Below are 56622 nucleotides of genomic sequence, written 5' to 3' on the forward strand. Positions count from 1 at the left end.
CCTCTACACCCTCTACACGCACCAGCCGGACCACCGGCACACCCGCGACCTGGTCGCGGGGCGCCCCGGCAATGTGCACGCCTTCGTGCACACGCTGCACCTGGGTGAGCAGTGGGCGTTCTGCGTCGACCTGCCCGCGCCCTTCGGCGAGGGCCCGGGGGCGGGGCACGCGCTGGCGATCGCCCCGGAGGGCGGCGAGTTCTACGTCGCGGACGTGACCAGCGGGAGGTTCGCGGTGGTCGGGACGGAGCAGCTCGACATCCGCGAGATCGTCGACGGCCCGAAGGGCGCGGGCGTCGCGTTCGCCGCGGCGACGTTCCGGCAGATGCTGGTGGCGGTCGGCAGCACCGTGCACGTGCTGCCGCGCGACGCCGCGCCGGTGTGGCGCAGCTGGGACGCCGGGGGAGTGGTGCGGGGCCTGGGCGTCAGCGCCGACGGCAAGCGCGTGTACGCGGGCCTGCCCGACGCCGTGGCCTGGTTCGACGCCGAGACCGGACAGCGCCTGGGCACGGTGGCCGTCCCGGGCCTCAGCGCCCTGAACCGGGTCCTGTGACCGGAGGCGCGTCGGCAGGGGACGCGGCGTCCTGCACCGGGTCCGGCCGTGAGTCGGCGGGGGACGCGGCGTCCCGCACCCGGTCCGGCGGTGCGTCGGCGGGACGGGATGCCGGGCCCTGACGCGCCCGCCGGGCCCGGCCGAACGGGGGGATCCGGGCCGCGACCAGGGCCAGCAGCCAGGCCGGGGCGAGCAGTGCGGTCAGTGCGGCGTACCAGGGCAGGCGCCAGGTCCACGACGGGCCGGTGGCGGCGGTGACGTCGCCGCCGGTCCACGGACGTGCGGCCAGTGACCAGGCCAGGAAGGCGTCGCCGACGGGCAGCGTGCCGCCCAGGTAGCGGCGTGTGCCGTCCCACTGCACGGCCAGCCCGGCGGCCTCGGCCAGGCCGGCGAGCGCCGCGGCCGCCTCGGCGTCGCCGTAGACGACGGCGTCGCCGAGGGCGACCGCGCTCGCCGACGTGCTCAGCCCCCACAGCAGCGGCCCGGAGTCGACGTCGCCCGCCAGGTCCACGCCGCGCGGGTGCTCGCGGATGCCGGGTGCGCCGGGCACGGTCGAGGCGAACTGCTCGCGGAACGCCGCCCAGTCGCGCGCGCCCGCCGCCGGGTCCACCTCGCGCAGGAAGCGCAGCACCATCACCTGCGAGGTGGCGCGCGCGCCGCTGGTCGGCTGCCCGGTGGCCGGGTCGACGGTGTGCGGCAGCAGCCCGGTCGCGGGGTCGCGGCGGGTGTCTGCGGCAGCCAGCCAGTCGCGGACCAGGCCCGCGCGGTCGACGCCGGTCAGGGTGCCGGCCAGCCGCACCGCGGCGATGCCGACGGCGCTGTCACAGGGCCAGGCCTGCCCCGGGTATGCGGTCAGGAACGGCGACCCGGTCGCGTCGAGCTGTCGCCGGAACGCGGCGGCCAGCGCGTCGGCGTCGGCGGTCAGCCGGGCCCGCTCCGGCGCGCCCGGCCCGTCGAGCGCGACCACGCCGCCCCGCAGCCAGGTGGCCCAGCCCTGGTAGAACACGCCGTACGGCGGGTCGAGCGAGGCGTCGAAGACCGCGCTGCCCGCTGCGGAGTCCACGTGCGACAGTGCCCAGCGTGCCTCGGCCAGCGCCCGTTCCTTGAGCTGCGTGCTGCGCGTGCCCACGTCGAGCCAGGTCAGGCCGTAGAGCGTGTAGCTGAAGAACCAGCCCTCGGGGAACAGCTGCTGCATCCGTGCGGCGCTGCCGCCGTCGAGCGCCTCGCGCTGGAAGGCCAGGCGCGGCAGCGCGTCCGCGACGATCTCCGCGTCGGTGCGCGCCAGCGGGCTCGTCGTGTGCAGCCGCGACACCTCGATCACCGCGAGCCCGGTCAGCAGCAGGACGAGAAACACCGTGAACGACCGCACCAGCCTGCGCATCCGGTGATCGTAGACGGGCGTGCATGCGTAGCGTCGTCCCGCGGGCCTACTATCAGTCGGTGACCCAGGGTGTGGAACCAGTGGACCTGTTGCGGCTCATCGGATCCGCGGCGCACGACTACGACAGCATGGACGAGCTGGAGCAGGTGCTGCTGCCCGCAGACGGCCTGCATCCGCTGGCCGCGCAGCTGGTCGCGCCGATCCTGGCGTTCGCCGCGGACCCCAAGACGCGCCTGCCCGACCAGCTGCTGATGCTGGTCCGCGAGCTGGCCGCCCATCCCGGCGGCGAGCCGGTACGCGTGCAGTTGCGCGCCTTCACCGTCACGCTGCGTAGTCTGTCCGATCTCGACGACCACAGCGTCGTCGAGGAGTCCACCGCCCTGCTCGGCTGGTGCGGGCCCGACCCGCAGCTGTCGGCGGTGCTGCTGGCCCGCGCCCGGGACTATGCCGACGACTACCGCCGGGTCACCCCGCTGGTGACCGCGGCGCAGCTCGACCCGGCCGCCGCCGCGGGCTGGCTGCCGGAGTTCCTCGACCCGTCGCGCTCGTCCGCGGTCCGGGTCGCGGCGGTGCTCGCGATGCGCGAGGCCGGGCTGGCGCCCACCGCGCAGGCGGCCGCGGCGCTGGCCGCGGGCTGGTCCGCCGACCCGGACGCGCTGCGCTGGACGACCCGCCGGGGCAGACTGGCCGACCTGGTCGAGTACGCCGCCGGCGGCGACGCGCGGCGTGACGCCGACCTGCTCACCACGATCGCACGCGACGGGCAGGCGCAGGCGCGCCGCGACGTCGCGCAGACCCTCGCCGACCGTGCCGCCGAGCAGCGCCTGCCGGTGGAGCTGCAGGCCCTGCTCTGCTCGTTCCTGGACGACCCGGAGGAGCGGGTGCGCCGCGGCGCGTACCGAGCCGTGGTCGCCGACGACGCGCTGACCCGCCGCCAGGCCGACTGGCTGGCCGACGCGGTGGCGCGCGGGGCCCGCATGCGCCGTTCGGCGCTCGATGCGCTGATCCGCGTCGGCGACCCGCGCTGGCGTCAGCACGCCGAGGCCGCGCTGCGCGAAGGGTGGACCCCGCCCCGGCTGCCCGGCGCCCTGGCCGAGCTCCCGACCCTGTCCGAATCCCTGCGCGAGGCGGTGCTCGACCGGGTGGTGGCGCTGGCCACCACGATCGACGTCAACCGCTCGCCCAAGGCCACCGCCAAGGAGCAGCGCGAACTGGTGGGGCTGCTACGGGTGCTCGGTGCCGCCGCCGATCCGGCGGTGGTCGGCACGCTGGCCCGGCACCTGGCCCAGATGACCTGGCCGGCCCGGCTGTGGGTGGCCGAGTTCCTGGCCGAGGCGGGCCGCGGCAACCCCGAGGTGCTCGCCGCGATCGGCGCGATGGCCAATGGCGAGGTCATCTACCTGCGCCTGCTGTGGCTGGCCGGCGGCGACGACGCGCCGCTGCGGGCCGCCATCGCGGTGGCTCCGCGCCGGGACGTGCTGGCCGCGGTCGCCGCGGCCGAGGTGTTCGGCGACGCCGATCCCGATGTGGCGGCCCGGCTGCGCGAGATCCGGGACAGCGACGCCGATGTGAAGGACCGGTTCGCGGCCGCGGGTGCCCTGTGGGAGCTGACCGGCGACCCGGCGGAGGCGGCGGCGACGGTCCGGGAGGCGCTGACCGCGCCGTGGCTGCGCACCCGGCAGCGCGCCGGTGAACTGGCCGACCAGCTCGGACTTGAGCGCGGCTGACCGGGAAAGCGCTCCATAGCACAGTTCCGACCGCGTGGCGTCCACTGAGGAGCCAGATGCATCTCGATTGTTGACGAATGGTTGCGATCTCGTAACCAGCGCTATGGTGCCGGTTCGGATGCGCGCCATGCCAACGTCGCCAGGATGCGCCAGTGATCGGTCGAGCCACAGGAGTGTCCGTCATGGACCTGCGCGACCAGGAAAACTACGCGGCCCAGGCGCTCGCCGTCTTCGACGGATACGGCACGGCCGAGGCGATCGTGCACGGGGCCCGCCGGCTCACGTACGCCGACCTGGCCACCGGGATCCGGGACATGGCCGCGACGCTGTACGAGCACGGCGTGCGCTCCTCCTCGGCGGTCGGCATCCTCGCCGGCAACCCGCCGGAGTCGATCCAGGCCCAGTTCGCCCTGCACCTGCTGGGCAGCCGATCGGTGTGGCTGGCCCCGAACGCGCCGCCGCAGCTGTGCGCCGACTACCTGGCCCTGGCCGACGTCGACGCGTTCGCGTACGACGCACGCACCCACGCCGCGCTGGGCGAGCAGCTCGCGTCGGGGGCGGGCGACCTGTCGGTGTTCTGCTTCGGCGCGGGCGCGGGGATCGATCTGGCCGCGCCGCGGCGGCCCGGCGCGCCGCAGCTCGGGCTGCCGCCGTCGGTGCGCGAACCGCAGTCGCTGTTCCAGACCGGCGGGACCACCGGGCGGCCGAAGCTGGTGCACCACCGGCACACCTTCTTCAAGGCGGTGCAGGCGGTCGCGGCCAGCTACCAGGTCACCGACGGCCGCCCGCTGCGGCACCTGGCCGTGGGCGGGTTCTGGCACTCCAGCCAGCAGGTCGCCGCGATGATCACGCTGTTCACCGGTGGGGTGCTGGTGCTGCACGACCGCTTCGTCGCCGAGGACTTCCTGGCCACCCTGGAGCAGGAGCGCATCACCAGCGCGATCCTGCCGCCGCCGATGCTCTACCAGGTGCTCGACCATCCGCGGCTGGCCAAGACCGACACCGGCAGCCTGCTCACGCTGTCCTGCGCGGGCAGCGCCGCCGCGCCGTCGCGCCTGGCGGAGGCCGTCGAACGCTTCGGGCCGGTGCTGCGCCCGGTGTACGGCATGAGCGAGGCGACCTTCATCGCCGCGTACCCGAACCTGACCCACGACCCGGCGCACCCGGAGCGGCTCGGCTCGTGCGGGCGGCCCTACCCGGGGGTGCGGGTCGAGATCCGGGACGGCCACGGCGCGGTCGTCCCGACCGGGGAGATCGGCGAGGTGTGGGTGTCCGCGGCGCTGATGACCGCCGGCTACTGGGGCCAGGCCGAGCTGACCAGCCGCACCATCGTGGACGGCTGGCTGCGTACCGGCGACCTGGGCCGGGTCGACGCCGACGGCTACCTGTTCCTGGTCGACCGGCTCAAGGACATGATCGTCACCGGCACGACCTCGACCAACGTGTACTCGCGTACCGTCGAGGACACGCTGCTGAGCCACCCGCAGGTGCGGGCCGCGGCGGTGATCGGGGTGCCGCACCAGAGCATGGGCGAGGCGGTGTACGCCTTCGTGGTCCCCGCCCCCGACGCCGTGATCACCGCCTCCCAGCTGCGCGAATGGGCGGTCGGCGAACTCAACGAACTCTGGGCCCCCTACGCCGTCGAGTTCATCCGAGAACTCCCCCTCACCGAAGTCGGCAAGGTCGACAAGAAGGCCCTCCGCGCCCGCCGCGTAGCCGGCGCCACCGGCTGACGAAAGGAAGGGCACCTTCACATCGCTATGCGTAGAGGAAGGTGCCCTTGTTAACACTCCCTTACCGTTGCTGCAGGTCAGGGGAGGGCGGCTTCGATGACGTCGGCGGCCTCGGGCGTACCGCCGCAGGTGCGGATCTCGGCGTGCAGGCGCGTCAGCGCTTCGCGTACCCCCTGGTCGGTGACAAGTTCTTCGACGGCGGCGCGCAGCGCGCCCGCGGTCGGCTCGGCCGTGTCCAGCGGCCGCCCCGCGCCCAGCTCGGCCACCCGCAACGCGTTGACCTCCTGTTCGGGGGTCTGCGGCACGGTCAGCATCGGCACCCCGGCCTGGATCGCCTCCAGGATGCCGCCCATGCCGGCGTGCGTGACGAAGGCGGCCGCGTGCGCCAGCACGTCCAGTTGCGGCACGGTCGCCGCCACGGTTACGTTGCCGGGCACGGGACCCAGCTCGGCGGGGTCGGTGCGCTCGCCCACGGCCAGTACGGCCTGCCAGCGCGTGCCCGCGAACGCCTCGACACAGGTGCGGTAGAAGCCGGGCAGGTGGTTGTAGACGGTGCCGAGCGAGACCAGCACGACCGGCCGGTCCGGGTCGGGCGGCGTCCAGCGTGGCTGGAACGGCCGCGGCCCGGTGCACGGCCCGACGAAGTGGCACCGCTCGCCGAACGTCTCCGCGCGGAACTGCATGAAGCGGGGATAGAGCAGGAGCTGGGCCGACGGCGCAAAGGCGCGGACCGCGTCAGGGTCGACGCCCTGGGCTGCCACGAAGTCGTCGAGCTGCACCTGGTGGTCGGGCAGACCCGGGCGGGGGGTGACGGTCAGGCCCAGATGCCGGGCGATGGACCAGTGCTCGTTGGCGGCCTGGAAGCTCTGGAACTGCACGGCGGGCAGGCCGTCGCGGATCGCGATGAGCCGCCCGGCGAGGCTCTGCATGCCGAACACGATGAGGGCGGGGCGATCGTCGCGCAGGTATGGCGCGAGCTGCGGCAGGGTGGCGCGGGCCTCGCCGAGGAAACCCTCCCGCACGGCGGTGATGTAGTCGGCGCGCTCGGGCCGCCGCAGCCCGCGGTCGCTCTCGCCGGGCAGGCTGGAGGTGTACGGCACCACCAGCGCCCCCGTGGCCGCCACCGCCTCGGCACGCGCCGCCACGGTGGCGTAACCGACCCGGTGGCCGCGCCGGACCAGCTCCGCCACGATCGGCAGGGTCGGATAGACCTCGCCGACCGTGGGCGCGTTGACGAAAGCGATGTGTCGACCCATCCGCACAGCGTCGGGGCGGCGGCAGGCCCGCTCAAGCCACCATCGGACCGTCTACTGTGGCGTAACGGTCGATGGACGTCGATCAGACCTTGAGGCCGAGGTAGGTCAGCGGCCCCGAGTCGGGCACGTCGATCACATGCATGCCGAGCCGGTCGTAGAAGGCGCGCGCCGCGGTGTTCTCGCTGACCATGCCCAGGTGCACCGCGGGCACGCCGGCCTCCTGCAGCGCCAGCACGAGCCGGCCCATCAGCGCCCGGCCGTGGCCCTGCCGCTGGTGCTCGGGCAGCAGATCGATGTGCAGGTGCGCCGGGTACGCCGCGAGCGCGGGCACGACCATGCGCTCCGGTCGGTGCAGTAGATGCCGCATGACCTCGTCGCCGTCGCGGGGCTCCGCGTCGTCCAGCGGCGGGTAGCGGTCGGCGACCAGCGGCAGCCATTCGTGCCGGAAGCGCTCCACGAACGACCCGGTGTCGCCGGTGGCCAGTACGTATCCGACGGCGCGGTCGTCGGCGTCGGCCAGCACGAAGGCGAACTGGGGCTCCAGGTGGGCGTAGGGGAGGGCGAAGATCTCCGGGAGGATGCCCGGGTCGCGGTAGTGCGGCCGGGCGTCGCCGCCGTGGTGGGCGGTGCGGATGCAGATGTCGTACACCGCGTCGTGGTCGCTCGGCCGGTACGGACGGATGATCGTCATGCGTGGGAGAGTACCTTGGAAGCGCTCCCAGATGCGCGCCTGTCGATCGCGTTCCCGCAGCGGAGGTCCGATGTAGCAGAGTGCAGGTATGACCGCACGACCCGAGGACTACGCGCCCGCGCTGGATCACGCCGTCGCCCACACCCTCGCCTGGCTGGCCTCGCTGCCCGACCGCCCGGTGCGGCCCCGCGCCGACGCCGACGAGCTGGCGGCCGCGTTCGGCGGCCCGCTGCCGGACGGTCCCACCGACGCCGCCGAGGTCGTCGACCAGCTCGCCCGCCGGGCCGAACCCGGCCTGATGGCGATGCCGTCGGGACGCTTCTTCGGCTGGGTCATCGGCGGCACGCTGCCCGCCGCGCTCGCCGCGGACTGGCTGGTCAGCGCCTGGGACCAGAACGCCACGCTGCGCTACGCCACGCCCGCCGTCGCCGCGATCGAGGAGGCCGCCGCGGCCTGGGTGCTCGACCTGCTGGGCCTGCCCGGCCACGCCGACGTCGGGTTCGTCACCGGCGCGACCATGGCCAACTTCACCGGCCTGGCCGCCGGCCGCCAGCACGTGCTGGCCGAGGCCGGCTGGGACCTCGACACGCTCGGCCTGGCCGGCGCGCCCCGGGTGCGCGTCCTCGCGGGCGCGGAACGCCACGCCACCGTCGACCAGGCGCTTCGCTATCTCGGGCTGGGCGCGCCGACCCCGGTCCCCGCCGACGGCCAGGGCCGCATCCGCCTCGACGCGCTCGCCGAGGAACTGGCCCGCGGCACCGGGCCGACGATCGTGTGCCTGCAGGCAGGCAACATCCACTCCGGGGCGTACGACGACGTCGGCGCGGCCTGCGCGCTCGCCCGGCAGCACGGCGCATGGGTGCACGTGGACGGCGCGTTCGGGCTCTGGGCGGCCGCCTCCCCGGCCACCAGGCACCTGCTCACCGGGCACGAACTCGCCGACTCCTGGGCCACCGACGCGCACAAGACCCTCAACGTGCCCTACGACTGCGGCATCGTCGTGGTCGCGCACCCCGCCGCGCTGCGGGCCGCGATGGGCACACAGGCCAGCTATCTGGTACGCGCCGAAGCCGGCCCCGCCGACCCGCAGGACAAGGTCCCCGAGCTGTCCCGCCGCGCCCGCAGCGTGCCGGTGTGGGCGGCGCTGCGCTCGCTCGGCCGCACCGGCGTCGCCGACCTGGTCGAGCGGCTCACCCGGCACGCCCGCGCGCTCGCGGAGGGCATCGGCGCGATCGACGGCGCGACGATCCGCAACGACGTGGTGTTCACCCAGGTCTGTGCCACGTTCGGCGACGACGCCCAGACCCGCGAGGTCACCGCCCGGCTGCTCGCCGACGGCACCGCCTGGATGTCCGGCTCCCGCTGGCAGGACCGCGACGTGCTGCGGGTGTCGGTCAGCAACTGGTCCACCGACGACGACGACGTGGCCGCCTCGGTCACCGCGGTACGCCGCGCCGCCGCCCGATGACCGCCCACACCGTGCCACCCGCGCACGAGGCCGACAGCCGCGGAGGCCCGCTGACCGCACCCGCCTGGACGCCCGAACACGAGGTCGACGCCGAGCAGGCGGCCGTGCTGATCGCCGAGCAGTTCCCGGCGCTGCGCGCGGCTCCCGTGACGCTGCTCGCCACCGGCTGGGACAACACCGTGCACCTGGTCGGCGGCGAGTGGGTGTTCCGGTTCCCGCGCCGCGCCATCGCCCTGCGGCTGCTTGCCCACGAGACCGCGGTGCTGCCCCGGCTCGCCGGGAGGCTGCCGCTGCCGATCCCGTTCCCCGAGCTGATCGGCGTGCCGTCGGCTCACTTCCCGTGGCCGTTCTGGGGCGCCAGACTGGTGCCGGGGGTGGAACTGGCCGATACCGGCCTGCCCGACGACCAGCGCTCCCGCGCCGCCGCCGACCTGGGCGGTTTCCTGCGCGCGCTGCATGAACCGGCCCTGGCCGAGCTGGCCGTGGCCGGTTCCGCACCGCCGAGTACGCCGCCGATCGGAGCTGCGCCGTCAGAAGGGCTCGCCGCGGCGGGTGCGTCGAGGCCGCCCGCCGCGCCGCCGCCGGGCAGCTCGGCGAGCTCGGCCGCCGAGGCGACGGCGGCGGTGTTGCCGCACGATCCGATGCGGCGCGGGGACCCCGGCGTGCGGGGGCCGCAGGCGCGGGAGCGGCTGGCCCAGCTCGCCGCGTCGGGTCTGTGGCTGCCCGACCCGGCCGTGTTCCGGCTGCTCGACGAGGCGGAGCCGCTCGGCCCGGCGGACGGCCCGCCGGTGCTGGTCCACGGCGACCTGCACCAGCGGCACCTGCTGCTCGGCGACGACGGGCGGGCGACGGGCGTCATCGACTGGGGTGACGTCTGCCTGGCCGACCCGGCTGTGGACCTCTCCCTGGCATACAGCGGCTTCGCCGGTCCGGCCCGGGCCGCCCTGCTCGACGCCTACGGCCCCGTCGCGGCCGAGCGTGCGGCGCGGGCGCGGGTGCTGGCCGTGAACATCAGCGCGGTGCTGGCCGAGTACGCCCACGCCGAGGGCCGTGCCGCCCTGCTCCGAGAGGCGCTGGCGGGAGTCTCCCGCGCGGCCCGCTGACCTGGGCACGCCGTTTTCTGCGGAGCGCTGGTCGCTTGTGGGACGTGGACGCGGGGGTGTGCGGCCTAGACTGGGTCAATGGCGATTCTGGGCATCGACATCGGCGGCTCCGGCATCAAAGGAGCCCCGGTGGACGTCAGCACCGGCACCCTGGTCGAGGAGCGGTTCCGGGTGGAGACGCCGCAACCGTCCGACGTGACCAGTGTGGTGGCCGCGGTCGCCGAGGTGGCCGCCCACTTCGACGCGACCGAGCGGATCGGGGTCACCTTTCCCGGCGTGGTGCTCCACGGGGTGACCCGCACCGCCGCCAACGTGGACAAGTCCTGGCTCGGCGCGCCCGCCCGCGACCTGTTCAGCCAGGCCGTCGGCGTGCCGGTGACGGTGCTCAACGACGCCGACGCGGCCGGCGTCGCGGAGATGACCTTCGGCGCGGGTCGCGGCCGCAAGGGCGTCACGATCATGCTCACGCTGGGCACCGGCATCGGCAGTGCGGTCTTCATCGACGACCGGCTCGTGCCGAACACCGAGTTCGGGCACCTGAAGATCAAGGGTGAGGACGCCGAGGAGCGGGCGTCGGCGCACGCGCGCGAGGTGGACAAGCTCGGCTGGAGCAAGTGGGCCAGGCACGTCGAGGAATACCTGCGCGAGATGGAGAACCTGTTCAATCCCGACCTGTTCATCATCGGCGGCGGCATCAGCAAGAAGTCGGAGAAGTTCCTCCCGCTGATCGACATCCGGACCCCGGCGGTGCCCGCGGTCCTGCTCAACGAGGCCGGGATCGTCGGCGCGGCGCTCGCCGCGGCCGGATCCGAGCCCGCCGGCGAGGCCTGACGGCCCGCGAGTCCACGCCTCGAAGTCTCGTGTCGTGATCCGCGGTCCGAGCGCGGATCACGACACGAAATGCCGATCTTGACGTATGCGGCAGCCGCACGTGGGCATGATGGCGGGGAGGAAGGGACGGTCGCGGATGCGCATCGGCAACACCGAGATCAGGCCGCTCGGCGGGGCGTGGGGCTGCCTCGCCATGATCGCTGTTTCGATCCTGCTCTCCATCTTCTGCACGATCGGGCTCAATCTGATCGCCCGGTGACCGGAGTACGCATACCTGCCGCGCGCGGGGCCATCGCCGTTGGACAATGTGCGCAGCACCGGTGCCGTGCCGCCGGGCGAGGCGAGGAGTCGCGATGGCTTTTCAGGACCGCATGACCCTGCGCAACATGTACCTGTACCTGGTCTGCCTGATCACCCTCGTGATTTCGATCTTCGCCGCGGTCAACCTGGTCCGCAGCACGGTCGAGCTGCTCTACCCCGACCCGGGCTACTACGGATACGTGCCCCGCTGTGCGGAGAGCAAGCCCGGTCAGGCGTGCACGCCCGCGGAGGAGGCGGCGTTCGCCGTGGAGCAGAAGCGCATCGAGAAGCTCACCCGCGACTCGCAGCGCCGCCAGGCGGTGCTGAGCATCGTCGGCTCGGCGACCACGCTGGCCATCGCGGTGCCGGTCTACATCTACCACTGGAAGCGCATTCAGGACGAACTTCCGACGCGCGCCCAGGTGACCAGCGGGGAGCCGCCGACGGTGTGAGCGGACTGCTCAGGCCAGGTTCAGCCAGAGCTGTTCGTGCCCGCGCAGCATCAGCTGCCGTGGCGTGCCGGGCGGCTCGGCCAGCCGGATGTCGCCGAAGCGGTCCAGCAGCATGGCCAGGCCGCGCTGCCCCTCCAGCCGGGCCAGCGCCGCGCCGAGGCAGTAGTGCGCGCCCGCGCCGAAGCTGAGCGTGGACGTCTCGGTCCGGTCGGGGTCGAACACGTCCGGGTGCGCGAAGTGCGCCGGGTCGCGGTTGGCGGCCGCCAGCAGCACCAGCACCCAGCACCCGGCCGGGATCGGCACCCCGGCGACCTCGGTGTCCTGCGCCACCCAGCGCACCGAGAAGTGGGTGGGCACCTCGTAGCGGAGGATCTCCTCGACGTATCGCGGGGTCAGCGACAGGTCGGCGCGCAGCCGGGCCAGCGCCTCGGGCCGCTCCAGCAGCAGGGTGAGGCCGTTGCCGAGCAGGTGGGTGGTGGTGACGAAGCCGGCGTTGAACACCACGATCAGGTTGGCGGTCAGCTCCTCCTCGGACAGCTGCCCGCCGTCGGACTCCAGCGCCTGCACCAGTGCCGTGACCAGGTCGTCGCGCGGGTCCGCGCGCCGCCGCGCGGCCAGGTCGGCGAAGTATGCCGTGATCTGTTCGGCGGCGGTGTTCGCGGCGGCGGTGTTGTCGGCGGTCGCGCCGCCGAGTTCCAGGATCGCGCCCAGGGCCAGCGCCCGGGGGCGGTACCAGGCGCGGTCGGCCGCCGGCACACCGAGCAGCTCGCCGAGCACGTCGGCGGGCAGCGGGAAGGCGAACTCGCTCATGAAGTCGACCTTCGCGCCGCCGCCGGCCTGCTCGGCGAGGCGGTCGAGCAGGTCCGCGGTGAGCCGTTCGACCGCAGGGTCGAGCGCGTTGACCCGGCGCGGGGTGAACGCCTGGTTGAACATCTTGCGCATGCGGGTGTGCCGGGGCGCGTTGGTGAAGAAGACCGAGTTCATGAATACGGCGTGCGCCCGGTTGCCCTCCCAGGTGGGCTTCGCGCCGAGCAGCGTGGAGTCCATCACCTTGAAGGTCGCCGAGTCCCGCAGGACGTGTGCCGAGGCCTCGTACCCGTGCACGACGTAGCTGTACCGGTCGCCCGGCGCGACCTTGCAGACCGGGCCGTGGCGGTGCAGGTCCGCGTAGAACGGGTAGGGGTCGCGGCGTACCTCGTCGGTGTGCAGCGACGCCAGCGAGACTTCGGCGACCACGTCAGTCCTCGGCGGAGTCGTCGGCGAGGAGCAGGTCGAGCGGGATGGCCTTGGCCATCGCCTCGTTGCCGGCGTCGTTGGGGTGGATGTGGTCGCCGCTGTCCCACTCGGGGCGCAGCTTGGTCGGGTTGGCCGGGTCGCGCAGCGCGGCGTCGAAGTCGATGATCCCGTCGAACTCGGTGCTGGTGCGGAGGTACGAGTTCACCTGCAGGCGCACCGAGTCCAGCGTCGGGGTGTACGCGACCACGCCCGGCGCGGACTCGAAGGCGTTCCACGGGCTCAGCGTGCACACGATGACCTTCAACCCGGACTGCTTCGCCACCGACGCCATCTGCCGGATCCGCGCGATGATGTTGTCCGCGGTGTCCTGGCTGAGCCAGACGTCGTTGATGCCCAGGGCGAGGATGACCGTGCGCACCCCGGTCTGCCCGAGCACGTCGAAGTGGAACCGGGACGCGCCGTTCATGCCGAGTTCGTTGACGCCGAGGTCGGAGCCGTTGAGGGTGAGCCGGTTGCCGGACAGGCCCGCATTGAGGATGCCGGGCGCCCGGCCCTCGGGCGCCTCCTTGACCAGCCGCGCGCCGAGGTGGTCGGTCCACCGCCGGTCGGCGTTGACGGTCGTCTTCAGCCCGTCGGTGATCGAATCGCCGAGCACCACGATCGAGCCCTGCCCGGTGCGGTTGAGCACGTCGAGGCCGGTGAGGTAGTACCAGTTGTTGCGGGTCTCGGCGAGCTTCGCGCCGCTGGCGTCGCTCGCGTGGTCGCCCGCGCCGATGTAGGCGGTCTCGCGGGCGTACAGGTGCCAGGTCGCCGGCCCGGGTTTCTGCTCAGGCACGTAGAGGGTGACCGCGACGTCCTGCGCGGCGGGCACGTCCATCGGCACCGGGTCGCTCACCGCGCTGCCGCCGGACGGGATGGTCACCCACTTCTGCCCGTTGAACGTGGCATCCACCACCGAGCCGGGCTTCAGGTCGCCGGGACCGGCCTCGGGCCATGGCAGGGCGAGCGTGGCGCGGCCGATGGTGAGCGGCGCGGTGCCGTACCGGTTGGACAGCCGGATGCGGGCCTGGGTGCCGCCGACCGACGTGTGCACGAACATCCGGATGGTCTGGTCGGAGAAGCCGTCCTTGGACTTGCCCGACCCGGCCGGGGTCAACGCCGCGGACCACGAGCCTGTCCAGGCCTCGGGCTCGGGGGCGACGGCCTGGCTGTTCGCGGTGGCGACCAGCAGGGTCGAGCCGACGGTCACCAGGGTGACCAGGGCCATCAGGAATTGCCGTTGCCGGGGGCTGTTCATCGGCGCGAAACTCCTCGGTCGCTGAGGGTGGTGTCGACCATCGATCACCGGAACCCGGGCATCGCTCGGTGCGCCGCGTGCGCGGCGAGCCGGGCTCGTGGTGTCAGGTCGGCAGTCTAAGCCGATCCGAGGGCCGTTGGCATCATCGGAATCGATGGACCGCCCACTCAAGACGTCTGCATACGCAAATGTCCCGATTGGAAACTGACGTCTATACGAATCGACGACCCTAGGTGGTTCCTGATTCATCGCGGCGGCGGTAACGTCCTGCCCGTAGGCCGCTGCCACACACCCGGAACCGGCCTGCCACCAGCGAATCCGCTGCTTCCTGACCGAACTGGGGTGACTCGACCGTGGGCGATAGGACATTCGATCCCGCAGCCAACTACGCCGCACAGGCATTGACGCTCTTCACCGGATACGGTGACGCCGAAGCGCTCGTCGCGGTCGACGGACGCCGCTACTCCTACACCGAGGTGCGCGCCGAGGTGATCGCGATGGCGGGGGCGTTGTGGGCCCACGGCATCCGCCCCGGGCACGCGCTGGGCGTGCTCGCCCGCAACCCCGCCGAGTCGATCTTCCTGCAGCTCGCGGCAGGGCTGATGGGCTGCCGTACCGCCTGGATCGCCAACAACGCCCCGCCGCGGTTCCGGCGCGGCTTCCTCGACCTGGCCGAGGTCGACGCCTTCGTGTACGACGCCGGCAAGCTGCCGGAGATGGGCGCGGAGCTGGCCGCGCTGGCCGCTGGCGGGGAGTCCTCGGGGGTCCGCCGTCCAGGCGGGCCATCGGGACGGGCCACCAGCGGAGCGCCCCGGCCGGTGTTCTGCTTCGGGCCGGGCGGCGCGGGGCCGGATCTCACCGCCGCGCCGCGCGCGACGTCGCTGCCGTTCGACCCGGCCACCATCACCCACGAGCCGTCGTCGCTGTTCCAGACCGGCGGCACCACCGGCTCGCCGAAGCTGGTGCACCACGGGCACCGCTTCTTCGCCGCGCTGCACGCCCTGTCGGAGTACTACCTCGGCAGCGGCCAGCCCACCCTGCGGCACCTGCTGGTCGCCGGCACCTGGCACGTCAGCGCGCAGACGGCGGTGTTCATGACGCTGTTCACCGGCGGCACCGCGTTCCTGCACGACGGCCTCGAATACCCGCTGTTCTACGACACCATCGAACGCGAGCGCATCAACAGCACGCTGCTCGCCCCGCCGCTGCTCAACGTGCTGCTCGACGACCCGAAGTCGGCCGGGGTCGACTTCGGCAGCCTGCACACGCTGACCGTGTCCGGCGCGGCGGCCTCCCCGGCCCGGCTGACCCAGGCCATCGAGCGCTTCGGCCCGGTGCTGCGCATCGTGTACGGCATGAGCGAGTCCCCCTTCATCTCGGCGCTGCCCGAGCTGGACCATGACCCGGCGCACCCCGAGCGGCTGTCCTCGTGCGGCATCCCGTACGGCGACGTGCGCGTGCAGGTCCGGGGCGCGGGCGGGCAGGTGCTGCCGCCCGGCGAGGTCGGCGAGGTCTGGATAACCGGTTCGCTGATGATGCGCGGCTACTGGGGCATGCCCGAGCTGACCGCGCAGACGCTGGTGGACGGGTGGCTGCGCACCGGTGACGTGGGCCGGCTGGACGCCGACGGTTACCTGTACCTGCTGGACCGGGTCAAGGACATGATCGTGACCGGGTTGAGCAGCACCAACGTCTTCTGCCGCCCGATCGAGGACGCGCTGGCCGCCCATCCCGAGGTGCTGGCCGCGGCGGTCATCGGCGTGCCGCACGAGCTGGAGGGCGAGGCGGTGCACGCGTACGTGGTGCGCACGCCCGACGGCACGGTCACCGCGGCGGAACTGATCCGGCTCGCCACCGCCGAGCTCAACGCCATGTGGGCGCCGCAGCAGGTCGAGTTCATCGAGGAATTCCCGCTGACCGAATCCGGCAAGGTCGACAAGAAGGCACTGCGGGAGCGGTATGCCGCCCGCACCGGTACTGGAGGGCACTGATGACGATCCACGCCGCGCCCGCGGTCGGCGACCCGGTGCCGGAGCAGCCCGAGCAGGCCGCGGCGCTGCCGGTGCTGGCCGCCGAGGCGGTGTCGACCCTGGCCACCCGGATGTCGCTGCTGGTGGTGCCGTGGCTGATGCTGGCCGCGGACGCCGACTGGCGCGCGGTCGGGCTGGTCGCGGCGGTGCAGGTGCTGGCATACCTGCTGGCCGGGCCGGTGGGCGTGGCGCTGGCCGACCGGCTGCACCCGGTGCGGCTGGCCGTGTCGGCCGACCTGCTCAGCGTGCCGGCGCTGGCCGGGATCGCCTTCTTCGCGCTGCCCGACTCGGCCCTGGCCGCATCGTCGGGACTGCTCGGTGTCGCAGGGCTGGGCGGGCTGGCCGCATTGGCCGGTGCGCTGCGCGCGGTCGGCGACCGGGCCAGGAACGCCATACGCCGCGACGGCGGTGACGACGGCGCACGGCCACCGCGGTCCGGTGCGGTCCGTGCGCTGCAGGTGATCGTGGTCCTCGCCGGGGGTGCGGCGGCGGGCGTGCTGGCGGTGCGCCTCGGCCCGGCCGGGGTGCTGTGGCTCGACGCGGTGCTGTGCGCGCTCGGCGCGGCGATGCTGGTGCAGGCGGTCACCGTCCGGCCGCGGTCCGATGCCGCGTCGCCGCCGTCCGAAGTGCTCAGCGGCGAGGTGCTGCCCGCCGAATCCGGCGCGGCGGGCGACCCACGAGGTGCTGCCGCGACCCGATCCGATGACGAGACCCCGACAACCGACCACGACACCACGGCGACCGGGGACACGGCTTCGGACGGCCGCGTCGCCGCGGCGGCCCGGCTCGCGGGCGGTCCACAGCTCAACGGCCGGGTTCCGGCCCCGTCAGGCAGCGACGACACCCCCGTCGCGGCCGATGACGACACCGCCGATCGGCCCGGTGAGGGCCCGGCCGCACGCGGACGGCACGCCGCGGCGGAACACCCGGCCGACGGCCGGCAGGCACCGCCGATCGCCCGTACCCGGGCGCGTGACCTGCGCCGCAATGCCATGGCCGAGCTGCGGGCCGACGGGCTGGTGCGCCGCCTGGCGGCCGTGCTGTTCGTGACGAACCTGCTGGTACAGGCCGGTGCGGTGCTGCTGGTGGCGGCCTGGGTGGAGCATGTGCTGGGCGAGCCGGATCTGCTCGGCCTGGTCGGCGGTGCGTTCGCGCTCGGCGCGGTCACCGGGTCGGTCGTGCTGACCGGGTTGACCCCTGCGCCGTCGCGCCACCTGATGCCGGCGCTGGCCTTCCTCGCCGGTGGCGGGGCGGCCGCGGTCGTCGGCGGGCTGCCGCCCGTGCAGCTGATCGTCGCCGTCGTCGCCGCGGTGTGCGGGGCGACCATGTCGTCGGTGACACCTCCGCTGGGCATGCTGTTGTCGCAGCGGGTGCCGGTGCCCGTGCGCAGCCGCGTCGGCGGGTTCGCCTCCGGCATCGCCTACCTGGGCGTGCCGCTCGGCACGGCCGCCGCGGCCTGGGCGCTGCCCCGGCTGGAGCTGCCCTGGGCGCTGGCCGCCGCGGCCGGGGCATACCTGGTGGCGCTGCTGGCCCCGGTGTTCGCATATCGCACCTGGCGGCAGCTGAGCGCCGGTGCGCCGGCCGTGCTGACCGGCGCGGCACGGCTGCCCGCGCGCCTTTCCGTGACACTGGCCTACGCCAACGGCCAGTGGCTGGTCGAGGTGCGCAAGGGCCGCGCCCTGCTGGGCTCGCGGCACCTGGTGAAGAGCGCCGAGGCGCTGAACATGCTGGCCCTGCTGGACGTCCCGGGTGTACGCCGCAGCGTCGAGGAGGCACTCGCGGTCGACCAGACCGAGGCGTCCCGGCAGGCCGAGCGCATGCGCAGCGAGCTGGCCGAGCTGGAGGCGAAGCTGGCCGGGCTGTCGGAGATGGCCGAGCTGAGCGAGGTCCGGCTGCCGGTGCAGCAGACGCCGAACAGCAAAGCGACCAGCCATGGCTGACGGGTACGCCACCACCCTGGAGGCGGCCGACCCGTACTGCCTGCGCCCCGGCGAGGCGGCCGCGCTGCTGGCCGGGCACCCGTGGAAACGCTTCGTGGTGCTGGGCGACAGCGTCGCCTCGGGCGTCGGCGATCCGGTGCCCGGTTACGTGTTGCAGGCCTGGTGCGACCGCATCAGCAGCGAGCTGGCCGAGCAGCAGCCGGACCTGCATTACCTGAATCTGGGCGTGCGGGAACTGCGTGCCGTGGAGATCCGGGAGCAGCAGCTGGACCGGGCGCTGCGCTTCGCGCCGGACCTGGCGCTGATCTCGGCGGGCGGCAACGACGCGCTGCGGCGCTCGTACCAGCCGGAGGCGGTGGACGAAGAACTGGCCGCGATGATCACCGCGTTGCGCGCGGCGGGCGCGGAGGTCATCACGGTCGGCATGTTCGACGTGTCCTATGCGCCGTCGTTTCCGGAGCCCGTGAAGCAGCAGGTGGGGGAGCGGATGCGGATGCTGTCGGCGCGCACCGCGGCCCTGGCGGCCCGGCTCGGCGCGATCCACGTCAACTGCACCGGCCACCCCGCCGAGCGCGACCCGGGCAGCTACAGCGCCGACGGCGTACACGGCAACCTGCGCAGCCACAGCATCTGCGCCGCGCTCACGGTGCGCCGCCTCGGCGCGCACCTGGGCCGCACGTCCCCGGTCTGACGGTGGTCAGAGGTAGTCGGCGGTGGTACGGACCCGGCCGAAGCGGGGGAAGGTGCGGCGTACCGCCATCTCGTGTTCGTCGGTAGCCAGGCCGGACGTGGCGTCCTCAACGAATTCCAGGTCGTAGCCCATGTCACTGGCGGCTCGTGCGGTGGACTCCACGCCCATGGTGGTGACCAGGCCCGCGAGCACGAGCGTGGTCCCGCCCAGGCGCTGAAGCTGCTCGTGCAGGTCGGTGTTGTGGAACGCGCCGATGGTGCGTTTGACCACCAGCAGGTCACCGGGCTGGGCCAGGCCCTCCACCAGGTCGCTGCCGGGCGGCTGCGCGGCGACGTTGGGACGGTCGACCCGCACCAGCACCACGGGTCGCTCCGCGGCCCGGAACGCGGCGGCCAGTTGCGTGCACCGCCGCAGCACGTCCTCACCGGAGTGCGGTTCCACCGGCAGCGCCACGATGCGCGGCATCAGGTCGATCAGTACGAGAGCGGTGGTCACGAGTCGATCTTACTCCGCCGTGCCGTGCCTAGATCGTTCTAGGTCGCGGCGGGACGTTCCTGGAGCCGTCGGGGTTCCACGCTGAGCATATTTGGCACATTCATCTAGCAAGCTAAATATTGAAGATTCTTGCAAGGTTTGGCATCGTGTTCCAGGACCGAGCGCCCCAACCGGGCAACCCGGTCACCTCCGGCATGTCACCACATGCCATAACCCCGAGGAGGAACCATGCTCCACACCGGATCCCCGTTCCGGCGTATCGCCGTACGCGCGGCCGCTGCCACGCTGCTCGCCGCGGGTCTGCTGGTCCCGGCGACCGCCCAGGCCGCCCCCGTCGGCGGCACCGGGCCCGCGCTGACCGCCGACGCGGCAACCGCTCTCGCGGCCGAGATCGACTCGGCCGGCGTCTACCAGGACAACGCCGGCAAGATCGTCGTCACCGTCACCGACAGTGCCTCCGCCGACCGGGTCCGCGCCGCAGGCGGTGTCGCCCGCCTCGTCGCCCGCAGCGCCGCGCAGCTGACCGGCGCCACCGCCGAACTCGACCGGCTCGCCCGCATCTCCGGCACCTCCTGGTACACCGACCCGATCAGCAACCAGGTCGTGGTCACCGCCGACAGCACCGTCACCGGGTCGAAGCTGGCCAGGCTGAAGGCCGTCACCGACCGCCTCGGCGACACCGTACGGGTGGAGACCGTCGCCGGCACGCTGAGCCCGACGATCGCCGGTGGCCAGGCGATCTACGGCGGCGGCTCGCGCTGCTCGCTCGGCTTCAACGTGCGCAGCGCCAGCGGCGTCTACTACTTCCTCACCGCCGGGCACTGCACCAACCTCGCCGCGAGCTGGTACGCCAACTCCGCCCGCACCCAGCTGATCGGCACGCGCACGGGCACCAGCTTCCCGGGCAACGACTACGGCATCGTGCGCTACGACAGCACGATCGCCCACCCCGGCAACGTCTACCTCTACAACGGCAGCTCGCAGGACATCACCAGCGCGGGCAACGCCGTGGTCAACCAGACCGTGTACCGCAGCGGCAGCACCACCGGCCTGCGCAGCGGCCGCGTGCTCGGCACCGGCGCGACCGTCAACTACCCGCAGGGCACCGTCACCGGCCTGATCCGCACCAACGTCTGCGCCGAGGGCGGCGACAGCGGCGGCTCGCTGTTCGCGGGCACCGTCGCGCTGGGCCTGACCTCAGGCGGCAGCGGCAACTGCAGCTCCGGCGGCACGACCTACTTCCAGCCGGTCACCGAACCGCTCAGCGTCTACGGCGTGAGCGTCTACTGAGCCTGCTCCTCAGGTAAGGCAGCCGCCGGGACCCCCCACCCGGCGGCTGCCGTTCCGGTCAGCGGCTGGACTTGCAGACCTCCTGCACGGCGGTGAGCAGCTGGTCCTGCTGCGGCTGGACGGCGAGGTCGAGCTCGCGGGCGAACGGCAGCACCGCGCCGTCGGGCCGGGTCACCCGCTTGGGCGGCACGGTCAGCCGCATCTGCTCGGCGGCGGTCGCCAGGATCTCCCCGGCGATGCCGCACATCCGGTTGGAGTCGTCGACCACCACGAGCCGCCCGGTCTTGGCCACCGAGGCCGCCAGCCCGTCCCAGTCGAACGGGTACAGCGAACGCGGGTCGAACACCTCCACCGAGAACTGGTCGGCGAGCTGCTCCGCGACACCCAGCGCGGCCTGCACCAGGTGCCCGACCGCGACCACCGTGACGTCCGTGCCCGCCCGGTGCACCCGGCCGACGCCCAGCGGCACCGGCCCGAGCGCGTCCAGGTCCACGTCGCCGCGCACCCCGAGCGCACCCGCGGGCGCGAAGAGCACCACCGGGTCGTCGTCGCGGATCGCGGTGAGGAACAGCCCGTACGCGTCCTCCGGCGTCGCCGGCACCACCGTCTTCACCCCGACGTGCGCGAACAGCCCGTACGGATGGTCGGAGTGCTGGCCGGCCCAGCCGCTGCGGGAGCCCGAACCCGGCACGAAGTAGGTCACCGGCACCTTGGCCTGCCCGCCGGTCATCAGCGAGAACTTGTGCGCCTGGTTGGCGATCTGCTCGAAGACCAGGAAGAGCAGCGACGGGATCTGGAACTCGATGACCGGCCGCAGCCCGGCCAGCGCCGCGCCGGTCGCGAAGCTGGTGAAGGCCTGCTCGGACAGCGGGGTGTCGACGACGCGCGCGGGGCCGTGCTTGGCCAGCAGGCCGGTGGTGACGTTGTTGACGCCGACGCCGATGTCCTCGCCGAGCACGCACACGCTGTCGTCGCGGGCCATCTCGTCGGCCAGCGCCCGCTGCAGGGCCTTGAGGTAGGACAGTCGTGCCATCAGCGCACCGCCGTGTCGAGGAGTCCGGTGCCGTCCCGGCCGCGCAGACCGGTGGCGTAGAGGTGGTCGAGCGCGCGGGCCGGGTCGGGGCGCGGGCTGTCCAGCGCGAACGCGACCGCCTCGGCGAGCGTCGCCTCCACCTGCGCGTCGAGTTCGGCGCGCACGCCCTCGGGCAGGCCTACGCCCAGGACGTCCAGCGGGTCGCGGGATCGGCCGGCCGCCACCTCCTCGTCGGCGCGGTAGCGCACCCGGGCCTTGTGCTCCCAGGTGTGGTGGGCGTCGAAGCGGTACGCGGTGGCCTCGAGGAAGCTCGGCCCGCCCCCGGCGCGGCCACGGGCCACGGCGTCACGGGCCGCGGTCAGCACCGCCACCGCGTCGGTTCCGTCCACGCTGACCGCAGGGATGCCGAACGCCTCGGCGCGGGCCGTGATGGACCCGGCGACGGCCTGCGCCACGGTGAGGGTGGTGGCGTAGCCGTTGTTCTCACACACGAACAGCACCGGCAGCCGCCACAGCGCGGCCAGGTTGAACGTCTCCAGCAGCACGCCCTGGTTGACCGCGCCGTCGCCGAAGAAGCTGACCGCGACCCGGTCGCTGCCCTCCTTGACCGCGGCCCAGGCGGCCCCGGTGGCGATGGCCCCGCCCGCGCCGACGATGCCGTTCGCGCCGTAGATGCCCTTGCCGAAGTCCGCGGCGTGCATCGAGCCGCCCCGGCCCTGATTGAGGCCGGTGGCCCGGCCGGTCAGCTCGGCGAGCATGCGCACCGGGTCGGCGCCCTTGGCCAGCACGTGCCCGTGCCCGCGGTGGGTGCTGGTGATGACGTCGTCGTCGCGCAGAGCCGCGCAGACGCCCGCGGCGATGGCCTCCTGCCCGATGTACGGGTGGATCCCGCCGATGATCTCCCCGGCGTGGACCAGCTCGATCGCCCGCTCCTCGAACCGGCGGATCAACCGCATCGTCCGGTAGAGCCCGGTATCCATGTCGCCTCGCTCGCGCATGCCCTCTCCTTTCTCAAGATCGCTCGACTTGCCAGGCAGGTGGGTGAAAGCGGGCTCAAGATACGCACAGGTGCCGGGCAAGTCCGGCGATCTTGGGAGGTCCGCTCATGCGACCCGGGCCTCCAGGACCCCCGCGCGCGCCTCGACGACCTCGAACCCGGCCTTGCCGAGCAGCTCCCGGTATTCGTGCTCGGTGCGGTCGCGGCCCTCCAGGGTGACCAGCATGAGCAGGTCGACGAGCCCGGCCGCGGAACGGCCCGCCGGGTCGGCCTCCTCGGGCAGGAACTCCTCCAGCACGATCACGCGCCCGTGCGGGGGCAGCACCGCGTGCACCCGGCGCAGGATCGCGATCGCGTTGTCGTCGTTCCAGTTGTGCAGCACCCGGGCCAGCGTGTAGACGTCGGCGCCGTCGGGCACGCCGTCGAAGAAGCTGCCCTCCACACACGCGGAGCGCCCGGCCAGGCCGGCCTCGGCGAGCTTGGCGCGGGCGGAAGCCGCCGCGTCGGGCAGTTCCAGCAGCACACCCTGCAGGTTCGGATAGCGCTCCAGCAACTCGACGAGCAGGCTGCCGTTGCCGCCGCCGACGTCGACCACGATGCGGGCCGCGCTCAGATCGCAGGAGGCGAGCGCCTCCGGCGGGCGCTGGTCGCCCATGGACTCGTTGAACACCGCCGCGGCCTCGGGGTTGTCGCCGAGGTAGTCGTAGAACGGCCGGCCGTACACCGCTTCGAAGGCGGGGCGTCCGGTGCGCAGCGTGTGCATGATCTCGGCGAACGAGCGGAACACCTCGTCGCCCTGCATCAGCGCGTTGAGGCGCACCGAGCCGGGCACGTCGGCGCGCAGCAGTTCGGTGGTGGGGGTGAGCCCGTAGGTGTCCGGGGCGGGGCGGGTGAACAGGCCCGCCAGGGCCAGCGCCCGCAGCAGGCGGCCCAGTGCGCGGGGGTCCGCGCCGCACCGGTGGGCCAGGTCGCCGACGTGCACCGGACCGTCCGCCATCAGGTCCGGAACACCGAGCCGGACCAGCGCGTACACGCCCTGGGCGACCCAGCTGCCGGAGAGGATGCCGAGGAGTTTGCGTCGGGCCAGTGCTTCGTTCATGTCGCTCTCCGAGCCGGGGTGGGGGTGTGCCGAAGTCGCGGCTCACAAGCGGGCGACGCCGGTTGTGAGCCGCGACCGAAAAAAGAGAGGCCGATCAGCCCGCGTCGATCGCGGCGAGGATGCCGGTCCACAGCTTCTGCCGGGCGGCCAGTGCCGCGTTGACCGTCTGCGCCGCCTGCGCCCACTTCTCGTCGTCGTCGCCGCACAGGTCGGTGACCATCTGCATGGCCATCGGCGTGTGGAACTCGCCGTCGACCTCGATGTGGCGGGCCAGGTAGTCGACGAAGGTGTCGAGCTTGCCGCCCTCCTGGTTGACCTTGATGACCTGCTGGAACATGTCCGGGATCAGGTCCTCGCGGCCGAACGCGAACGCCGCGGCCTGGCAGTGGATCGGCAGCGTGTCGATGAAGCGGAAGGTGGTGCGTACGAACTCCGCCGAGACCGGGTTGACGTTCGCCCCGGTCAGCGCCTGCTCCACGGTGCTGCCTTCGCCCAGCAGCTTGATCAGGTGGTTGATGACGCCGGTGTCCGCGCCGGCCTGGTCCATGCCGCCGATGTACAGCTCGAAGTGACTGGTGAAGCCGCCCTGCAGCTCGTCACTCTCCTCGACCAGCACGATGTCGTTGATCAGCCGTCGGCTGCCGGTCGGGCCGCTCGGGATCCACGGCACGTCGACGCTGGTCAGGTGGCGCTGCAGCGACTTCAGCAGGGACATGAAGTCCCACACCGCGAAGACGTGGTGCTCCATGAACGTGACGATGGCCTCGTGGTTGTCCAGCGCGGCGTACAGCGGGTGGCTGACGACCGCGTTGCGGGCCTCGCCGACCGCGTCCTCCAGCCGGGTGATGCCCGGATGCGTCTGACCCCAGTCGTAACGCGACATTGCTCTCTCCTTGGTGATCGGGGTGGTCGTTCAGTGCTGAGCCGAGGTCCAGAGCACCGGGCAGTAGTCGGGGTCGGCGTAATCGGGGCGGCCGTCGGGCGTACGGCGTACCAGTTCGTCGTGGTTGTAGCCGACGACGGTGCCGTCGCTGAGCGGGTACGGGCGGTACTGGTTCTCGCCGTCCTGCAGGTGGAGGGAGACCGCGCGGCGGGGACGATCGCTGCGGTTGCCTGCACTGCCGTGGTAGGTGCGGCAGTGGTGGAAGCTCATGTGGCCCTTGGGGATGACCATCGGCACCTTGGTGACCTGGGTGCCGTTGAACTCCGCGTTGCGGGTCAGCAGGACCTCCAGGTCCTCCCGGTCCCGCTCGGCGAAGTGCTTGGCGGTGGAGTCGTCGTTGCCGATCTCCTGCCAGACGTGGCTGCCGTCGACCATGGTGATGGTGCCCATCTCCTCGCCGCAGTCGTGGAAGGGGATGAACGCGGTGAGCATGCGCTCCGAGGTCGACGACGCCCAGTAGTGCCGGTCGAAGTGCCACGGCACCACGTTGGTCGGCTCCTCCGGGCGCGGCGGCTTGTAGATCAGGGTCGACTGGAAGATCCGGATCTCGTCCGCCTGGGCCAGCCGGGCGGCGACGGCGCCGATCAGCGGCTTGCGCAGCAGCTTGGCCAGGCCGTCGTGCTCGTAGTGCACGTAGTCGTTGTGCCGCTGCACGTCGCCGTGCTGCGGCTCCCAGTAGGCCAGGCGGCGCGGCCGCAGGGGCAGGGAGCGGCTGCGCTCCCCGGCGTAGAAGCGCTCGCTGGCCTCGACCAGCTCGTCGACCTCGGCGTCGGTGAACAGCTTCTTCGTCAGGTACCAGCCGTGCGCGGCGTAGAACGCGACGTCCTCGTCGGACGGGAGCAGCTCGCGCTCCTCGTCGGTCAGGTTGCTCGGCTCGTTGCAAAGACGCTGTTCAGCCATGGCAGAACTCCTCGCCTGGGTGGGGGTGGATGCGGTGTGGCGCACGGGGGTGTCCCGGTCTCAGGCGGTGGCCAGGCCGGCCGGGCGGGCGTCCTGCGGTTGCACGGGCACCGCCTCGGCGGGGGCCGCCAGCTCACGCTCCTTGGCCTCGTACAGCGCCTTGATGTTGCTGCTGCCGAAGGTCAGCGCGCCGTGTCGCTCGATCAGCTCCAGGAACAGCGTCCGGCGCACGTGCATGGACTGCGTGAAGATCTGGTACAGCTCGCCGTAGTGGTCGGTGTCGACCAGCACCCCGAGCCGGCGCAGCTCCGCGATGGGCAGGTCGACGCTGCCCAGGCGCTGCTCCAGCGCGTCGAAGTAGGTGCCCGGCGTGCTGAGGAAGCCCACCCCCCGCTCGGCGAAGGTGCGCACCGCGGTGACGATGTCGTTGGTGCGGAACGCCACGTGCTGCACCCCGGCGCCGGCGTGCCATGACAGGAAGTCGTCGATCTGGCCGGGGCGGCGGGACAGGTCCGGCTCGAACAGCGTGAACGTCACCTGCCGCGACGGGCTCTGCACCACCTTCGAGTCCATGCCCTGGCCGCCGATCTCGATGTACTCCTCGAAGATCTCGGCGAAGCCGAAGACGTCCTGGTAGTAGCGCGAGGTGGCGGCGATCTCCCCGGCCGGCACGCAGATCGCGCAGTGGTCGATGACCTGTAGCGGGTCGTCGGCGTACGACTGCTCGGGCACCGTCATCTCGATGGTGCCGGGCAGGAACTCCCAGCGGGAGCCGTGCCGCTCGACGAGGCGGTGGGTGACGTCGCCGAAGCCCGAGACGCTCGCCTCGACCACCCGGCCCGCGCCGTTCTCGTGCACGGCCGGTGCGCCCAGCGCGGCGGCCCCGCGTCCGACGACGTGGTCGTACAGCCGGGCGGCGTCGTCGGTCTCGAAGGCGATGACGGCCACGCCGTCGCCGTGGCGGCCGACGTAGAGCGTGGCCGGGTGGTCGGCGACCAGGCCGGAGGTGAGCACGATGCGGATGTCCCCGTGCTGCAGCAGCAGCGAGCGCTGCCCGGCCAGGCCCGTCTGCGGCCCGCCCTGCCCGCATATCCGGAACCCGAATGCCGTGCACAGATAGTAGGCCGTCTGACGGGCGTCACCGACGTAGAACTCCAGGTGGTCGATGCCGAGAATGTTCATTTGCTACCTACCCTTGGCGTACGATGTCCTGTTTTGCACTGACTGCTAGGACTCGCTCCTCGCCAGGTGGGGGCGCGGAACGGGTCACGGATCATGACTCGTCCCGGCGCCGCCGCTTTCGCGGCGCACGCCAAACGAACTCACCACGCTCCGATTGGCCGTCGTGCCCCTGTGACGTCCGTAGTTCGCGACCCTCCCGCCGGAGCCGAACGCTCCGGCGAGGGCCGCCTGACTGTCACGCTAGCTGGTTATGCTGATGTCCCTCAATACCTAACTACGCAAATATTTAATTGCGACAGTATGTTGCGCGCGGCAAACGATTCGGTGACACCTCACTCAGCAAAACGGCTGAGTCGCGTGGTGGGTCGACCCAGGACAAGGCTCACATTATGTCCGCCGAATCCGAATGAATTGGACAGTGCAAAACCGATGGGACTTTGCCGAGCCTTGCCGCGAATATGGTCGAGATCGCACGCGGGATCGGGGTCTTCGAGGTTGACCGTCGGTGGCAGCAGCCCGTGCCCGAGCGCCATCACCGTCGCCGCGGCCTCGATCACCCCGGACGCGCCGAGCATGTGCCCGGTGACGCCCTTGTTCGAACTGACCGGCGGCATGGCCGAGGCGAACACCGTGTTGACCGCCAGCGACTCCGCCACGTCGCCCAACTTGGTGCTGGTCGCGTGGGCGTTGAGGTAGCCGATGTCGGCCGGCGACAGCCCCGCGTCGGCCAGCGCCCGGCGCATGCACTCGGCCTGGCCCTCGCCGTCGGGCCGGGGCGTGGTCGGGTGGTGGGCGTCGGTGGTCGCGCCCCAGCCGTGCAGCGTCGCGTACGCCGGACGACCCCGCGCGTCCGCGTCCGCGGCCCGCTCCAGCACCAACACGCCTGCCCCTTCGGCCAGGACGAGGCCGTTGCGCCGGGTGTCGAACGGGCGGCTGGCCGCGGCCGGGTCCGCAGCCCAGCCCTTGGCCAGCGCGCGGGTGTTGCCGAAGGTGTCGGCCAGGGTCGGGAACAGCGGCGCCTCGCCGCAGCCCACCAGCACCACGTCCGCCTCGCCGTACCGCAGGATGCGCATGCCCTCGGCGATGGACTGCGCCCCCGCCGCGCACGCGGTGCCGATGGAGGAGCTGTAGCCGCGCAGGTCGTACTTGATGGCGATGCGCGCGGTGGCCATGTTCGGCAGCATCCCGGGCAGCAGGTACGGGCTCACCCCCAACCGGCCCTTCCGGGTACGGGTGATCACCTGCGCCTCCAGGGTGGCCAGTCCGCCCGTGCCGGACACCACCGTGGCGGCCCGATACGGGTCCACGTCGCGGCCCACCACCAGGTCGGCGTCGGCCACCGCCCGGGCCGCGGCGACCAGCGCGTGCACGATGTACCGGTCCAGCGTGCGCGCCTCCGGGCCGGGCAGCACACTGGCCGCCTCGATGTCCGGGCCCTTGCCCATCACCTCCAGAGACCCCTGCGCGGCGTGCCCCTCGGGGGTGGCGATGATCCCGGACCGGCCGGTGCACAGGGCGTCGAAGATGTCGTCGAGATCCTGTCCGACCGGGGTGACCAGGCCGATGCCCGTGACGACGATGTCGGGACGAGGGCTCTTCATCGCGACACACCTGCCAGGGCGCGCTCGCGCAGCACCAGCTTGCGCACCTTGCCGGTGGCGCCGGTGGGGATGTCTTCGTCGTGCACCGCGTTGACGTCGCGCAGCGTCGGCGCGGCGTGCCCGCCCAGCGCGGCGACGACGGCGTCCCGGCGGTCGGCCGCGGCGTCGGCCCCGGCCTTGAGCACCAGCAGCACGTCGGTGACCACGCGGCCCTCCTCGCGCACCGCCACGACGGTGCAGTCGAGCACGTCGGGGCAGCTCGCCAGGATCTTCTCCTCGGTCAGCGAGGTGTGCAGCCACTGGCCGCCGTCCAGCACGACCGAGTCCACCGCCCGGTCCACGTGGTAGTAGTAGCCGTCCTCGTCGTAGTAGACGAGGTCGCCGGTCAGGTAGTAACCCGACTGGCGGGTGCGGAACTCGGTCACCGAGTCGTTCCAGTACATCAGTTTCACCGTCGGCGACTTGAGCCCCAGGTGTCCGACCACGCCCGCACCCACCGGCTCGCCGGCCTCGTCCAGCACCGCCACCTCGGCGAACACGTGCGGGCGGCCGATGCAGCGGTCGTAGCGCTCGGTGTCCACCCGGTGGGTGATGTGGAACGCGGAGTGGCCCATCTCGGTCGAGCCGATGCCGTCGATGAACATCGAGCCCGTCACCCGGGTCACGCCCTCCCGGGTGACGGTGTTGCGGCTGCCGACCGCGACCAGCGGCCGGATGTGCGCCTCGTGCGCGCAGTCGCCGGTGTTGAACCAGATCGCCACCGAGTCCAGGGCGCGCTTGCTCAGGTCGTGGCGGGCCATGTCGGCCCAGGTCACCGCGAAGCCGAAGACGCCGGTCGGCTTGAACCGCTCGATTGCGTCGAGCACGTAGTCGCCCCGCTGCGAGGACAGGAACACCAGCTCGGCACGGTTGCACAGGGCCTGGTTGATGGACAGGATGCCTGCGGTGTGCGCCGAGGGCAGCGCACACACCACCCGCTCGGTGCCCTGCGCCCGCGGGCCGGACAGCCGGATGCGGCGGGTGGCCTCGAACAGCGTGGTGTGCGAGTGCACGATCGCCTTGGGCAGGCCCGTCGTGCCGGAGGAGTGCGTGATGGAGATGGGGTCGTCCCGGTGGTGCCGGTACGGCTCCGGTGCCTGGGCCGGGTCCGCCGAGCCCATCTCGGTGATGTCGCCGAGCAGGCGCGAGCCGAAGTCACGGCCCTCCAGCAGGGCGGCGTGCTTCGGGTCGGTCAGCACCGCCTCGGCCCGCAACCGGCGGATGTACTCGGCCGCGATCTCGCCACTGAGGTTGCCGTTGAGCAGCGCCGGAATCGCCCCGACGCGGTTCAGCGCGAGGAACGACAGGATGACGTCGGCGGACGTGCTGGCGTACACGGCGACCGGGTCGCGCCAGCCGATGCCGCGCTGGTGCAGCCACGCGGCACGGGCCGCGACCCGCTCGTCGAGCTGCCCCAGCGTGAGTGGCTCCCACGCGGGGTGGCCGTCAACGTCCACGTCGAAGGTCAGGCCAGGGCCGGACGGATCGGCGCCGTGCGCCAGCAGCCGGGTGATGACATTGCCCGCGCCGAGGTCGGCGTCGGCGGCGAGGATCGCCCGCAGATTGGTTCCCATAGCTGCTACTCCTTCGGTCGGTTCACTTCGCTGTTGCGTACGAGCACGGCCAGCGCGCGGTCGCGCTCACCGGTGGCCAAGGCCTGCTCGGCCACCACGATCAGGGCCTCGTCGGCGTCGCCGTCGCGGATCAGCAGCGACGCCATCGCCAGGCCCTCGGCCAGGGACGCCCCGACGGGGTCGGCGCCGCCGCCGGGGCTCAGCGAGACCACGGGCCCGCCCAGCTCCCACCGCGCCGCCACGTAACCGGCCACCGCGTTGGGCACGGCCTGGAAGAACAGCAGCGGCCCCAGCCGCCGCCGGCCGTCGACCGCCGATGCAACCTCGGCTGCGGTCGTGGCGTCGCCGGTCGCCGAAGAGATGATCACTGCGGTACGCAGCCCGCGGTCCGCCGCGACGGGCGGCTGCCCATGCGCGCGGCTCAGACAGCGCCTGGCCGCCTCCGCCACCAGTGGGCTGAACGTCGACATCACGAACCCGGCCAGCACCGGCGGCTCCGCATCCGCCTCGGACTCCGGCCATGCCCCCCGCGCGACCTCCACGAGAGTGCTCATGCCGCACCGACCACTAGGGCGGTGTTCGCGCCGCCGAAGGCGGCGTTGAGGCTGAGGGCGTAGTCCGGTCCGGCAGTAGTCGTCTCGGTGAGTACGCGCAGGGGGCAGTCCGGGTCGGGGCCGAGGTAGCCGGCGTTGACCGGCAGGAAGCCCTCGCGCAGCGACAACACCGTGGCGACCAGTTCCAGCAGCGGTGAGGCTTCGAGTGCCTGCCCGTGCAGCGACTTGGTCGAACTGATCGGCACCACCAACGCGTGCGCGCCGAGGGTGCGCAGCAGTGCGGCGGACTCGGCGGCGTCGCTCTGCGCGGAGCCCGAGCCGTGCGCGTTGACATAGCCGATCTGTTCGGTGGCCAGCCCGGCGCGGCCGAGCGCGGCCTCGATCGCCCGGGCCAGGCCCGTGCCGTCGGGTCGCGGCTGCACCACGTGGTAGCCGTCTCCGGCGCGGCCCCAGCCGAGCAGCCGGGCCAGCGGTGTCGCGCCCCGGGACTGCGCGGCGCGGGCCGACTCCACCACGACCGCGGCCACGCCGTCGCCGAGCAGCAGGCCCTTGCGTCCCGCGCTGAACGGGCGTACGGCGCCGTCGGCCGCGAGCGCCCGGCCCGCGTCGAACAGCGCGAACTGGTCCGCCTCGACCAGGTATCCGGCGGCCACCAGCAGCCGGTCGGCGTCGCCCGCGGCCACCGCGGCGGCGGCGTCGGCGACCGCGGTGCTGGCCGCGACGCAGGCACTGGTGTACGTGCGCACCGCCCCGGACAGGCCCGCCTTCTCCGCGACGGACAGCGTGAACGCGCCGGTGCGGCCGGGCCGGTCGGGCAGGCCGCGGGCCCCGTCGGGCTCGCCGTGCACGGCCAGCAGCAGGGGAGTCGTGGCCCGGAGCGCCGCGGACAGCCCGGCCGACGCGGCTGCCTCGTCCACCACCGCGAGCAGTTCGTCGAGCAGTACGGGCGCGCCGGGCAGCAGCGCGCCGACGCCCACCCGCCGGGCACTCACGTCGAAGCGGGTGACCGGCGCGAACGCCGGCCGCCCCGATCGCAACCCGGCCGACAGCGCCGCGGCGCCCCGGCCGTACGCGCTGACCGCCGACAACCCGGTGACCACGACCTGCGCGCGGTCCCCGGCGGGGCGGGGTTCAGTCACCGGCAGGCTCCGCCAGCACCTCGGCAAGCGCCTCGACCGCGCCGGTCACCGTCGTCATCCGCATGAGCACGTCGTCGTCGAGGTCGAGCATCCGCCCGTGGCGCTGCTCGACCTGGTGCACCAGCCACGCCAGCTCCAGCGAGTCGATGCGCTCGCGCACCTGCTCCGGGCTGCGCTCGCCGTAACCGGCCAGCATCGCGACGACCTCGGCCCGGTCCGGGGAGGCCGGTTCACGCCGGCGCGGCACGCCGAGGGACCCGGCGGCCGCAACAGGGGCGTCCATCACGCGCTCGCCAGGTTGCCGCGCTCGCGGACGGCGTCGGCGAACTCGCCGACCGTCATGGCCGCCATCTGCTCGGCCTCCTCGTCGCTGAACTTCACGCCGTAGGTGTCCTCCACCCGCACCGCAAGCTCGGCGACGGCCAGCGACTCCAGGTCCACGCCCGCCGAACCCAGCGGCGTGTCGGCGTCGACGCCGTCGATCGGGTAGTTCATGTCCGCGATCGCGTCGATGATGAACTGGCGTACGTCGGTGCTCATGTTGACTTCCTTCCATGGTGGACGGCCCAACGGGCCCGGATCGGGGTGGCAGTCGGGGGGAGTGCGGTACGGCCGTCAGGAAGCCGGGCGCGGGTCCGCCGTACGCAGCACCGCGCGGTCGCGGACGAGCTTGCCCGTCGCGGTGCGGGGCAGCTGCTCGACGATGTGCAGCACACGCGGCCGTTTGTAGGGGGCAAGCCGCACGGCCAGCTCACCTTCGAGCGCCGCTGCCGCGGCCGGATCGGGCACCACGGCGAAGGCCTCGATGCCGCTGTCGAAGACGACGACCGCGCCCTCGACGCCGGGCAGGGCCGCCAGCGTGTGCTCCACCTCGGTCAGGTCCACCTTGAGCCCGCCGACCGACACCTGCGAGTCCAGCCGCCCGAGCACCGTCATCAGGCCGGTCGCCGGGTCGACCCGGCCCGCGTCCTTGGTGTGCAGCCAGCCGTCGACCCAGCGGGTCGGGTCCGACAGCCCGATGTACGGGCTCGCCGGTGTCGCGATCAGCAGCTCGCCGTCCTGCTCCCGGACGGTGATGCCGGGGGCGGGCAGAAGCGAGGGCCGGTGCTCGCCGAACAGGTCGGTGGCGATGACCCCGACCTCGGTCATGCCGTACATGTTGCCCAGCACGACGCCGTAGCGGTCGGTGAAACGCTGCGCCACCTCGGCGCGCACCAGCTCGCCGCCGGTGGTCATGCGCTTGAGCTGCGGCAGCTTCGGCGGGTTCGGGTTGGAGGCCAGCAGCTCGGTGTGGAACGGCACGCCCAGCAACGTGGTCGGCGCTTCTCCGGCGGCCACGGCGCGCAGTACGGCGTCGACGGTCAGCCGCTCCGGCAGCACCAGCTCGACGCCCGCGTGCAGGCAGTAGAGCAGGCCGCCGACCAGGCCCAGCACGTGCACCACGGAGGCCAGCAGCACCACCCGCTCGCCGGGCAGCGGCACCCCGTCGATGCGGGTGTACCGGTCGATCTCGGCGACCAACTGCTCGACGGTACGCGCGATGACCTTGGAGGGGCCGGTGGAGCCGGAACTGAGCTGCACCACGGCATGCCCGGTGTCGGCGGGACGGCCCTCGCGAGCCTCGGCGACGTCGGCGACCTCGTAGAAGGCACGCAACCCGCCCGGCAGCGTGCCGGTGCAGCTCACCACGACCTGCGGTTGCAACCGGTCCAGGGCACGATCGGTCTCGTACGCGGTCAGCCGGTGATCCAGCAGTGCGACCTGCGCGCCGATCCGCCACGCGGCCAGCAGGTTCGCCGCGTACGCCAGCGACGGCGGCAGCCGCAGCGCGACCGAGCCGCCCCGGGCCAGCCCCAGCCGGCGCAGCGTGTCCTCCCGGTCGGCGACGGCGTGGCGCAGGGCCGCCCGGTCGACGGGGGATCCGAAGTGGAGGCAGACGTCCCGGTCTTCGCCGGCGAGCAGGAGCTCGTCCACCCAGTCGGGGGTCGCCGCCAAGGGCGCGCCGGTCGCCCAGCCCGTGTTGCTCATGAATGCTCCGCCAGGTGTCGCAAAGGATGCTGGAACCTGGGTCATGCGCCCCCGACGGACCCGGTGAATCCGGAGACTAGCAAGGGGATCGATGTACTTGCAATGTTAACGTTAAGTCTGTCGATACGTGAATGGACCAGCCAAAATTCGGGCTTTTCATGGCAGATGAGAGGGCCGCAATCCGACATCAATCTGACTCATCGCGAATTCCATCCGGGCGATTTCCGCCCGCAGTCGGGCCACCTCGCGCCCCGCTCCGCCGTGCTCGCGCCGGGCCAGTTCCCGCACCGCCTGATGCACGGCGGGCGCGTCGAGTTGCGCCAGCGCGTGGGCCGCGGTCTTGGCGCGCAGCACCCGCCGCGGGGCCAGCCGGCGCAGCCCCGACCTGGCCCGCAGCGTCCACTCGCCGTCGGCGTAGCGCAACGTGACCCGGGGGCCGAGCGTGGTCGCGGCCAGCCCGTACCCGCGCGGCAGTGCCGCCGCCGGGTCGGCGGTCGGACCGCGGGCCCCGACGTCGTTGAGCTCACGCCAGACCCGGTGCCGGACGACCGGGGTCAGGGTGACGGCGAAGTACAGCAGCGAGGACAGCAGCACGCCGTTGACGAAGCCCAACTGCTCCACGACCAGGCCGGCCAGCACGCCGCCGAGCGGGATGCCGGCCATGGCCACGGCCATGATGATGCCGCCCGCACGGGCCAGCATCGGGCTGGGCACCCGCTGGTAGATGACCGCGCCGATGGTCGGGTTCACCGAGCACATCGCCATGCCGCTGATGAACGTCACCACGACGATCACGGTCAGGTCGTCGGTGAGCGCGAAGACCAGGAAGCGGGGGGCGCCGCCCACGAAGTAGCCGAAGACCAGCGCGCTGTAGCGCGGCAGGTACGGGGCCAGCGTCGCGAACACGACACTGCCCGCGATCATCCCCACGGCGTACGCCGCCGAGACCGATCCGAGTGCGACCGGCGAGTGCAGCACCGTGAGCACCCACAAGGGCACGAACACCACGGCGCTGGCCTGGTTGAACAGGTTGGTGAAGAACAGCATCCCGGTGACCGCCCGCAGCAGCGGCTCCGAGGTGAAGTACACGAAGCCGCCGTGCAGCGCGGTCAGGTACGGCTCGGCCGGGGCGGGTCTGGGCGGCTCGTCGGACTGCCGGGCCGGGTCCGGCACGAAGAACGCCACCAGCGCCGCGCCGATCAGGAAGCTCGCCGCGTCGACCCAGATCGCCCCGATCGCGCCGAACGCGGCGATGGCGACGCCGCCCACCGAGGCCCCGATCAGCCCGGAGGTACGCAGCACGCCCTCACGGGCCGCCGACACCCGGGTGAAGTCCGTGCCCGCGGCATCCATCAGCGGCTTGAGCAGGTTGTTCTTGGACCGGTCGGCCTGCGCCCGGAGCACCCCGGCCAGGCTGGACAGCACGATCAGCACGCCGAAGCCGAGCTGCCCGGTCAGCGCGATCGCGCCCATCACCACCGCGCTGCCCGCGTCGGACAGCAGCGAGGTCGCGCGGGAGCCGATCCGGTCCTGCAGCGGGGCGGCCAGCACCCCGCTCAGCACGTACGCCAGCGTCTCCGCGCCCGCCACCACGCCGACCTTCACCGGGCTGCCGGTGGTGACCAGCACCAGCCAGGGAATGGCGAGGAAGGACATCCGGCCGCCGATGACCGAGATCGCCTCCGCGGCGACCAGGCCGGGGATGGCGGCTCTACGGCGCCAGGGCGACTGCGGCGTCGCGATGGACAACGGAACTCCTTCTCAAGCCGGTCGGGTTCTTTGTACCAGCAACAAAGGCGGACATTGAAGTATCCGTAGGTATCGAGTGGTGCCGCTCTGGACACGTACCGTCGCCGTCGATACGGTGACCTTCGATCCGTCGGGCGGTCAGCCCCGGTCCGTCGGCGTGGAGAGGCGGTCGGTCGATGCGGTTGCTCATGGTCGGAGCGGACCTGCCCGCCCTGGCGGCGGCCGCGCCCGATGTCGAGGTGACCGTGCTGCTCGGCGCGACCACGAAGGACGGCTGGCTGCCGCTGCCCGCCGGGGTGCGCACCGTCTTCGTCGACGACCACAAGAGCATCGACGCCGCCGTCAACGGCCTGCTGCGCGCCGGGTTCGGCCCCGGCTCGTTCGACGCGGTCTACGCCTACGACGACCCCGCGCTGATGACGGCCGCGGCGCTGGCCGCCATGCTCGGCGCCCGTGGCATCCCGCCGCGCACGGTGGCCCTGTTCCGCGACAAGTACCTGCAGAAGCAGGCGCTGCGCGCGGCCGGGCTGCCGGTGACCGCATGCACGGTCGTCGAGGACATCCGCGACCTGCCCGCCGGATACCGGCTGCCGTATTCCAAGGCCGTGGTCAAGCCGGTGGCCGGGATGGCGACGCAGTCCACGTTCGTGGTCTCCGGCGACGCCGAGCTGGCCCGGATCAGCGCCCAGTGCCGCGCGAACAACACCGCCGCACGCACCTTCGTGATCGAGGAGTTCGTCACGGGCGAGGAGTGGTTCGCCGACGGTTACCTGTCCGAAGGGGAGCTGCGCTTCCTGAGCCTGGGCCGGTATGCCCAGCCCTGCCTGAGCGCGGTGCTGGAGAAGGCGCCGGTGCAGACGTACTGCCTCGACCCGGTGGCGGACAAGGGGGCGTACGACCTGGCGGCGCCACTGGTCACCGACGCACTGCGGGTGCTGGGCCTGGCCGACGGCGTCTTCCACATGGAGCTGTTCCACCGGCCCGACACGGGCCGCCTGGTGTTCAGCGAGTGCGCGGCGCGCCGCGCGGGCGGCCCGATCAGCGACCAGATCCGCTACAAGTACGGCGTGGACCTGGCCGCCGACGGGGTGCGCGCCCTCCTGGAGCCGGTGGGCGAACCGGACGTGCGGGTCCGCGAGGGCGTGGTCGCCTCCACGTTCCTGCCGCTGCGGCCCGGCGTCGTGCTCGGTTACCCGACCGCCGAGCAGGTGCTGGCGCAGCCCGACGTGGTGCACGCCCGGCTCTTCGTGCCCAAGGGCATGCGCGTGCAGGGCGGTGCGGCGAACACCTTCGCCCGCATGGGCGAGGTCACCGTGCACACCCCCGACGTGGCGACCGCTCAGCGGCGGCTCACCGAACTGGCCGACTGGTTCCGGCAGCACATCGAGGTGCTGCCGCTGGCCCCGACGCTGCGGGAGCTGTTCGCCGACCCCCGCAACGCCGACTTCGTCCACGCGGCCGGCTGACCGCCGCAGGTCGTCAGATCAGGAGAGTGTGATGCCACTCCACCAGCAGGTCCAGGCGATGCGCGCACGTCGCGAAGCCAGCGGCACCCCGCAGCTGTACACGCTGTCGGTGGCGGAGGCCCGCGCCGCAGACCTCGCCTCGATCCAGGCGTCCGGGGGCGACCCCGAGCCGGTCGCCGAGGTCGTCGACCGCGAGATCGAGGGTCCCGGCGGGCCGCTGCCGATCCGGATCTACCGTCCCGTGCTCGGCGGCGAGCTGCCGGTGCTGGTCTACTTCTTCGGCGGCGGCTGGACGCTGGGCACCATCGACACCTCCGACGCGGTGTGCCGCAGCCTCGCCAACGCCGCCGGCTGCCTGGTCGTCGCCGCGGGTTACCGCCTCGCCCCGGAGCACAAGTTCCCCGCCGCGGTGCACGACTGCCACGCCGCGGTCCGCTGGGTCGCCGCGAACGCCGCCGCCATCGGCGCGGACCCGGCCCGCATCGCCGTCGGCGGCGACAGCGCGGGCGGCAACCTGGCCGCCGCGGTGACCCTGCTGGCCCGCGAGGACGGCGACCTGCCGCTGGCCGGGCAGCTGCTGGTGTATCCGAACACCGACCACCGCTCGCACACCGCCTCGCTGCGCGAGGGCACCGACCCCTACCTGTTCAACGCCACCTCGGTCGCCTGGTACTGGGCCAACTACCTGGCCACACCCGAGGACGGGCTGAACCCGCTGGCCTCGCCGCTGCGCGCGGAAAGCCTGGCCGGCCTGCCCTCGGCCCTGATCGTCACCGCCGAGTACGACCCGCTGCGCGACCAGGCCGAGGAGTACGCCCGCCGCCTCGGGCGCGACGGCGTGCCGGTGACGCTGACCCGATACGACGGCATGGTCCACGGCTTCTTCTGCATGGGCGGCGAACTCGACGCCGGCCGCCGCGCCCTCGCCCAGGCCGCCGACCAGCTCCGCAAGTGGTTCACCACCTGACCCCGCCGCGCACCCGCCCCGTCCCCGGCGCTTCGCACCCCGCTTTACATCGACGCTGGCCTATCACATCGAGAATGATCTCTCAAAAGTCGATGTAATAGGCCAGCGTCGATCAAAAGTGGGGTGGGCTGTCAGGCGTAGACGGCCTGCAGCCAGTCCTCGAGGGACTTCTGCTCGGCGGCGGCGTCGGCGTTCGCGTCGAAGTGGTGCACGGCCACGCCGACCGGCGCGCCGAACGCGTTGCGGCCGAAGAAGCGGTACAGCGCGTCGTGGGTGCGCAGCCCGACGAAGTTCGGGTGCAGGTAGTCGACGACCGCCTCGGTCTGCCCGCCCGGCAGCGCGACCCGGACCGTGTCGTCCTGCTTGCTCTGCCCGGTCAGGCCGAGCGCGCCGCGCAGCGTGGTGAAGCCGTCGGGCGAGTTCGACGCCGCCGGGGCGTCGGCCGACAGGTAGACGACCGGGCGGCGGCTGAAGTGGGCCAGGTACTGCCCGAGGGTGTGCAGGTAGAAGTCGGTGTGCTGGTCGGCGCCGTCGTACTGGTTGTCCCAGTCGTCGGTGAACACGCCGCTGTGCACGTACCGGAACCAGGTCTTGCCGCCGTCACGGCCCTCGACGGTGTGCTCGACCTGGTTGAACCAGCCGTTGTCGCCGTCCATCCGGGAGGCGAGGCGGTGCGGCGGGTCCCACTCGGCGACGGTGCCGCCGAACGCGGCCGCCCCGCCGACGCGCGGCTCGAACTCCATCGGCCACAGCCAGCCGCCGTTGCCGGTGGTGACGGCGTCCCAGTATTCCTCCGGGGTGGTCCGCAGCTCGCCCTCGCGAACGATCTCGAACTTCTTGCCCATGGTGCTACTCCTTCTCGGTGTCTTGCTCAGTCAGTGGGGTGCCGTCCGCGCGCGGCAGCAGCAGGCTCGGGTGCAGCCCGACGACCAGCCGGTGCCGGCGGCCGCCGGTGGCGCTCCCGTCGTGATAACGGCTGACCAGGGCGGCCAGGGTCTCGGTCAGCTCGGCCGCGAACGCGGCCCGGTCGCCCGCCGAGGCGAAACGGATCTCGCTGTCCACCGCGAACGTGGCCAGCGGCCGCCGCGCGGCCCGCGCCCCCGTGATCAGCTCGCCGACCTCACGCACCAGCCGCGACGCCAGCGCCAGCAGCCAGCGAGCCGACTGCTGGTCGGGCGAGCGCTCCGGATCGGGCGCCACGGCCGCGAACGCCGCAGGCGAGATCACGTAGGACGCCGCGGTCGCCCGCAGCACCCGCTCCGTGCAGTTGCCCTTCCGCCGCTCCTCGACCAGTTCGATGAGCCCATGGCTCTCCAGCGTCCGCAGGTGGTGGTTGACCTTCTGCCGGGTGAGCCCCGCCTGCGCGGCCAGCGTGGTCGCCGACCCCGGCACAGCCAGCGCAGCCAGCAACCGGGCCCGGACGGGGTCGAGCGACACCTCGGCCACGGCCGGGTCGTCGATCACGGCGACTTCGAACATGCCCCCACCCTCCCACCGACAACAAAAGTTGTCAAGGAGGGTAACGCGGTCGGTGGCGGCCGCGACGGTCCTGCACTTTCCCGGAAAGTGCACGAATCAGCCTCGCCAAAGCCGCACTTTCCCCGAAACTGCAGCCGGACACGGACACGGACACGGACGCGGACACGGACGCGGACACGGACACGGACACGGACAGCTCGCGTTCCGGTGTGCTGGCCTTCGTGGGCGGCGTCGGCGGCCGGGTGCGTGGCATGAGCGCCCCGTTCGCGGGCGCGGGCCGGGCGCGGGCCGGGCGCGTGGGGGAGCAGGGTCAGGCGATGGACTCGCGGAGGAGGGTGGCCAGGCGGCGTACGCCCTCTTCGAGGGTGTCGGGGTCGAGGCCGCTGCAGGACAGGCGTAGCGAGTGGGTGCCGCCGTCGGTGTAGAAGAAGCTCATGGGGGTCCACAGGACGCCGTGGCGCGAGGCGGAGACCTCCAGGAGCTTCTCGTCGGCGGCGATGGGCACGTCGACCACCGCGAAGAAGCCGCCGGCGGGCAGGTTCCAGGAGATGCCGGCCTCGTCGCGCCACGGGGCGGGCAGGTGTCGGTCGAGGGCGTCGAGCAGGCGCAGCAGGTTCCGCCGGTAGAACGCGATCTTGTCCACATTGGCGGCCTTGAGGCTGCAGCCCGACTCCACCAGCAGGCCGCCTACCACGGCCTGCGCGATGGGGGACGTGTTGACCGTGATCATGCTCTTGATCGCGGACAGTTCCTCGGCCAGCAGGGTGCGGTGCCCAGTCGCGTCGACGACGGTCTGGTCGGCGACCAGGAAGCCGATGCGCGCGCCCGGGAAGCACGACTTGGCGAACGAGCCCAGGTAGATCACGCGCTGTTCGCGGTCGAGGGACTTCAGCCGGGGCCGGGGCCGGTCGTCGAGCCCGAACAGGCCGTACGGGTCGTCCTCCAGGATCAGCAGATCCTCGGCGGCGGCGACGTCGAGCAGCGCGTGCCGGGCGGGCAGGTCCAGGCAGCGGCCGGACGGGTTGGCGAAGTCGGGCACCAGGTACAGCGCGCGGGGGTGGCGGCCCTGGGCGCGCACCGCGCGGGCGACCTCGGCGACCCGGGCCGGGTCCAGGCCGTCCGGCCCCTCCGGCACCGGCACCACGTCGATGTTCAGCACCCGCGCCGCGCCGGTGATGCCGACGTAGCACGGCTCGGCGGCCAGCAGCACGTCGTCGGGGCCCGCACACAGGCCGCGCAGCGCCATGACCATCGCCTCCTGGCAGCCCGCCGTCACCGAGATGGCCTCGGCGGGCACCTCGATGCCCTCGTCGACGGCGAGCATGCGGGCGATGAGCCCGTGGATCTGGCCGTTGGTGCGGCCGTACTGCATCAGCGCACGGCGGATCTGGTCCGGGGTGCTGCCCTGATCGCCCAGATACGCGACGTACACGTCGAGGTAGCGGGCGATGTCGGCGGTGTCGTAGAAGCCCTCGTACGGCCGCCCGGCGGCCAGCGAGATCGCGTCGGGGTAGCGCCCGGCGACCTCGTTGAGGAAGTTCATCGAGGCGGCGACGGGGTCGCTGACCGAGGCGTGCATCGCCTCCTTGACCAGCTCCACCGGTCTGCCGTCAGTTCGCGACTGCGGGGCTCGCTCCGCTCGCTTCACCATGGGCCAACTCCGTTCAGGCGTCGCGGCGGTCGGGCAGGAGCACCGCATCACGGCCGATGTCGGCCAGTCGCGGCCGCCCGGCCAGCGCCATCGTGTGTTCCAGCTCGCCGGTGAGCATGGTCAGCAGCCCGGCCACGCCGTCGGCGCCGTCGACCGCGAGCGCCCACAGCGCCGGGCGGCCGACGAGCACCGCGCTCGCGCCGAGGGCCAGCGCCACGAAGACGTCGCGGCCGTGGCGTACGCCCCCGTCGAGCAGCACCGGGCAGCGGCCCGCGACCGCCGCGACCACCTCGGGCAGCGCGCGCAGTGCGGGCACCGCGCCGTCGAGCTGGCGTCCGCCGTGGTTGGACACGATGAGCGCGTCGACGCCGTGCTCGACGGCGCGGTCGGCGTCCTCGGCGGTGAGCACTCCCTTGAGCACCAGCGGCAGGTCGGTGCGGCCGCGCAGCCAGGCCAGGTCGGCCCAGGTGACGGTCTGGTCGAAGGTCTGCGCGGCGTGCGCGGCGATGGCGGAGGCACCCTCGCGGTGTTCGTGCGTGGTGGCCATGAGCGCGTCGTCGAGGTTGACCGCCCGTACCTCGGGGTCGACGGCGAAGCCGTTGCGCTGGTCGCGCAGCCGTTGCCCGATGCGTGGCGCGTCGACGGTCAGCACCAGCGCCCGGTAGCCGGCGTCCTGGGCCCGGCGGGCCAGCTCGGCGAGCACGGCGCGGCGGCGCAGCCAGTACAGCTGCAGCCAGAGCGGGCCGGCCGCGGCCGCGGCGATGTCCTCCAGGCTGCGGCTGGCGAAGATGCTCACCACGAACAGCGCGCCGTGGGCGCCGCGGGCCGTGGCGACCTCGCCGTCGGGATGGGCCAGCCGGTGGTACGCCGTCGGCGCGATGCCGACCGGTGTGGCCAGCGAGTCGCCGAGCAGTTTGCCGGCCGTGTCGCAGACCGAGACGTCGACGAGCACCCGGGGCCGCAGCTCGGCGCGGTCGAACAGCCTGCGGCCGGCGCTCAGGGTGAGCTCCGCGCCGCTGCCGCCGTCGATGTAGTCCCAGACGTCCGCGGGCAGCCGGGGCCGGGCGAGGGCGCGGTAGTCGTCGGTGCACAGGATCGGCAACGGACCTCCACAGCTTCGTACCCGTCCGCGGCCCACGCTAAAGGAATCGATCGACGCCGCACAATACTCAGCGATCTTTATGAAGTGATTGTCGTAAGAATGATTTAGGTACCGATTTCGATGGGTGACATCCACGATGTGTCGGCACCGCGACACTCATAGCCGTCTATTGGGACAGTTCACGACGAGTTTTCGGAAGATCAATATTGAGGGACTTCACTGCCGAGTCAACAATCGCTACAGTCGCTAACGCGCCACTCGAGCGCTTCGGTGACAGACCATGCAGGCATCGGAGCGCGCTGTGCCGTGCCCTTCAAGGTCCGAGGAGGAGGTGTGATCATGGAGGTTTCGAAGAAGGAGGTTGCCAAGCGCGAGGTTGCCAAGCGCGAGGTAGCCCAGCGTGAGGTCGACGGCGTGGTCGCCTGACCCGCCCCATGAACCGGGGCGCGGCCTCGCGCCGCGCCCCGGCCCCGCGGCCGCTGCCCCTGGCGGCCGCGGCATACCACGTCGTGCAGCGGCTACGCTCTGACGCCATGAGCAGGGCGGGACGCGGGCAGGACGCGCTGACGCTGCTGCGCCGCGCCGAGCACGTGCTCTTCGCCGCGCTGCTGGCGATCGGCGCCGGCGAGGCGTGGGCCGATGGTGGGCAGCGCGCAACGGTGCTGCTCACGACACTCGCGGTCGCCGTGTGGTACGCCGTGGGCATGGCGCTGTCGCGCCGCGCCGCCGGAGTCCGGATGGCGCTGCTGTGGCTCGTCGTGCTGACGGCCGGCTGGACCGTGCTGATCGCACTGTCGCTGTCGTTCGTCTGGCTCGCGTTCGCGCTGTACCTACTCTGCCTGCAGCTTCTGCCACCGCGGGCCGGCCTGCCCGGAGTGGCCGCGCTGACCGCGATCGCCGTCGCCGCGGCGGGCGCGCACCGCGGCGTCCTGGACTCCGGCACCGTGCTCGGCCCGGTCTTCGGGGCCGCCGTCGCGATCGTGATCACCGCGGTCTACCGGCGGCTGCGCCGGGAGAGCGAGGCACGCGCCGAGCTGGTCCGCGAGCTGACCGAAGCGCAGGAGCGGCTGGCCGCGACCGAGCGCCGCGAAGGCATCCTCGCCGAGCGCGAGCGCCTCGCCCGGGAGATCCACGACACCGTCGCGCAGAACCTGTCCAGCATCATCCTGCTGCTGCGATCGGCCCGCGACGCCGCCGACGCCGGTCCGCAACTGGAGATCGCCGAGCACGCCGCCCGGGGCGCGCTGGAAGACACCCGGCGGCTGGTGCGCGCGCTGGCCCCTGCCGAGCTGACCGGCCGCTCGCTGCCCGAGGCGCTCGAACGGGCCGTCGCCGACGCCCGCCACTTCGGCGTCGAGGCCCGGTTCGTGGTCGACGGCGAGACCGGCCCGCTGCCCACCCCGGTGGCCGTCGCGCTGCTGCGGGTCACCCAGGCCGCACTGGCCAACGTGCGAGCGCATGCCCGCGCGGCCACCGTCGTGGTCACCCTCGCCTTCCAACCCGCGGCGGTACGCGTGGACGTCGCCGACGACGGCGTCGGCTTCGACCCGCGGCACCCGGCCGCGTCGCCGTCCTCGGGCACCGGCCTGGGCCTGTCGGCGATGAGCAGCCGCCTCGCCGAGGTCGGCGGCGTGCTGGTGGTGGAATCGACCCCAGGCGAGGGCACCGCCATCAGCGCCACCGTTCCTCTGCCGGCTCCGGATCGCTCGGCCGGCGTGTCACCGGCCTCCGGCCGGGCCGGCGCGGTGCCGGTTGACGCGGTGCCCGCCGACGTGACGCAGGCCGGGGAGACGGCCCGGATGCCTGGCCCGCCACCCGTCGTCGCGGGGGAGGCCAGGCCGTGATCAGCGTGCTGCTGGTGGACGACCACCCGATCGTGCGGGCCGGGTTGCGCGCGGCGCTGGACGCCGATCCCGGGCTGCGCGTGGTCGGCGAGGCGTCCGGCGGCGACGAGGCGGTGCGCCTGGCCAGGGAGCTGCACCCCGATGTGGTGCTGATGGATCTGCAGCTCGGTCCGGGCATCGACGGCGCGGCGGCCACTGCCCGGGTACGCGAACTGCCCGAGCCGCCCCGGGTGCTGATCCTGACGACATACGACAGTGACGCCGACATTCTGCGGGCGATCGAGGCGGGTGCGATCGGCTACCTGCTCAAGGACGCCGAACCGGCGGACCTGCTGCGGGGGCTGCGCGCCGCGGCGGCGGGGGAGACGGTGCTGGCCCCGTCGGTGGCGACGCGGCTGGTGTCGCGCGAGCGCGCCCCGGGGATCAGCCTGACCCCGCGCGAGGCCCAGGTGCTGCAACTGGTGGCGGGCGGCCACTCCAACTCCGCGATCGCCCGCCAGCTGTTCATCAGCGAGGCCACCGTCAAGTCCCACCTGGTGCAGGTCTTCGCCAAGCTGGGCGTGGACAACCGTACGGCCGCCACCGCCGAGGGCCGCCGACGCGGCGTCATCCGCTGAGCCCGCCGTGCCAGGCCGCGGCGCGGACCCGACGACGAGTCGCGGCGCGGCTGTCGGCAGCCCCTGTCACGTGGATCGTTTCCGGTTCGATACGTGCGCGGTGTTGCCGCGCCGCCGGACCGGCCGCACAGTGACGCCATGCGATGGGCACGGGTGGCGCTGACGCTGTTGCTGGTGGGTGGGCTGGCGGCCTGCCGGTTGTCGGGCGAGCCTGTGACCTACGAGGTGACCGGGGTCAAGAACGGTGGCCGGGAGCTGGTCGCCGTGTACGTGGAGAGCAGCCGGGCTGACCGCAGCGGGTGGTGGAACGTCGACCACGACGGGCGCATCGAGGGGATGGCCGAGCGGGTCTTCCTGATCCGGCCGGTGCCCGCCGACTGCGCGGTGCAGGTGTGCTACCGCGTGTCGCCCGGCCTGCTGCGGGTGGAGTCGGGCGGCGACGACACCGGCTGGACCACCGCGTGGGAGATCACCGGTGCCGACTACGACCAGCTCGCCGCGGGCTACCCGGCGCTGGGGGACCGGGCCGAGCACCTGTCGTCGAGGTCGATCGTGGTGCGGGAGGTCACCGGCGGCCACGTGGTCTTCGTCGCCAACGGCCGCGACGGGCTGCTCTACCGCTCGGTCAACGGGGTCTGGCACCGCCTGGGCATCCCGAGGGGCGGCGAGGGCTGGTATTTCGAGGAGCCGTCGCGCCTGGCCTCCGAGCCGCCGCCGGCCGATCCGTCCTGGATCGTGGCCGTGCTCGTGGCCGCCGTGCTCGGTGTTGCCGGCGTGCTCATGATGGCGGTCCGGCGGATGCGGCGCGCGTCCGACGTCAGGCTGACCGTGGGCACGGCGGTGGGCGGCGGGCTGCTGTCGTACGGCGCCTGCCTGGTTCCCGGCGCGGGCATGTTCCCGTCCGCGATGTACGCCATGATGTTGATCGCCATGATCGTCACGGTCGGCCTGCTGGTCGTGCTGCTGGGTGTCGGCCGGGGAGCGCCGCTGCGCCGGTGATCCCGGCGGTGCGGTCGGCGGCGTGCCACCGACCGCACCGGCGTCATGGCAGGTCGGTCTGCGCCGCCACGTCGCCATGTGTTCTCCCCGTTCCCATGCCTCCAGGACGCTCCGGTGGTGCCCGGAGGTAACACCCGGTGCGCCCGGATCGGCCGATCATGGAAGGGTGGACCTGCGGCGGCGACCTCGCGGCCGGGAACGGAGCGGAACATGCGGGTCAGTATCGCCAGCGAACCGTCCATGCCGGGCGCGGTCAACCTGGACTGGGCCGGGGCGCATCCGCGGCTCGCCGTGGTGCTCGACGGGCTGACCGAGAGCCCGCAGACCGGCTGCGCCCACGGCACCGCCTGGTACGTGGCCCGCCTCGGCGCGCGGCTGCTGCGCCGGCTCGACGGACCGACACCACTGGCCGACGGCCTCGCCCTGGCCGTCGAGGAGGTGGCCGCCGAGCATCCGCGCTGCGATCTGCGGCATCCGGGCTCACCCGGCTCGACCGTGTCGATCGTGCGGCAGACGCCGCAGGGCGCGGAGTATCTGGTGCTCGCCGACTCCCCGGTGGTGCTGGACGCCGAGGACGGCCCGGTCGCCGTCATCGACGACTCGTGGAAGGCGCTGGCGACGCCCGACCTGGCCGCCGCGGCCGAGCGCGGCACCCGTGCCGACCTGGCCCGTTTCATCGCCGACCAGCAGTCCCAGCGCAACACTCCGGGCGGTTACTGGATCGCCCGCACCGAGCCGGAGGCGGCCGGGTACGCGCTCACCGGCATGGTTCCCGGCGTACGCGGCGCGGTGCTGGCCTCCGACGGCGGGGCCCCGCTCGTCACGGACTACGGCCTGCTGGACTGGCGTGGTTATCTTGATCTCGGCTACCGGGAGGGCCCGGCAGGGATCATCGCGGCGACTCGCACCGCCGAGCGCGGCGACCCCGACCGGATCCGCTGGCCACGCCAGAAGGTCAGCGACGACGCCACCGCCGCGGTATGCCTGTTCGACACCACCAGGGAGGAAGGGACAGTGTCATGACCGAGAGCCTGTACTCGGGCGAGAGGTTCACCGACGAGGAGTCGGCCTTCCTGCGCCACGTCAGATTCGGCGAACTCCCCGTCCGCCCCGCCCCCGAGGACCTCGTCGCCGAAACCGAGTCCGAAACCGACCCCCGCCCCGACACCCCACCCACCGTGAACCCCGCCATCCAGGGCTGACCCCGCCGGCGCGGGCGTCAGCGGCCGTGGGAGGTGCGGGAGCGCTGGACGAGGGCGTCGATGACCACGGCGGCGAGCAGGACGGTGCCGGTGACGATGAGGCGTACGTCGGAGGACAGGCTCAGCAGTTCCAGGCCGTTGGCGATCGAGCCGATGACGAGTGCGCCGAGCAGGGGGGCGTAACGGCGGGTGCGGCCGCCGAACAGGCTGGTGCCGCCGATCACGGCGGCGGCGATCGCGTTGATCAGCGTCTCGCCGCTGCCGGACTGCTGGTTGGCGAAGCCGAGCCGCATCGCCGCGACCACGCCGCTGACCGCTGCGAGGGTGCTGCACAGTGCGAACACCGAGATGCGGATCCAGTCGACGTTGATGCCGGCGCGGCGGGCCGCCTCGATGTTGCCGCCCACGGCGAAGATCTTGCGCCCGTACGCCGTCCGTCGCAGCAGCCAGTCGAAGAAGACCACGACCAGCACCATGAACACGAAGGTCCACGGCACCCCGCGGTCCAGGTAGAGCTTCGCGACGATGAGCTGGAGCAGCACGAACAGGATCACCGCGACCGCGATCGGCAGCCACAGCGGGATGACGGGCAGCTCGGCGGCGGCCCGGCGACGCCGGGTCAGCAGGCTGAACAGCAGGTACAGCACCGGCACCAGGGCGGCCAGCCCGATGGCCAGCCAGCCCGGTACGAAGGAGAACTGCGCCCAGCGTACGAGCGTGCCGGCCGGGGGCAGGTTGATGGTGCCCTGCTCACCGAGCACACGCAGCTGCACGCCCTGCCAGATGAGCAGGCCGGCCAGCGTGACGATGAACGACGGTACGCCGATCTTGGCGAAGATGGAGCCCTGGATCGTGCCGACCAGCGTGCCGACGAGTACCGCGACCAGCACCGCCAACAGCGGCCCGAAGCCGTGGTCGACGTGGGTGACCAGCAGTACGGCCGCGGCCAGCCCGCTCACCGAGCCGATGGACAGGTCGATCTCGCCGAGCATCAGCACCAGCGTGATGCCGGTGGCCATGATGCCCAGCGCGGCGATCTGCAGGCACAGGTTGACCAGATTGAACGCGTTGAGGAAGGTCGGGTTGAGGCTCTGGAACACGATCACGATGAGGATCAGCCCGATGATGATCGGCAGCGAGCCGATGTCTCCGGTACGCAGCGTCTGCAGCCAGCCGCCGACCGCCTCCTTCGGGGTGCTCAGCTCCGTCGCCGGGGTCGGCGGCGGCACCGCCGGTTCCGTCACGGGGTCCGTCATCAGGCGCCGCCCTCCGCCGAGCCGGCCGCCAGCGGGTCGTCGCCGGCGGACTGCTCGCGCAGCCGGGCCACCCGCTCGGAGACCACGTTCTGGGTCGCTCCGGTGATCGCGGCGATGATCTGCTCGTTGGTGACCTCGTGGATGCGGAACTCGCCGTTGTTGCGACCGAGCCGCAGCACCGCCACCCGGTCCGCGACCGCGCGCACGTCGACCATGTTGTGGCTGATCAGCACCACGCCCAGGCCGCGGTCGCGCAGCCGCTCGATGAGGTTGAGCACCTGCGCGGTCTGCGCCACGCCGAGCGCCGCGGTGGGCTCGTCGAGCAGCACCACCTTCGGGTCGCCCAGCAGCGATCGGGAGATCGCCACCGTCTGCCGCTGCCCGCCGGACAGCGACGCGACGGGCAGCCGCACGCTGGGGATGCGCGCGGCCAGCTCGCGCAGCAGCTTGCCGCTGCGCCGCTCCATCTCGACCTCGTCGAGCGCCGCGCCACGCCGCAGCTCCCGCCCGAGGAACAGGTTGTTGACCACGTCCAGGTTGTCGCAGAGCGCCAGATCCTGGAACACCGTCGCGATCCCGAGCTCCTGCGCCGCATGCGGCGACTCGACGCGCACCTCGCGCCCCGCGAACGTGACCGTGCCGGTGTCCGGCGGGCTCACCCCGCAGATCGCCTTGACCAGTGTGGACTTGCCCGCCCCGTTGTCCCCGACGAGCGCGACCACCTCACCCGCGTACACATCCAGATCCACCTCGGTCAGCGCCTGCACCGCACCGAACCGCTTGCTGATGCTCCGCATCGCCAGGATCGGCTCCCTGACCCCACTCACCGCCCACCCCCTCAAGAAAGGAAGGGCACCTTCACATCGCTATGCGTAGAGGAAGGTGCCCTTCTTAACGCTTGTCAGGTCAGGCCGGCGGCCTGGCAGGCGGCGGAGTACGACGAGGTGCAGATCTGCTCGATGGTGTAGAGGTTGTCGGCGACCACGGTCTCCTTGACGTTCTCCTTGGTCACCGCCTGCGGCTCGAGCAGGAACGACGGCACGTCGACCGCGCCGTTGTTGACGGTCCGGTCGGTGCTCGGCTTCTCGCCCTTGACCAGCGCGACCGCCAGTTCGGCGGCCTGGTCGGCCTCGGGCTTGAACGCCTTGTAGACGGTCATGTACTGGTCGCCGCCAATGATGCGCTGGATCGCGGCGAGCTCGGCGTCCTGGCCGGTGGTGGGCGGCACGGGGGTGATGCCCGCGGCCCGCATCGCCGAGATCGCGCCACCGGCGGTGCCGTCGTTGGCGGCGTACACCCCGACGAACCCGTCCTTGCCGAGCTGCGCGATCTGCCCCTCCATGAACTTCTGCGCGTTCTCGGGCTTCCACTCGGGCGTGAAGAAGTCGGGCGTCGGCACGGTCTTGAAGCCGGAGTTGTCCAGCGCCGAGTGCGCGCCCTTGTTGAACAGCTTCGCGTTGTTGTCCGTCGGCGATCCGTTGATCATCACGATGTCGCCGGAGGTCTTGCCCAGCTCCTTGAGCCGGTTGACCAGCGTCTCGCCCTGCAGTTGGCCGACGCGCTCGTTGTCGAAGGAGATGTAGTAGTCGACCGGCGCGTTCTGGATGAGCCGGTCGTACGAGATCACCGGCACGTTCTTCGCCTTCGCCAGCGACACGATGGTCGCCGCCGCCGCGCCGTCGACCGGGTCGAGCACCAGCACCTGTGCGCCGTTGTTGAGCGCGGCTTCGGCCTGCTGCTGCTGGCGGCTCTGGTCCTGCTGGGCGTTGCTGTAGATGATTTCGCAGTCCGCGCACAACTCCTTGACCTTGGCCTCGAACAACGGCCGGTCGTGCTGCTCGTACCGGGTGGTCTGCGACTCGGGCAGGAGCAGCGCGATCTTGCCGCCGCTCGCCGTGCCACCGGAGTCGCCGCTCTCGCAGGCGGCGGCGCCGACGGTGAGCAGGAGTGCTGTGGTGATGGCGACTGCCAGGCGCCGCGAGGACATGCGAACCTCCTTCACGGCCGGCTCGCCGGGCGTGTCGGCACGGATAGGCGAATACGAGAGATCCTATAACTCACCTATTCCGTATATGTCCCAGTTCGCGAATTCTCAGCCGATCGTCAGACTTGCCAGGCAGATGGGCGAAAGTGCGCCCAAGATACGCACAGCTGCCTGGCAACTCCGACGTTCACGGCGCTCCGCGCCCGCCCGTCAGGCGGGCGCGCCCGACGGAGGCGATCGGCCAGGAGGGCGCGAGCGGCTGGCCGTCAGGCGGTGGTGACCTCGATCTGGAGTTCGGTCACGCCGTTCTCCGGGTTGTCCGGGAGGTAGTCGAGGTAGACCTCGCGGTGGTAGCCGACGGGCCGGTAGCCGTTGCTCTCGATCCACTCGGCTATGACCTGCAAACTTGCCATGACGTCGTCCATCGGCCCGCGGTGGATCAGCGTGGCGGCCTGGATCTCGGGCAGGTCCACGACGGCGAAGTCCGCGCCGGGCCGCGGGCCGTCGGCCACCGGCATGGCCGCGTGCACGACGACGGCGTCACCGTCGGCCTCGTAGTACGCAACGGCCGGCCCGCCGACCGGCACGACCCCGGCCTCGTCGAGACGGAGCATCAGCTCGGGGTAGAGCGGTGAGATCACCGGTCCGATCTGCTCTGGACCGTATCCCTCGGCGAGGCCGGTGAGCTCGGCGACCCGGATCGGGGCGATCTGCTTGACGGTGACGTCCTGGGTGGCCATGTGGCCCTCCTTCTCGATCATCCGGAGCCTCGCCTCGACCATGGCCAGCCGCGCGGTGTCCGCCGCGACCTGCGCGGCGAGTTCCTCGCGGCGCAAGCGCAGCATCCCGCGCAGCTCCGCGACCGGGACCTGGTCATCCAGGATCGTCTGCACCTGCTGCAGGGTGAAGCCGAGGCCCTTCAGCGCGACCAGCTTGTTGAGCCGCCACAGCTGGTCGGCGCGGTAGAGCCGGTATCCGCTGACCGGGTCGACGGAAGCGGGCGGCAGCAGCCCGAGCGCGTCGTAGTGGCGCAGCATGCGGACCGACACACCGCCGAGTTTGGCGAAGTCTCCGATGGTGAACATGTCGAGAACCACCCTGGGGGCTGACATCGTGTCAGGGTCAAGCCCATCCTGTCCCAACCGCCGGACGGCAGGTCGGACGAACGGTCCGCCGGAGCGGGCGGCGTACCCCGAACAGGCGAGTGGCCCGGATCAGCGATGATCCGGGCCACTCGTCGGGGGAGGGATGGGGGTATGGGGATGGGTGGTGCGCCGCCCGCCGGGCGGGCGGGTCTCAGCAGGAGGTCTGGATCCCGCGGTCGGCCAGCCAGCCGTCCGGGTTGATCTGGTTCCACATGCCCTTGTGCACCTCGAAGTGCAGGTGCGGGCCGGTGGAGTCGCCGGTGGAGCCCTCCAGGCCGAGGACGTCGCCAGCCTTGACCTTGTCACCGACCGACACCTTGTCCTGCGACATGTGGGCGTAGTGGGTGAGGTAGCCGTTGTGGTGGTCGACCACGACCGAGATGCCGTATCCGCTGTACGCCCAGCCGGTGCTGACCACGGTGCCGGCGCCGACGGCGCGGATCGGGGTGCCGTTCGGCATGGCGAAGTCGATGCCGGCGTGCAGCACACCCCAGCGCTGGCCGAAGCAGGACGTCACCTGGGCGCCCTTCATCGGGCTCAGCCACGCCGGCCGGGGGGCGGCGGCGGGCTTCGGCGCGGCCTTGACGGTGGCCGGCTGCGGCTTGGTCACGGTCGGCTTCTTGGGCGGTGTGGTGGCGGGCTTGGTCGTGGTGGTGCCCGCCGGGGGGGTGGAGCGCTGGGATCGGCTCGCATCGTCGGCGACGGCCTGCCGCTCGGCGAGCGCGTCGAAGGACGCCACGCTGGTGATCGCCTTCGCGGCGTCCGCCGGCGTGGGGTCGTTGTCGCTGGCGTTGGCAGCGCCGCTGATCAGGCCGAAGGCGCTGACACCCGCGAGTGCGGTGACGGCCAGTGCCTGGCGGGAGTGCCGGGCGAGGCCTCCGCGAACCATTCCGCCGGTCTGGGCGAGGCGGTCACGGCTCTTGTCGAGGGTGCCGGGGACGCTGTGCTTGCCACGTTTGAAGTAAGTCACGGGGGTTGGGGGCCTTTCCGTCATCACCTTTGATTCGGGATCGCCCATACTGCCTGCTCAGTGACTGGACTCACCAGCGCAGCCAGGAATCATCTGCCCTGATGGGTGAACTTTCCTCCCCTTCTGGAGGCTTACTGGCCGGTTCATCACGTCTTGCGACTCTGTGATCTGCATCACACCATGTCCGAATTGCTGGCATTTTCCCCTACGGGATCGCCTCAGGGAGGTGTTGTTTTATCCCATCAAAGCTCCATCCAGAGGACTAAATCGCCACTAAATGGAGCTTTGATCTTGGGGGAATTTTCAGGCCAGCATGACCGGCAGCTGATCGAGACCGCGTAGCAGCGCTCCGGGACGCCAGATCAGCTCGTCCAGCGGCTGCGCGGCGCGCAGCTTCGGGAAGCGGTCCAGCAGGCCGTTGAACGCGATCTCCCCCTCCAGCCGGGCCAGCGGCGCGCCGAGGCAGTAGTGGATGCCGTGGCCGAACGCCAGGTGCTGGTTGTCGGCCCGGGCCGGGTCGAAGCGCTCGGGGTCGGCGAAGGTCTGCGGGTCGTGGTTGGCCGACAGCAGGCTGACCATGACGATCGCCCCGGCCGGCACGGTCACGCCGTCGAACTCCACCGGCTCGGTGGCCAGCCGGAAGGTCGCGGTCTTGACCGGGCTCTCGTAGCGCAGGAACTCCTCGATCGCGGGGGAGACCAGTTTGCGGTCCGCGCGCAGCCGCGCCAGTTGCTCAGGGTGGCTCAGCAGCAGGTAGACCCCGTTGCCGATGAGGTTGACGGTGGTCTCGTGCCCGGCGATGAGCAGCAGGAACACCAGTGAGGTCAGCTCGTCCTCGGTCAGCCGGTCGCCCTCGTCGGCCGCGGTGACCAGCGCGGACAGCAGTGCGGAGTCCGGCTCGGCGCGCTTGCGCGCCACCAGCGAGCGCACGTACGCGTTCATCGCCGTCGCGGCCGCCAGCGGATCGCCCTGCACGAGCGCCCCGGCGATGATCGTGTTGGACCACTCCCGGAAGCTGTCCCGGTCGTCCATGGGCACCCCGAGCAGCTCGCAGATGACCTGCAGGGGCAGCGGGAAGGCGTACTCGCCGATCAGGTCGACCTCGTCGCGCCCGGCCAGTCCGTCGAGCAGTTGGTCGGAGATGCGCTGCACGTCGGGGCGCAGGTCGGCGATGCGCCGGGCGGTGAACACCGAGGAGACCAGGCGGCGCAGGCGAGTGTGCGCCGGCGGGTCGTTGCTGAGCATGTGCGAGTCCATCGCGGCCCGCAGTTCGTCCGGCCAGCCGCTGCTGGACCGGATGGGGTTCCCCCTCATGTTCTTGCTCAGGCGCGGGTCGTTCAGGGCCCGGCGGGCGTCGTCGTACCGGGTGATCAGCCAGGCGGTGAGGTTCTCGGCCAGCTGGATCTCGTGCGCGGGGCTCTCCTCGCGCAGCCGTGCGTAGACCGGGTGGGGGGTGGACGTCGCTTCAGGACCGAACGGATGCATGGGTCGAACGTTAGCAATCTATGTCCGTTTCGGCGGTCCCTTTCGGGTCTCGCCGAATGTCGCCCGTTCGTGGCGGGATGCGCGGTCCTGCGCGTGGGAACGCTCCCCGAAAACCGTGCGAACGGCACAACTGTCGATACCTGTGCCATACGTCACCAGCTCCTCCTAAATTCCCTGAGCGGCCGTTAAGGTCCCGCGCAAGACTGGTTGTCGAGGTCACTACGCGGGAGGTCGCAATGACGAAGTACGTGTACGACTTCGCCGAGGGGAACAAGGACCTCAAGGATCTGCTCGGCGGCAAGGGCGCGAACCTCGCCGAGATGGTGCGGATCGGGTTGCCCGTGCCCCCCGGGTTCATCATCACGACCGAGGCCTGCCGGGAGTACCTCACCGCGGGCAGCCCGCCCGTCGAGCTGGCCGCACAGGTCGGCACGCACCTCGCCGCGCTGGAGCAGAAGATGGGCCGCCGCCTGGGCGACCCCGCCGACCCGCTGCTGGTCTCGGTGCGCTCGGGAGCCAAGTTCTCCATGCCCGGCATGATGGAGACGGTGCTCAACGTCGGGCTGACCGATGCCAGCGTGCACGGGCTGGTCGCCCGCAGCGGCAACGAGCGCTTCGCCTGGGACTCGTACCGCCGGCTCATCCAGATGTTCGGCAAGACCGTCTGCGACGTGCCCGGCGACGCCTTCGAGCATGCCATGGACCAGGTCAAGGGCGAGCGCGCCGACATCGACCTGGACGCCGCCGAGCTGCGCACCCTGGTGGACACGTTCAAGGCGATCTTCGCCGAGCACACCGGGCGCGACTTCCCGCAGGACCCGCGCGAGCAGATGGACCTCGCCGTCAATGCCGTCTTCGACTCGTGGAACGCCGAGCGGGCCGTGCTCTACCGCCGCCAGGAGCGCATCCCGGCCGACCTGGGCACCGCGGTCAACATCGTGGCGATGGTCTTCGGCAACCTCGGCCCCGACTCCGGCACCGGTGTCGCCTTCACCCGCGATCCGGCCACCGGCGCCCGCGGTGTGTACGGCGACTACCTCGCCAACGCCCAGGGCGAGGACGTGGTGGCCGGCATCCGCAACACGGTCGGGCTGGCGGACCTGGAACACCTGGACAATAAGTCGTTCGACGAGCTGATGGGCATCATGTCCAAACTCGAGGGCCACTACCGCGACCTGTGCGACATCGAGTTCACCATCGAGGCCGGCAAGCTGTGGATGCTGCAGACCCGGGTGGGCAAGCGCACCGCGGCCGCGGCCTTCATCATCGCCTCGCAGCTCGTCGACGAGGGCATGATCGACCTGGACGAGGCGCTGCGCCGGCAGAGCGGGGCGCGCCTGGCCCAGCTGATGTTCCCGACCTTCGACGAGGCAGCCGTCGACAAGCCGATCGCCAAGGGCATCGCGGCCTCGCCCGGCGCGGCCGTCGGGCACGTGGTGTTCGACAGCGTCCAGGCCGCCGAGCAGGCCGCCAAGGGGCAGAAGGTCATCCTGGTGCGCCGGGAGACCAACCCCGACGACCTGCCCGGCATGATCGCGGCGCAGGGCATCCTGACCAGCCGCGGCGGCAAGACCTCGCACGCCGCGGTGGTGGCCCGAGGCATGGGCAAGACCTGCGTGTGCGGCGCCGAGTCGGTCGAGGTGGACCTCGCCGGCAAGCGGTTCACCGTCGGCGACGTCACCGTGTCCGAGGGCGACCTGATCTCGATCGACGGCACCACCGGGGCGATCTACCTCGGCGAGGTGCCGGTCAAGCCCAGCCCGGTGGTGCGCTACTTCGACGGCGAGCTGCCCGCCGACGCGGACACGCTGGTCACCGCCGTACACCGCATGCTGGCCCATGCCGACGAGCGGCGGCGGATGGCGGTGCGCACCAACGCCGACACCGGCTCCGACGCCGCACGCGCCCGCCGCTTCGGGGCGCAGGGCATCGGCCTGTGCCGCACCGAGCACATGTTCCTCGGCGAGCGCCGGGCCATGGTGGAGCGGCTGATCCTGGCCGACGGGGACGACGAGCAGCAGCGCGCGCTGGACGCGCTGCTACCGCTGCAGCGCGACGACTTCGTGGAGATCCTCCGCGCGATGGACGGGCTGCCGGTCACCATCCGGCTGATCGATCCGCCGCTGCACGAGTTCCTGCCGCCGCTGGAGGAGCTGGCCGTCGAGGTGGCGACCGCGAAGGAGCCCGACCCGCACCGGCAGGCGCTGCTGGCCGCGGTGCACCGGATGCACGAGCAGAACCCGATGCTGGGCCTGCGCGGCGTACGCCTCGGCCTGGTCATTCCGGGCCTGTTCGGCATGCAGGTGCGGGCCATCGCGCAGGCCGCGGCCAAGGTCCGCGCCGAGGGCGGCGACGCCCGTCCGGAGATCATGGTGCCGCTGGTCGGCGCGGTCCAGGAGCTGGAGGCGGTACGCGCCGACGCCGAGCGCATCCTCGCCGAGGAGGGCATGGCCGGGACGCCGATCGGCACGATGATCGAGGTGCCCCGGGCGGCGCTGACGGCGGGCCAGATCGCCGAGGCGGCCGACTTCTTCTCCTTCGGCACCAACGACCTGACCCAGATGGGCTGGGGCTTCTCCCGCGACGACGTCGAGGGCTCGTTCTTCAGCCGCTACCTGGAGCTGGGCGTGTTCGGGGTGTCGCCGTTCGAGACGCTGGACCGCGACGGCATCGGCCGGCTGGTGCGCATCGCCGTGCAGGAGGGCCGGCAGGTCCGGCCGAACCTGAAGATCGGCGTCTGCGGCGAGCACGGCGGCGACCCCGAGTCGGTGCGCTTCTTCGACGAGGTGGGTCTGGACTACGTGTCCTGCTCGCCGTTCCGCGTCCCGGTCGCCCGCCTGGAGGCAGGCCGCGCGGTGCTCTGACCTCCAGCCCGAGGGGAAGGGCACCTTCTGCAACGGTTGGCGATGTGCCGAGCCGCTGCTCGTCTCGCCGACGCGGGCCGACGGTGCCCTTCCTTTCTGTCGTGCGGGTTTACAGGTGGTGGCAGACGGGAATCGGGGGGCGTACGCTTTCGGCACTCTGTCCACACCGGCAGGAGGCGGCGATGGGGCTGCGCTGGCATGGCACCGCAGTGGACGCCGGAGATCCGGCGCGGCTGGCTCGCTGGTGGGCTGAGGTCCTCCACTTCCAGATACTGGAGG

At 72.2% G+C, this 56622-nt stretch carries 51 protein-coding genes (2 of these 51 cut by a window edge); 21 read left to right on the forward strand and 30 right to left on the reverse strand.

From position 1 onward, the window contains the following. On the forward strand, window positions 1-553 hold the end of the coding sequence (locus FLL47_RS06220; protein WP_144119471.1) for a YncE family protein. 671 nt of this gene lie to the left of the window's left edge; only the last 553 of its 1224 coding nucleotides appear in the window; its start codon lies off the left edge, out of view; it ends in the stop codon at window positions 551-553. Here FLL47_RS06220 and FLL47_RS06225 read toward each other — a convergent pair. Further along, window positions 528-1934, reverse strand: a complete 1407-nt coding sequence (locus FLL47_RS06225) for a hypothetical protein (RefSeq protein WP_186315581.1) — start codon at window positions 1932-1934, stop codon at window positions 528-530. The two genes, FLL47_RS06220 and FLL47_RS06225, sit on opposite strands and share 26 nt — an antisense overlap. 59 nt (window positions 1935-1993) lie before the next feature. Between FLL47_RS06225 and FLL47_RS06230 the strand changes: the two genes are divergently transcribed. Further along, window positions 1994-3661 carry a hypothetical protein gene (locus FLL47_RS06230; RefSeq protein ID WP_144119472.1) on the forward strand — a complete coding sequence of 556 codons (1668 nt, stop codon included), beginning with the start codon at window positions 1994-1996 and terminating at the stop codon, window positions 3659-3661. Between the two features lie 182 nt (window positions 3662-3843). After that, window positions 3844-5394 carry an AMP-binding protein gene (locus FLL47_RS06235; protein ID WP_186315582.1) on the forward strand — a complete coding sequence of 517 codons (1551 nt, stop codon included), beginning with the start codon at window positions 3844-3846 and terminating at the stop codon, window positions 5392-5394. A gap of 77 nt (window positions 5395-5471) precedes the next feature. Here the strand turns inward: FLL47_RS06235 and FLL47_RS06240 are convergent, their stop codons facing one another. Next, window positions 5472-6650 (reverse strand): macrolide family glycosyltransferase, encoded by a 1179-nt coding sequence (locus tag FLL47_RS06240; protein ID WP_144119473.1) that lies wholly within the window; start codon window positions 6648-6650, stop codon window positions 5472-5474. Window positions 6651-6732: 82 nt separating this feature from the next. Next, the gene (locus FLL47_RS06245) at window positions 6733-7341 is read right to left on the reverse strand and encodes a GNAT family N-acetyltransferase (RefSeq protein WP_144119474.1); all 609 of its coding nucleotides are present in this window, start codon (window positions 7339-7341) and stop codon (window positions 6733-6735) included. Window positions 7342-7429: 88 nt separating this feature from the next. Here FLL47_RS06245 and FLL47_RS06250 point away from each other — a divergent pair, with 88 nt between their 5' ends. The 5 genes from FLL47_RS06250 to FLL47_RS06265 all read left to right on the forward strand — a co-directional run bounded on the left by FLL47_RS06250 (window position 7430) and on the right by FLL47_RS06265 (window position 11495). Further along, complete coding sequence (locus FLL47_RS06250) at window positions 7430-8809, forward strand: pyridoxal phosphate-dependent decarboxylase family protein (protein WP_144119475.1); 1380 nt, start codon at window positions 7430-7432, stop codon at window positions 8807-8809. After that, window positions 8806-9912, forward strand: coding sequence for a phosphotransferase (locus FLL47_RS06255; RefSeq protein ID WP_144119476.1), 1107 nt, complete (start codon window positions 8806-8808; stop codon window positions 9910-9912). The genes FLL47_RS06250 and FLL47_RS06255 overlap by 4 nt, the downstream gene beginning before the upstream one ends. A gap of 78 nt (window positions 9913-9990) precedes the next feature. Then, complete coding sequence (gene ppgK, locus FLL47_RS06260; protein WP_144119477.1) at window positions 9991-10743, forward strand: polyphosphate--glucose phosphotransferase; 753 nt, start codon at window positions 9991-9993, stop codon at window positions 10741-10743. Between the two features lie 136 nt (window positions 10744-10879). Beyond that, window positions 10880-11002: a hypothetical protein gene (locus tag FLL47_RS44655; protein WP_281286665.1), complete on the forward strand. Its 123-nt coding sequence runs from the start codon at window positions 10880-10882 to the stop codon at window positions 11000-11002. Between the two features lie 94 nt (window positions 11003-11096). Further along, window positions 11097-11495 carry a hypothetical protein gene (locus FLL47_RS06265; RefSeq protein ID WP_144119478.1) on the forward strand — a complete coding sequence of 133 codons (399 nt, stop codon included), beginning with the start codon at window positions 11097-11099 and terminating at the stop codon, window positions 11493-11495. A 9-nt stretch (window positions 11496-11504) separates the two neighbouring features. On the opposite strand, the gene FLL47_RS06270 is transcribed toward FLL47_RS06265, so the two are convergent. Both FLL47_RS06270 and FLL47_RS06275 read right to left on the reverse strand, forming a co-directional pair. Further along, the gene (locus FLL47_RS06270; protein WP_144119479.1) at window positions 11505-12731 is read right to left on the reverse strand and encodes a cytochrome P450; all 1227 of its coding nucleotides are present in this window, start codon (window positions 12729-12731) and stop codon (window positions 11505-11507) included. Window position 12732: 1 nt separating this feature from the next. Continuing rightward, window positions 12733-14028, reverse strand: a complete 1296-nt coding sequence (locus FLL47_RS06275; RefSeq protein ID WP_186315583.1) for an SGNH/GDSL hydrolase family protein — start codon at window positions 14026-14028, stop codon at window positions 12733-12735. 353 nt (window positions 14029-14381) lie between these two features. On the opposite strand from FLL47_RS06275, the gene FLL47_RS06280 reads away from it, so the two are divergent. The 3 genes from FLL47_RS06280 to FLL47_RS06290 are packed head-to-tail and all read left to right on the forward strand — an operon-like array spanning window position 14382 to window position 18689. Then, entirely contained in the window at window positions 14382-16019 is a 1638-nt protein-coding gene (locus FLL47_RS06280) for an AMP-binding protein (RefSeq protein ID WP_144119481.1), read from the forward strand. After that, complete coding sequence (locus FLL47_RS06285) at window positions 16019-17998, forward strand: MFS transporter (RefSeq protein ID WP_144119482.1); 1980 nt, start codon at window positions 16019-16021, stop codon at window positions 17996-17998. The genes FLL47_RS06280 and FLL47_RS06285 overlap by 1 nt, the downstream gene beginning before the upstream one ends. Continuing rightward, a complete protein-coding gene (locus tag FLL47_RS06290; RefSeq protein WP_144119483.1) occupies window positions 17991-18689 on the forward strand; it encodes an SGNH/GDSL hydrolase family protein in 699 nt (232 codons plus the stop codon). Before FLL47_RS06285 ends, FLL47_RS06290 begins: the two co-directional genes overlap by 8 nt. A gap of 6 nt (window positions 18690-18695) precedes the next feature. Here the strand turns inward: FLL47_RS06290 and FLL47_RS06295 are convergent, their stop codons facing one another. Beyond that, window positions 18696-19184, reverse strand: coding sequence for an isochorismatase family protein (locus FLL47_RS06295; RefSeq protein ID WP_144119484.1), 489 nt, complete (start codon window positions 19182-19184; stop codon window positions 18696-18698). 228 nt (window positions 19185-19412) lie between these two features. On the opposite strand from FLL47_RS06295, the gene FLL47_RS06300 reads away from it, so the two are divergent. Beyond that, window positions 19413-20474 (forward strand): S1 family peptidase, encoded by a 1062-nt coding sequence (locus FLL47_RS06300; protein WP_144119485.1) that lies wholly within the window; start codon window positions 19413-19415, stop codon window positions 20472-20474. A 58-nt stretch (window positions 20475-20532) separates the two neighbouring features. Here the strand turns inward: FLL47_RS06300 and FLL47_RS06305 are convergent, their stop codons facing one another. The 14 genes from FLL47_RS06305 to FLL47_RS06370 form a co-directional block, all read right to left on the reverse strand. Next, window positions 20533-21507: an alpha-ketoacid dehydrogenase subunit beta gene (locus FLL47_RS06305; protein WP_144119486.1), complete on the reverse strand. Its 975-nt coding sequence runs from the start codon at window positions 21505-21507 to the stop codon at window positions 20533-20535. Then, complete coding sequence (locus FLL47_RS06310) at window positions 21507-22505, reverse strand: thiamine pyrophosphate-dependent dehydrogenase E1 component subunit alpha (protein ID WP_246157599.1); 999 nt, start codon at window positions 22503-22505, stop codon at window positions 21507-21509. Before FLL47_RS06310 ends, FLL47_RS06305 begins: the two co-directional genes overlap by 1 nt. Window positions 22506-22610: 105 nt before the next feature. Continuing rightward, the gene (locus FLL47_RS06315) at window positions 22611-23603 is read right to left on the reverse strand and encodes a methyltransferase (protein ID WP_144119487.1); all 993 of its coding nucleotides are present in this window, start codon (window positions 23601-23603) and stop codon (window positions 22611-22613) included. Window positions 23604-23697: 94 nt separating this feature from the next. After that, the gene (locus FLL47_RS06320; protein WP_144119488.1) at window positions 23698-24486 is read right to left on the reverse strand and encodes a DUF3050 domain-containing protein; all 789 of its coding nucleotides are present in this window, start codon (window positions 24484-24486) and stop codon (window positions 23698-23700) included. A 30-nt stretch (window positions 24487-24516) separates the two neighbouring features. Continuing rightward, the gene (locus tag FLL47_RS06325; protein WP_144119489.1) at window positions 24517-25446 is read right to left on the reverse strand and encodes a phytanoyl-CoA dioxygenase family protein; all 930 of its coding nucleotides are present in this window, start codon (window positions 25444-25446) and stop codon (window positions 24517-24519) included. A gap of 60 nt (window positions 25447-25506) precedes the next feature. Next, on the reverse strand, window positions 25507-26628 hold the full coding sequence (hppD, locus tag FLL47_RS06330; RefSeq protein ID WP_144119490.1) for a 4-hydroxyphenylpyruvate dioxygenase: 1122 nt from the start codon (window positions 26626-26628) through the stop codon (window positions 25507-25509). Between the two features lie 332 nt (window positions 26629-26960). Then, a complete protein-coding gene (locus FLL47_RS06335) occupies window positions 26961-28229 on the reverse strand; it encodes a beta-ketoacyl-[acyl-carrier-protein] synthase family protein (protein WP_144119491.1) in 1269 nt (422 codons plus the stop codon). Beyond that, a complete protein-coding gene (locus tag FLL47_RS06340; protein ID WP_144119492.1) occupies window positions 28226-29842 on the reverse strand; it encodes a class I adenylate-forming enzyme family protein in 1617 nt (538 codons plus the stop codon). Before FLL47_RS06340 ends, FLL47_RS06335 begins: the two co-directional genes overlap by 4 nt. 5 nt (window positions 29843-29847) lie before the next feature. Next, window positions 29848-30396, reverse strand: coding sequence for a beta-ketoacyl synthase N-terminal-like domain-containing protein (locus FLL47_RS06345; protein ID WP_144119493.1), 549 nt, complete (start codon window positions 30394-30396; stop codon window positions 29848-29850). Then, entirely contained in the window at window positions 30393-31535 is a 1143-nt protein-coding gene (locus FLL47_RS06350) for a beta-ketoacyl-[acyl-carrier-protein] synthase family protein (protein ID WP_144119494.1), read from the reverse strand. Before FLL47_RS06350 ends, FLL47_RS06345 begins: the two co-directional genes overlap by 4 nt. Then, window positions 31528-31731, reverse strand: a complete 204-nt coding sequence (locus FLL47_RS06355) for a hypothetical protein (RefSeq protein WP_144119659.1) — start codon at window positions 31729-31731, stop codon at window positions 31528-31530. The genes FLL47_RS06350 and FLL47_RS06355 overlap by 8 nt, the downstream gene beginning before the upstream one ends. An 86-nt stretch (window positions 31732-31817) precedes the next feature. Beyond that, window positions 31818-32075, reverse strand: coding sequence for an acyl carrier protein (locus FLL47_RS06360; protein ID WP_144119495.1), 258 nt, complete (start codon window positions 32073-32075; stop codon window positions 31818-31820). Between the two features lie 75 nt (window positions 32076-32150). Then, window positions 32151-33563 carry a class I adenylate-forming enzyme family protein gene (locus FLL47_RS06365; protein WP_144119496.1) on the reverse strand — a complete coding sequence of 471 codons (1413 nt, stop codon included), beginning with the start codon at window positions 33561-33563 and terminating at the stop codon, window positions 32151-32153. 156 nt (window positions 33564-33719) lie between these two features. After that, window positions 33720-35312, reverse strand: a complete 1593-nt coding sequence (locus FLL47_RS06370; protein ID WP_144119497.1) for an MFS transporter — start codon at window positions 35310-35312, stop codon at window positions 33720-33722. Between the two features lie 176 nt (window positions 35313-35488). On the opposite strand from FLL47_RS06370, the gene FLL47_RS06375 reads away from it, so the two are divergent. Together FLL47_RS06375 and FLL47_RS06380 are read left to right on the forward strand one after the other, a co-directional pair. Then, the gene (locus tag FLL47_RS06375; protein WP_144119498.1) at window positions 35489-36778 is read left to right on the forward strand and encodes an ATP-grasp domain-containing protein; all 1290 of its coding nucleotides are present in this window, start codon (window positions 35489-35491) and stop codon (window positions 36776-36778) included. A gap of 31 nt (window positions 36779-36809) precedes the next feature. Further along, window positions 36810-37745 (forward strand): alpha/beta hydrolase, encoded by a 936-nt coding sequence (locus tag FLL47_RS06380; RefSeq protein ID WP_186315584.1) that lies wholly within the window; start codon window positions 36810-36812, stop codon window positions 37743-37745. 131 nt (window positions 37746-37876) lie between these two features. Here the strand turns inward: FLL47_RS06380 and FLL47_RS06385 are convergent, their stop codons facing one another. The 4 genes from FLL47_RS06385 to FLL47_RS06405 all read right to left on the reverse strand — a co-directional run bounded on the left by FLL47_RS06385 (window position 37877) and on the right by FLL47_RS06405 (window position 41971). Further along, window positions 37877-38590 (reverse strand): SRPBCC family protein, encoded by a 714-nt coding sequence (locus tag FLL47_RS06385; RefSeq protein ID WP_144119499.1) that lies wholly within the window; start codon window positions 38588-38590, stop codon window positions 37877-37879. 4 nt (window positions 38591-38594) lie between these two features. Beyond that, entirely contained in the window at window positions 38595-39224 is a 630-nt protein-coding gene (locus FLL47_RS06390) for an ArsR/SmtB family transcription factor (protein ID WP_144119500.1), read from the reverse strand. A 310-nt stretch (window positions 39225-39534) separates the two neighbouring features. After that, entirely contained in the window at window positions 39535-40875 is a 1341-nt protein-coding gene (locus tag FLL47_RS06400; protein WP_246157600.1) for an aminotransferase-like domain-containing protein, read from the reverse strand. A 13-nt stretch (window positions 40876-40888) separates the two neighbouring features. Further along, a complete protein-coding gene (locus tag FLL47_RS06405) occupies window positions 40889-41971 on the reverse strand; it encodes an alpha-hydroxy acid oxidase (RefSeq protein WP_246157632.1) in 1083 nt (360 codons plus the stop codon). A 539-nt stretch (window positions 41972-42510) separates the two neighbouring features. On the opposite strand from FLL47_RS06405, the gene FLL47_RS06410 reads away from it, so the two are divergent. From FLL47_RS06410 to FLL47_RS06430, 5 genes are all read left to right on the forward strand, one after another. Beyond that, window positions 42511-43821: a sensor histidine kinase gene (locus FLL47_RS06410; RefSeq protein WP_144119501.1), complete on the forward strand. Its 1311-nt coding sequence runs from the start codon at window positions 42511-42513 to the stop codon at window positions 43819-43821. After that, window positions 43818-44438 (forward strand): response regulator, encoded by a 621-nt coding sequence (locus tag FLL47_RS06415; RefSeq protein ID WP_144119502.1) that lies wholly within the window; start codon window positions 43818-43820, stop codon window positions 44436-44438. Before FLL47_RS06410 ends, FLL47_RS06415 begins: the two co-directional genes overlap by 4 nt. Before the next feature lie 138 nt (window positions 44439-44576). Continuing rightward, the gene (locus tag FLL47_RS06420; RefSeq protein ID WP_144119503.1) at window positions 44577-45437 is read left to right on the forward strand and encodes a hypothetical protein; all 861 of its coding nucleotides are present in this window, start codon (window positions 44577-44579) and stop codon (window positions 45435-45437) included. Between the two features lie 210 nt (window positions 45438-45647). Next, window positions 45648-46460 carry a hypothetical protein gene (locus FLL47_RS06425; protein ID WP_144119504.1) on the forward strand — a complete coding sequence of 271 codons (813 nt, stop codon included), beginning with the start codon at window positions 45648-45650 and terminating at the stop codon, window positions 46458-46460. Next, on the forward strand, window positions 46457-46639 hold the full coding sequence (locus tag FLL47_RS06430; protein ID WP_144119505.1) for a hypothetical protein: 183 nt from the start codon (window positions 46457-46459) through the stop codon (window positions 46637-46639). The genes FLL47_RS06425 and FLL47_RS06430 overlap by 4 nt, the downstream gene beginning before the upstream one ends. Before the next feature lie 17 nt (window positions 46640-46656). Here the strand turns inward: FLL47_RS06430 and FLL47_RS06435 are convergent, their stop codons facing one another. From FLL47_RS06435 to FLL47_RS06460, 6 genes are all read right to left on the reverse strand, one after another. Next, a complete protein-coding gene (locus FLL47_RS06435; RefSeq protein WP_144119506.1) occupies window positions 46657-47895 on the reverse strand; it encodes a sugar ABC transporter permease in 1239 nt (412 codons plus the stop codon). Continuing rightward, window positions 47895-48692: an ATP-binding cassette domain-containing protein gene (locus tag FLL47_RS06440; protein WP_186315598.1), complete on the reverse strand. Its 798-nt coding sequence runs from the start codon at window positions 48690-48692 to the stop codon at window positions 47895-47897. The genes FLL47_RS06435 and FLL47_RS06440 overlap by 1 nt, the downstream gene beginning before the upstream one ends. Window positions 48693-48796: 104 nt before the next feature. Next, window positions 48797-49882 (reverse strand): sugar ABC transporter substrate-binding protein, encoded by a 1086-nt coding sequence (locus tag FLL47_RS06445; RefSeq protein WP_144119507.1) that lies wholly within the window; start codon window positions 49880-49882, stop codon window positions 48797-48799. 263 nt (window positions 49883-50145) lie between these two features. Further along, a complete protein-coding gene (locus FLL47_RS06450; protein WP_144119664.1) occupies window positions 50146-50964 on the reverse strand; it encodes a MerR family transcriptional regulator in 819 nt (272 codons plus the stop codon). Window positions 50965-51175: 211 nt separating this feature from the next. Then, window positions 51176-51994: a M23 family metallopeptidase gene (locus tag FLL47_RS06455; protein ID WP_246157602.1), complete on the reverse strand. Its 819-nt coding sequence runs from the start codon at window positions 51992-51994 to the stop codon at window positions 51176-51178. A 303-nt stretch (window positions 51995-52297) separates the two neighbouring features. Next, window positions 52298-53479: a cytochrome P450 family protein gene (locus FLL47_RS06460; protein ID WP_144119508.1), complete on the reverse strand. Its 1182-nt coding sequence runs from the start codon at window positions 53477-53479 to the stop codon at window positions 52298-52300. A 236-nt stretch (window positions 53480-53715) separates the two neighbouring features. Here FLL47_RS06460 and ppdK point away from each other — a divergent pair, with 236 nt between their 5' ends. Continuing rightward, window positions 53716-56343, forward strand: coding sequence for a pyruvate, phosphate dikinase (gene ppdK, locus FLL47_RS06465; protein WP_144119509.1), 2628 nt, complete (start codon window positions 53716-53718; stop codon window positions 56341-56343). Window positions 56344-56525: 182 nt separating this feature from the next. Further along, window positions 56526-56622, forward strand: the 5' end (the start) of a protein-coding gene (locus FLL47_RS06470) for a VOC family protein (protein ID WP_144119510.1). 251 nt of this gene lie beyond the right edge of the window; 97 of the gene's 348 nt are visible here — the first part of the coding sequence; its start codon is at window positions 56526-56528; its stop codon lies off the right edge, out of view.

It is taken from the genome of Catellatospora sichuanensis, from assembly GCF_007483665.1.
GTDB classification, from domain to species: Bacteria; Actinomycetota; Actinomycetes; order Mycobacteriales; family Micromonosporaceae; genus Catellatospora; species Catellatospora sichuanensis.

Excerpts from the sequence above, each read along its gene's own strand:
- FLL47_RS06445 (WP_144119507.1), bottom strand. The coding sequence starts at position 49,882 with ATGTCCTCGCGGCGCCTGGCAGTCGCCATCACCACAGCACTCCTGCTC.
- FLL47_RS06265 (WP_144119478.1), top strand. The coding sequence starts at position 11,097 with ATGGCTTTTCAGGACCGCATGACCCTGCGCAACATGTACCTGTACCTG.
- FLL47_RS06375 (WP_144119498.1), top strand. The coding sequence starts at position 35,489 with ATGCGGTTGCTCATGGTCGGAGCGGACCTGCCCGCCCTGGCGGCGGCC.
- FLL47_RS06305 (WP_144119486.1), bottom strand. The coding sequence starts at position 21,507 with ATGGCACGACTGTCCTACCTCAAGGCCCTGCAGCGGGCGCTGGCCGAC.
- FLL47_RS06420 (WP_144119503.1), top strand. The coding sequence starts at position 44,577 with ATGCGATGGGCACGGGTGGCGCTGACGCTGTTGCTGGTGGGTGGGCTG.
- FLL47_RS06355 (WP_144119659.1), bottom strand. The coding sequence starts at position 31,731 with ATGCTGGCCGGTTACGGCGAGCGCAGCCCGGAGCAGGTGCGCGAGCGC.
- hppD (WP_144119490.1), bottom strand. The coding sequence starts at position 26,628 with ATGAACATTCTCGGCATCGACCACCTGGAGTTCTACGTCGGTGACGCC.
- FLL47_RS06340 (WP_144119492.1), bottom strand. The coding sequence starts at position 29,842 with ATGGGAACCAATCTGCGGGCGATCCTCGCCGCCGACGCCGACCTCGGC.
- FLL47_RS06240 (WP_144119473.1), bottom strand. The coding sequence starts at position 6,650 with ATGGGTCGACACATCGCTTTCGTCAACGCGCCCACGGTCGGCGAGGTC.
- FLL47_RS06360 (WP_144119495.1), bottom strand. The coding sequence starts at position 32,075 with ATGAGCACCGACGTACGCCAGTTCATCATCGACGCGATCGCGGACATG.
- ppdK (WP_144119509.1), top strand. The coding sequence starts at position 53,716 with ATGACGAAGTACGTGTACGACTTCGCCGAGGGGAACAAGGACCTCAAG.
- FLL47_RS06390 (WP_144119500.1), bottom strand. The coding sequence starts at position 39,224 with ATGTTCGAAGTCGCCGTGATCGACGACCCGGCCGTGGCCGAGGTGTCG.
- FLL47_RS06255 (WP_144119476.1), top strand. The coding sequence starts at position 8,806 with ATGACCGCCCACACCGTGCCACCCGCGCACGAGGCCGACAGCCGCGGA.
- FLL47_RS06365 (WP_144119496.1), bottom strand. The coding sequence starts at position 33,563 with ATGAGCAACACGGGCTGGGCGACCGGCGCGCCCTTGGCGGCGACCCCC.
- FLL47_RS06325 (WP_144119489.1), bottom strand. The coding sequence starts at position 25,446 with ATGGCTGAACAGCGTCTTTGCAACGAGCCGAGCAACCTGACCGACGAG.
- FLL47_RS06225 (WP_186315581.1), bottom strand. The coding sequence starts at position 1,934 with ATGCGCAGGCTGGTGCGGTCGTTCACGGTGTTTCTCGTCCTGCTGCTG.
- FLL47_RS06310 (WP_246157599.1), bottom strand. The coding sequence starts at position 22,505 with ATGCGCGAGCGAGGCGACATGGATACCGGGCTCTACCGGACGATGCGG.
- FLL47_RS06300 (WP_144119485.1), top strand. The coding sequence starts at position 19,413 with ATGCTCCACACCGGATCCCCGTTCCGGCGTATCGCCGTACGCGCGGCC.
- FLL47_RS06410 (WP_144119501.1), top strand. The coding sequence starts at position 42,511 with ATGAGCAGGGCGGGACGCGGGCAGGACGCGCTGACGCTGCTGCGCCGC.
- FLL47_RS06430 (WP_144119505.1), top strand. The coding sequence starts at position 46,457 with ATGACCGAGAGCCTGTACTCGGGCGAGAGGTTCACCGACGAGGAGTCG.
- FLL47_RS06345 (WP_144119493.1), bottom strand. The coding sequence starts at position 30,396 with ATGAGCACTCTCGTGGAGGTCGCGCGGGGGGCATGGCCGGAGTCCGAG.
- FLL47_RS06320 (WP_144119488.1), bottom strand. The coding sequence starts at position 24,486 with ATGTCGCGTTACGACTGGGGTCAGACGCATCCGGGCATCACCCGGCTG.
- FLL47_RS06315 (WP_144119487.1), bottom strand. The coding sequence starts at position 23,603 with ATGAACGAAGCACTGGCCCGACGCAAACTCCTCGGCATCCTCTCCGGC.
- FLL47_RS06450 (WP_144119664.1), bottom strand. The coding sequence starts at position 50,964 with ATGTTCACCATCGGAGACTTCGCCAAACTCGGCGGTGTGTCGGTCCGC.
- FLL47_RS06380 (WP_186315584.1), top strand. The coding sequence starts at position 36,810 with ATGCCACTCCACCAGCAGGTCCAGGCGATGCGCGCACGTCGCGAAGCC.
- ppgK (WP_144119477.1), top strand. The coding sequence starts at position 9,991 with ATGGCGATTCTGGGCATCGACATCGGCGGCTCCGGCATCAAAGGAGCC.
- FLL47_RS06400 (WP_246157600.1), bottom strand. The coding sequence starts at position 40,875 with ATGGTGAAGCGAGCGGAGCGAGCCCCGCAGTCGCGAACTGACGGCAGA.
- FLL47_RS06290 (WP_144119483.1), top strand. The coding sequence starts at position 17,991 with ATGGCTGACGGGTACGCCACCACCCTGGAGGCGGCCGACCCGTACTGC.
- FLL47_RS06335 (WP_144119491.1), bottom strand. The coding sequence starts at position 28,229 with ATGAAGAGCCCTCGTCCCGACATCGTCGTCACGGGCATCGGCCTGGTC.
- FLL47_RS06285 (WP_144119482.1), top strand. The coding sequence starts at position 16,019 with ATGACGATCCACGCCGCGCCCGCGGTCGGCGACCCGGTGCCGGAGCAG.
- FLL47_RS06275 (WP_186315583.1), bottom strand. The coding sequence starts at position 14,028 with ATGAACAGCCCCCGGCAACGGCAATTCCTGATGGCCCTGGTCACCCTG.
- FLL47_RS06385 (WP_144119499.1), bottom strand. The coding sequence starts at position 38,590 with ATGGGCAAGAAGTTCGAGATCGTTCGCGAGGGCGAGCTGCGGACCACC.
- FLL47_RS06250 (WP_144119475.1), top strand. The coding sequence starts at position 7,430 with ATGACCGCACGACCCGAGGACTACGCGCCCGCGCTGGATCACGCCGTC.
- FLL47_RS06460 (WP_144119508.1), bottom strand. The coding sequence starts at position 53,479 with ATGCATCCGTTCGGTCCTGAAGCGACGTCCACCCCCCACCCGGTCTAC.
- FLL47_RS06245 (WP_144119474.1), bottom strand. The coding sequence starts at position 7,341 with ATGACGATCATCCGTCCGTACCGGCCGAGCGACCACGACGCGGTGTAC.
- FLL47_RS06425 (WP_144119504.1), top strand. The coding sequence starts at position 45,648 with ATGCGGGTCAGTATCGCCAGCGAACCGTCCATGCCGGGCGCGGTCAAC.
- FLL47_RS44655 (WP_281286665.1), top strand. The coding sequence starts at position 10,880 with ATGCGCATCGGCAACACCGAGATCAGGCCGCTCGGCGGGGCGTGGGGC.
- FLL47_RS06440 (WP_186315598.1), bottom strand. The coding sequence starts at position 48,692 with ATGCGGAGCATCAGCAAGCGGTTCGGTGCGGTGCAGGCGCTGACCGAG.
- FLL47_RS06435 (WP_144119506.1), bottom strand. The coding sequence starts at position 47,895 with ATGACGGACCCCGTGACGGAACCGGCGGTGCCGCCGCCGACCCCGGCG.
- FLL47_RS06235 (WP_186315582.1), top strand. The coding sequence starts at position 3,844 with ATGGACCTGCGCGACCAGGAAAACTACGCGGCCCAGGCGCTCGCCGTC.